The organism is Bacillus sp. Leaf49 (assembly GCF_001426125.1).
Taxonomy (GTDB): Bacteria; Bacillota; Bacilli; order Bacillales; family Bacillaceae; genus Bacillus; species Bacillus altitudinis.
This window is the reverse complement of record NZ_LMRK01000020.1, coordinates 1-57,671: the sequence shown is the minus strand read 5'-3', so window position 1 is coordinate 57,671 and position 57,671 is coordinate 1. Positions and strand designations below refer to the sequence as shown.

Here is a 57,671-nt window from a genome sequence, read left to right as displayed (position 1 = left end):
GCTTGCAGTATATTACAGCCATTGGGTTAATCTATGGTGAGCTGACCGCTGATCATTATGAAGAAGAGACGGCGCAGAATCCGCTCATTGACCGTTTGCGTGATCAAATGATCGTGAAAGAAGATAAACGGTATACAGAAGACTATTTAGATCCGAAAAAGAGATCAATTGCAAACTGTGTTCAAATCTTCTTTAAAGACGGAACGATGACAGATCGAATCGAAATTGAATATCCGCTTGGTCATCGTAGAAGAAGGCAGGAAGGGATCCCGCTGCTTGAAAAGAAATGGGTGTATCATTTGAAAACGAGATTTCCACAAAAACAAGTCGATCAAATTGTTTCACTTTGTCAAAATCCCAATCAATTAAAAACAACGACAGTACCAGCATTTATGGACTTATTTGTCATATAAGGGGGAGCTAGTGTGTGGATCGTGAATGATGAAGTAAATCAAGCTGACTTAGCCGCAGCTTTTAAAGAGCAAATGCACAAATCCGCTTTATTTCAAATTCCAGGCGTTCACGATGGAATGTCTGCGCTCTATGCGAGGAAAATGGAATTTCAAGGGCTTTATTTATCGGGTGCCGCTTTTTGTGCAAGCAAAGGGCTTCCTGACCTTGGTATGATTCATTCCACTGAAATGGCGGAAAAGGCAAAGGAAATCATTCGAGCTTCTCAGCTGCCTCTTTTGGTTGATATGGATACTGGCTATGGCGGGGTATTAAATGCAGCCAGGGCAGCAAAAGAAATGGTGGAGAGCAAGGTAGCGGCTGTTCAAATTGAAGATCAGCAAATGCCGAAGAAATGCGGACATTTAAACGGAAAATCACTCGTTTCTGTAGAAGACATGATGGCGAAAATCAAAGCGATCAAACAAGCGGCTCCTACACTTCTTGTCATCGCAAGAACGGATGCGAAGTCAGTAAACGGGATGGAGGATGTCATTCACCGGGCGAATCTCTATCTAGAAGCAGGAGCAGATGCCATTTTTCCTGAGGCGCTGATTACAGCAGAAGATTTCACGTATGCTTCAAACAATATAAAAGGGCCGCTTCTTGCAAACATGACGGAGTTTGGAAAAACACCTTATTATCATACAGACGAATTTTCTATGTTTGGCTTTCAAATGGTGATTTATCCTGTGTCATCCCTGAGAGTTGCTGCAAAAGCGTATGAGCGTTTATTTACAGAGATTAAGGAAAAGGGGACGCAACAGGGGATGCTGGAAGACATGCAAACGAGAAAAGAGCTATATGAAACGATTCATTATGATGAATATGAAGAAATGGACCAGCGTTTAGCCAAAACGATCCTGCCGGAAATCGGGAAAGAGTATTCATAAAATGAAAAGCACTTCCGTTTAGGAAGTGCTTTTTTTTACGATGATGGTGTGGATGATGAAGCCAATTTCATCTTTTCTTCAACTGTTTTCGTTTTTTCTTTTACTTTTTCAGCATAAGTGAAATCACCGTAGCAATACGGATAGCGGAAGTTATCTTTGTCGCCCCCGCATGTATAGACTTCAGGGTTTCGCTTCACTTGCTTTTTGGAGTATTGCTTTGCCAATTTTTCGGAATGTTTTCCCCCGTTTTTTGCAACAAAATCAATATAGCCGATTCCCATGTTATAGCTTTGAATAATGGTTTCCAAATCAACGCCTTTTTTCTTCCCATGCTTGTACATGGTCGAAAAATGATGGACTCCTTGTTTAATGCTTTTCTGAGGGTCATTGATTTCATTTCGTTTCAAACCAAGAGATTCAGAGGACTGCATTGGATCTCCGCCTCTGCCTTTTGATTCTTGATACATCATACCGAGAATTAACGCGGTATATTGATCTAAATCTTGATCTCTTAACTCTGTTTCTACAAGCGGTTTGTAATCATCCAATCTCGACAAAACAATTGATTCCGTATCAATCGGCAGCTTTTTTAACTCCTTTTGATTAAAGGAAATGACAATGGCCGCTAATACGCAAACAAACAGAAAAATCGTGAAACAGCCTGAAATGGCAAAACATCCTGTTTTTTTCTTTTTCAAGGTCAGTTCACCCCTGTTTTGCCCCGCTTTTAAAAGGGAAGTACAGCCTTTATATTATGCCATATCCTGCACAGGATACCAAGTGAAAACCTTATATTCAATCATAGCCAAACGTAAATTCTGTTCTTGTTTTCAGTCTATAGCAGAAATAAACAAAACCGATCATGAGCCACACCATGCCAATGATTAATGCATTTGTACTGATGCTTGTTAAGAGCCAAATACAAAAAGCCGTTCCGCAAAGAGGGATGATGGCATACCTCAGTGTGTTTAATACACCTCTTTGTTTTTGTTTGATGAAATAGTAAGCGAAAACAGACAAGTTAACAAACGTAAATCCAATTAATGCCCCGAAGCTGATAAACGAGTAAATGACCTCAAGCTCACCAACAACTGCGGTTAACGAAAAAACACCAATTAATAAAATATTAAATACAGGCGTTTTCAATGTTGGGTGAATATAACCGAAGAAACGCTTTGGTAATGATTGATCTCTTCCCATCGCATACAAGAGTCTTGCGGCACTCGCATGTGATGATAGGGAGGAAGAGATGACAGCGACCATGGTGCCGGCTAAAAAGAATGAGTGGAGAAACGCTCCGCCCACAAATTCCGCAATTTCAAGTGATGCCGCATCTGGATGCTTGAACTGTTGAAAATTTGGAAACACCTGCTGTAAAAAGTAAGAGGTAAGGGTAAACAGCACACCTCCAATAGCGACCGTTAAAAATATGGCGAGAGGAATCGTTCTTTTTGGCTTAATTGTTTCCTCAGACATGGTCGAAATCGCATCAAATCCTAGAAAAGAAAAACATAAAATCGTTGCGCCGGAAAAAATAAGGGCGGGATCTAAGCTCGCTGAATAAAACGGACGGGTTGACAGTAACTCTCCCGTGCCTGCATGCTGCGTGAGCCCATAAATAATAAACCCAACAAATGTAACAGCGACAATCACCTGAAAGGTCACAAATAGCGCTGTAATGTTGGCTGTAAGACGTATACCGATTACATTGACAGTCGTTATGGCGATAGCAAGTATGATGATCCAAATGTAATGAGGTACATCAGGAAAGGCTGCGGTTAAATATGCACTTCCGATTGCAAAATTCACCATAGGCAAAAATAAATAGTCTAGCAATAGTGTCCAGCCTACAAGAAAGCCAACGTGAGGATGAATACTTTTTTGCGCGTATGTATATGCAGATCCTGCTTTTGGAAAAGCCTTCACCATATTCCCATAGCTAAGCGCTGTCAATAGTAATGCCAGTAAAGTAAAGATATAAGCTGCAGCAACGTGTCCTTTCGTCAGCTGAGCAACAATGCCGTATGAATCAAATACGACAAGTGGGTCCATATAAGCAAGCCCGATCACAACAAGCGGAAAAACAGTCAGGCTGCGTTTTAGTCTTGGCTCTTCAGTCAATTTGCCTATCAGCTCCTCTAAAAAAATGAATAAATAATGCTCATTTTAAAAAGAATGCTACCACGTGTCAATGCTATTTGAATAAATCTTTTTTCAAAAGGTGTGGAAGCTTTGCATGCTACACGTTTTGGTATATGATGATACATAGAATAAGTCGTGAGTTGACTGACAAGAAAGGTGAAGCGGAATGAAGGAAGAACTGAATACAAATCAAGAACAGGAACGGATGGAGCTGGACGAAGAAAGTCTATTTCTTGTCTCCCAAACATTTAAAGCCTTATCTGATCCGACGCGTATTCGTATTCTGCATTTGCTGTCTCAAGGTGAACATTCAGTAAATGATATAGCAGAAACACTAAACCTTATGCAATCAACCGTATCTCATCAGCTGCGCTTTTTAAAAAATCTTCGTCTCGTGAAATCTAGACGAGCAGGGACCTCGATTTTTTACAGTCCTGAAGATCAGCATGTGATGGAAGTGCTTGAACAAATGATACACCATGCACAGCATGATTGAGAAAAAACCTTCCTACTTTTATATAGGAAGGTTTTTTATGCATGATGTACTTGGGTTGATCGTTTATTTGCTTTCATCATTTGATAAGAAAACACAATATAGTAAGCCGCTAGAAGGAAAAAGCTGAGTATTGTCAGCGCATCATCGCTGACAATATGCTGATACAATTCAACGATATCCATTTTGGTGATCGCATGTGTTGTCAGATTGACCGATTTAAATGCAAGCCTAGATAAAAACAAACATAAAATAAAGCTTTCAATCCATTTACTTGTTTTCATATACAGCCGGCCATTTTCTAATTTCATCTGAATCGTCTGATAGGCGTGGATGGCGAGACTGCTCCCGAAGATCATGCCAATGACGGCATAGATAAAAATACTGTGATTTTGCCATCCTTCTGATAAGAGAATAAGGGCAGTCAGACTAAATACATACATTCTCATGAAAAGATTTACCGGGCGCACAAGCTGATAGCGTCTCATTCGATTCATTCGAATGATGATCCAGACGAGCATGACGATCCCGATCATGAACAACTGCCATACGTGATATGTCATGATGCAACCTCCTCCTGCACAGGCAGGGATGTAAACGAATGCTGGCTGTTACTTATCATTACCATTCTTTCTTTTTTTATCAAATCAAAACCTATATTTATGAAAAAGAGGAAAAGTCATGAAAATCGATCGCATTTTGTCCATTGTGATGATACTGATTAGCAAACGGCAAGTACAGGCGAAAGACCTCGCTGAACTACATGAAGTGAGCGTAAGAACCATATACCGTGACATTGATACGATTAATCAAGCGGGGATTCCAGTTGTCACAAAACAAGGCGCAGGGGGTGGAATTTCACTCGTTGACGACTATCGTCTAGAGAAAAAATTATTCACCGATGATGATATTGAACTGATTTTAACAGCTCTTGAAAGCATTACGAGTGCATACACCTTTAAAGAAAGTGAACATGTACTAAAGAAAATGAAATCCCTGATCCCGCCTCAAAATGAGAAACAGCAACATGTCTTTATTGATTTAAGCTCTTGGGGGAAAGACAGCTACTTAGAAAAGAAGCTCCAGCTCATTCATACCGCTGCCTCAGCGCATCAATATATCCAGTTCACCTATCGCAATGCAAAAGGCGAAACACTTCCTAGAAAAGTAGAGCCTTATACACTTGTCTTAAAAGGAAGACACTGGTATTTGTATGCGTATTGCTGCGTGAAAAAAGCGTTTCGTCTGTTTAAACTCAAAAGAATGTCAGACCTTATCACGCATTCAGTATCTTTTCTTCCTAAACGAATAAAAAATGAAGACAAGCCTTGGAATGATTCTTGGCATGAAGAACCTTCCGTCAGTACACTAACGCTCAGGTTGACTCAAGATTTTGTTGGTAAAGTGAAGGAATGGATAGATGAAAATGAATTCACCGTATGTGCAGATGGTACGTATCTTGCCACAATCACTTTGCCTCAGGATGATTGGTTATATAGCTTTCTTTTTTATTTAGGGCCAGATGTCGAGATTGTCTCTCCGCTATCCGTTCGGGAAGCATTTGATCTAAAGTTGAAACAATTTCAAAAACCAAAAGGAACTTGACACAATGTTGTCAGGTTTCTTTTTATATGATGGAAAAAAGGAGATGAGAATGTATGTACGATATCGTGATTTTACAGAAACAATGGATCAAGGGATTATCTGTTCGAACAACAAATGAAATGGAGCAAACAAACGAGCGGAAGATTGCACCGCTTTGGCAGCAATTTTTCACGCAGCAGCTCGACGGAGGCCATGCGCCAGTCATAGGGCTGTATTCAGATTATGAAAAGGATGAAAATGGCGCTTATTTGTTCACAGCGGGGCAATTGGTTGACCAGCAGCTAGCACAAGATGCAAAAGAGATTCCAGGCTCCACCTACGCAAGATTTCAAACGAGAAAGGGCCCGATTGAAGAGGTTGTGTTTGAAACATGGCAGCAGATTTGGAGTTGGGATCAGCGTTATTTGCGAACATATACTGGCGATTTTGAATGGTACGACGAACGATCAATTGATCCAAAAGAAGCGCAAGTTGATATTTATATTGCAGTCGATGAAAAAATAGTTGCTAAAACTAATACTATTAGTTAATATAAAACTAACGACATTAGTTTTAGGGGGAAACAAGATGAGATTGACAACATTTGACCGTTTGCACCAGCTTACACTCATGCCACGTATTTTTCCGGTAAATTGTTATGTATTTGAGGAAGAGAATGAACTCATCTTAATTGATGCAGCTTTGAAAATGGCAGCAAGCTCGATAATTGAATTTGCACATCAATTAAACAAACCCATTAACAAAATTATTCTGACTCATAGTCATATGGATCATATTGGCGCACTAGATGAAGTGAAAAAGGCTTTTCCAGAGGCAGTTGTTTATTTATCGAAACGAGATGCTCGCCTGTTTGCTGGCGATTTCTCTTTACTTCCTGGTGAACCGAAGAAAAAAGTCAAAGGCAGTTTTTCAAAAGACATTCTCACAAAACCAGACGTGCTTGTTGAAGAAGGGGACGAGATTGGGTCACTTAAAGTCATTGCCACACCAGGACATACACCAGGAAGCATCTCTTTATACGATGAAAAGTCAGGGGTTGTCATTGCGGGTGATGCAGTTGTGACAAAAGGCGGTTTATTTGTAACGGGTGAGTTTCGCTTCACCTTCCCATTCCCGGCTTTTGCCACTTGGGATGCAGAAACAGCACTAAAAAGCGCTGAAAAATTACTGGCACTTCGCTTGTCTTGTCTCGCAGCAGGACATGGTGATCTCATCATAGAGCCTGAGGCAAAGCTCAGAGCTGCTATCGAAAAAAGGAAGCATCAGCTACAAAAGGGAGGACAGTAAGCCATGTCTCCAAGAATGGGTATCACACAAGAAAAAATTGTTGAATCTGCCATCGAATTTGTCGATGAGGAGGGCTTTTCCGCTTTGACCATTGCTACATTGTCCAAACGGCTTAACATCAGACCACCATCTCTTTACAACCATATATCCGGTCTTCATGAAATACAGGCAGCTCTTGCTGTTAAGGGGCTGACAATGCTTTGTGAGGCCGGCAAACAAGTTACAGCGGGGCTGGAAAAAGAAGACGCTGTTTTAGCATTTGCAAGACAATATGTTCAATTTGTTCGTCAGCATCCCGGCCTTTATGAGGCTGCTTTTTCACATATGAATGAAAAAGAAGTCAGTGTGGCTGCAGAGAATCTTGCTGATTTTGTCCAATCCATCATGTCTCGTTTTGGTGTAAAAGAAGAGGACATGACGCATGTCGTCAGAGGGCTTAGAAGCTTACTGCACGGCTTTGGAGATATTTCAAACAAAAAAGGATTTCAACGGAAAGAACAGCTTGAAGATAGTGTGAGCTATGCGGTCCGTCTTTATATTGCAGGCATCAAAGAGCAAGAAGATCTGTCTCATTGACAGGTCTTTTTTATGTATCGAACTGATATGATGAAGGAGATGTAAACGAATCAAAACATTTTTTGGGCAAAAAACCAATAAAGATTTGACAGTTTTGTGAAACATGGTATGCTTATTATGTGAAATAATTCACATAGAGGAGTAGAGGCAGATGAAAAGAAAGCCTGTTTATGTGGAAACAACCATTCAAGCACCTATTGAAAAAGTATGGGAGTATACGCAAAATCCAAAGCTTCATGAACAATGGGATTTGCGATTTTCGACAATTTCATTAAATGGACCTAGTCATGAACAGCCCCAATCCTTTTTGTATGAGAAACACCTTGGATTCGGCATTAGTGTAACTGGGACAGGAGCGTATCGAACGAGCGTGAAGGATGAGCGTCATGAAAGAGCATCCTCACTTCAATTTAAATCATCACACCCTTTGTCTTTCATCAAAGAAGGCGGAGGGTATTGGAAATACATGAAAACGAATGATCACATTGTGTTTCAAACGCAATTTGATTATGAAACAAAGGAAGGAAAAGGGTGGAAATGGGCAGACCGGTTCTTTTTTCGGCCAATGATGGGGTTTATGACTGCCTTTAGCTTTGGCGCATTAAAGACGTGGCTTGAAAAGGGAACGCATCCCCGTTTGCTGCTAGAGAGAACACTTGCCCATTATGGCATTTGTTTGTTGTTTGCCATCGTCTGGTTATGTCAAGCGATCATTCCTTTTTCACCTTCTGCTTTTGATCATAGCACCGGATTTCGATTGTTTTATGCGCTATTAGGTGTATCATGGCTCATGCCTAAACTGCCAAAAAAATATATATTTATCCTTCAAAGCATTTTTCTGCTACTGGTGCTTGGTATAGGGATTTTATCGCCAGAAACGACTCTGCACGAGCCGCTGGTGCTGAGTGCATTTTTCATTTTATCCGTTGCAGGAATGATTAATTTAAAAGATTGTGTAGATGTGTTTTCGATCAAACGAAAAAGGGGAGGTAGACATGGTCGTTCATCATCATCAAGTAAAGGACTACGATAAGCTGCATCCAGCATTAAAAGAACGTTATAACCGCGCGTTTACGGCCGAAGGCATCATGGAGGAAATAGGAGGCGGGACAAAGCTCATCCGATTGTTATTCAAAGTCGGTCCATTGTTTCGCTGTTTTTTTCCTGAAAGAGGGCGAAATATTCCCTTCCAAATTGTGAACAAGCCTTTTACGACAAGTAAGGGAGAAGAAGGGATGCACTGGTTTCGAACGTTCTATTTTCCTGACAAGGAAAGACATTTTGATGCAGATATGATCATTGATCAGAAGAGCCATCAAGTACTAGACTACTTTGGAAAACCTAGGCTTCTTGTGTCAGAGCTTCATTTTACAGTCACGGAAAAAGGATTCTTGCACATTCAATCAGGTAAGCAAAAGTTTTTGCTGTTTGGGCGGGAGTGGCCGCTCCCTTCTTGGCTTTATGGTGAATCTGATGTAACAGAAGGGTACGATGAGCGTGCAGGTGAGTATACGATTGATGTTCAAGTGAAAAATCGCCTTTTTGGCACTCTTTTTACGTATAAGGGCCGGTTTACGGAAAGGGTGTCATCTCATGAATAAATGGCATTTGATGTGTAGCATCGTGTTGATGGCTTGCTTTCTCCTTACACGTTTGACGACAGCTCCCATACCAGAATTTTTTGTTTTGATTGCGATTTTATTTTTTCTTCCCGCTTTCTTACACTTTTTTTATCAGGAAGAGAAGAAACGGCAGCAGAAGGGGCTGATCGGCTTCATAATGAAAGCCTTTCCAGTAGCAGCTCTATGTGCAACAGGCGCATTCATTTATCATTCTCTTTGGCTTGCATTGGGATGGCTTTTCTTTACAATGATTCTGGCTTTATTTGGTTTCACCCGTTTGCTGAAAAGAGGAGCCCATCCGCTTCATGAGCTGATGATCGATGGCGCATGTATGTATATCGCTCTAGGTGGGCTTTGGTTCTGGCTGTACATAGCAGATATACAAGTGATGACATTTTCACCGATGATTGTTCTTTTGACCGCTATTCATTTTCATTATTCGGCTTTTTTTATCCCAATCTTTTATGGCTTATTAGGAAGGCAGCGGAAAAAAGAGACGACGCTATACAAAGTGGGTGGCTGGGTTATTTTATTGTCGCCAGTGATGATTGCTGTGGGAATCAGCTATTCTCGCCTGTTTGATACGTTCAGCGTCGTTCTTTATGTGATCGCACTTTATTTGTATGGAATTTTATGTATGACAACTTCTTTTCGTTCAACTGTCGCAAAAGGGTTCGTTGTGTTTTCTAGCATCATGTTAATGGGAACCATCGTCCTATCATTCCTTTATTCTACCGGAATGCTTTTACATGTTACCTACATCAGCATGGATCAAATGATTTGGTTTCATGGCAGTATCAATGCAAGTTTGGTTATTTTACCAGGTCTCATTGGGTGGTTGATTGAAAGACCAGCTGATCGATTGAAACAGAAGGATTTTCCGGTATCGAGAGTTCACGGTCGTTTTCAGGTCATGTCTTTTCAACATGACCACATGCAGCATGATGAGAAGATTGGTTTAGTCGATTCTCTTGACCAATTAAATGGAAAGGCATTTTCAGCAGAGAGTGTGTCACCTGTTATTCGCAGATTTTATGAGGACCCGATGTCCTTTACGTTAAAAGCAGCCGTCTGTTTTCATTGGTGGGTAAGGCCGTTTGTCTTTTTGCTTCAACCTGTTTTTAGACAAATAGGACAGCTCTATTTAGGGTCATCACGAATGCCATATGAAATGCCGGGGAGTCTTTCAAGATTTCAACATCCTCTTGAAGAAAGGAAGAATGTACGTGTGTGGATCAGGCGCAATGAGAAAGGCGAGCAAGTCTTTTATGCGCTCTATGCCCAGCACCATGATGAAGAGACAGTCTATATGAATATTGCTTTGCCGCTTCCTTTTTCACAGCTTACGGCTATTTTAAAACCTTTGAATGAAAAGGAAGATTTTCTATTAAAAAGTAAAAGTCCAAATGGCAGTACGGGTGATGAAGGATTGTATTTGCATACGTCTTTCATCACCATGAAACTGCCAATGGAAGAAAGCTTTCATATGAAACCGGAGACGGAAAAAAGTCTCACAGCAATTCATCAAATGAAGCTATTCGGTATTCCTTTTTTAACGATTCAGTATCAAATCGACAGTGAAAGCCACTCATCTTAATCAATGATGTCGCATGGTTCACCGTGACGAATGATGTTCACAATCGCTTGCCCATCACTCGGATGATGATCTGCATACTGTACTGGCAGTAAAGCAAAAAATACATAGTAGACTGAGAAGTAAGCAAATTGATAGAAAAATTGATGTTCTGGCAGGAAATCGTTGGCGATCATTGTGTTCAATATAAGAACACTGAGCAGGTTGCATAATGATCCGCCTAAGTAGACAAGAATGTGTGAGAAACGGTTATTTCTCCTCATTTCTTCATAGTGGCAAAATGCATCAAGAAAATAGATTCTTCTAATTTCAACGACGCCTATTTTCAATACTTTTTTGCCTCGGCCAAGCGCAAACGAAACCTTTGCTCCAAACAGCCAGGCGACTACAATATGGCCCAGCTGATGCAAGATGGCAACGATAGGAAGAATGACGAAAAACGACCAGCAAAACGTCCACATATCTGATAATGTAAACAAGTGTTAACCCTCCCTGAAATATTCGAGAGGAAGCAGTAGGATTATTTGCCATTTTACCGAATTCATTTTCATGATGCAAACATTTAATAGACTACTATAAAATGATTATGTAAACTAAAAAGGATTTTCAATCAATAGGCTTTTTAACCCTTTCTTTTAGAAGAGTAGGGTGTGCTACAATTAAGAAATTAGTGGAAAACAAGTGGTCATCTAGCAGAAGAAAAATGTGACCTTTTTTATGAAAGATTGAAAGGGAGAGAGATTCTAATGGCAGATATTGAACAGTTTTTAGCGTTAGACATTCGTGTTGGGACGATAGTAGAAGCAGAGTTCTTTGCAGAAGCGAGAGTGCCTGCTTTCAAGCTGAAGATTGACTTTGGGGATGAGATTGGCATAAAACAATCTAGTGCACAGCTGACAAAACGATATCAGGCTGAGAATCTCACTGGGAAACAAATTATTGCAGTGGTCAATTTCCCGCCAAGAAGAATTGCCGGGTTTAAATCAGAGGTGCTTGTCTTAGGAGGCATGCCGTCAAAAGAAGACGTTGTCCTGCTTGCCACCGATGAGCCGGTTGAAAATGGCACCAAAATAGGGTAAGAAAAAAGACATCTTCATCAGAAGATGTCTTTTGCGTATTGAGGCGGAATAACCACACGCCACATTCGTGTGTGTCTCAAAGAGACGTGTTACCCGACTTACACAATTCAGCTCATCGCTTGATTAATATAGCATGGGATTGGTATGAATGCAACCATTATTTGAGTTCTCTTTGTTTTTGGAAGATAAAAAGAAGGTTCATCTCCTCATATCATAGAAAAAATGACAAGAAATCAATTATTTGGATTATTTTTTCAAAAAATATTGAAAAGTCAGATCATATTTTATAAAATGAATTCATCTTAGTTTGTTTAATCGATAAACTAAGATGGCGATCATCTATTGTTTAAAGCACATGATTTGCTGCTATGTGGGCTAAGCTGAAAGAAAGAGCTGTTCAGCTTCATTTTTACAACGAATTGAAAGCGCTTTATTTTCGACCTATTGATTGCTGCTGCCCTGCACCATCTGTCCGTTAGAAGAGGCTAAGTGAAGAAGGGAGAAAACTCATGGTGAGTGAGAATTTAAAGAAGATTCGTATGTCTGAAAAAGTGGGGTATGCTTCAGGAGATTTCGCATGTAATTTAATTTATGCAACTGTCTCTACGTATCTATTATTTTTTTATACGGATGTGTATGGATTATCAGCAGCAGCAGCAGGGACGATGTTTTTGGTGGTTCGGGCCATCGATGCGCTTGCAGATCCGTTTATTGGGGCGATGGTTGACCGAACGAACAGCCGTTTTGGCCGGTTTAGACCTTATTTGTTATTTGGTGCGTTACCTTTTGCCGTTCTTGCCATTCTTTGTTTTACGACACCGGATTTTTCCGAAATGGGAAAACTCATTTATGCGTACATCACGTATGTTGGTTTATCGCTTACATACACGTTCATCAATGTTCCTTATGGTGCTTTAACTTCCGCAATGACAAGAAATAACCAAGAGGTCGTCAGTATTACGTCTGTTCGTATGCTTTTTGCAAATCTCGGTGGTTTAGTTGTTGCTTTTTTTGTTCCGTTTCTAGCGACGTTTTTGAGTGATACAACAGGAAATACAGCACTTGGCTGGCAGATCACGATGGCATTTCTCGGCGTACTTGGGGGCGGATTACTGATTTTCTGTTTTAAAAGTACGAATGAGCGCGTCACGCTTCAAAAGCCAGAGGAAAAGATCAAGTTCAGTGATCTCTTTGTCCAGTTACGAGTGAATCGTCCGCTTGTTGTGTTAAGCATTTTCTTTATCATTATCTTTGGTGTGAACTCGATCAGCAACTCAGTCGGGATCTATTATGTGACGTATAACCTCGGCAGAGAGGATTTAGTGAAGTGGTACGGCCTGATTGGCAGTCTGCCAGCTTTAATGGTGTTGCCGTTTATCCCTAAGCTACACAAGTTGTTAGGAAAGAAAAAGCTGCTGAATTATTCATTATTGCTGAATATTGTAGGCCTTCTTGCCTTACTTGTGATCCCGCCGAGTCAAATCACTTTAATACTTATTTTCAGGCTCGTTGCGGCTGCAGGGAGTATTACAGCAGGTGCTTACATGTGGGCACTCATTCCTGAAACCGTTGAATATGGCGAATATAAAACAGGGAAAAGAATGGGTGGACTGATCTACGCAGTGATTGGCTTCTTCTTTAAATTTGGGATGGCCTTAGGCGGCATCGTTCCAGGGCTTGTCCTTGACCGATTTGGTTATATTGCAAATCAAGTGCAAACACCAGAAGCTTTACTGGGCATTTTAATCACGACAACGGTGATTCCTGTATGCTTACTCATTTTAGCGATGGTTGATATTAATTTTTATAACCTAGATGAAGAAAAACATAAAAAAGTCATACGAGAGCTTGAGAATAGAGACAAGGTGTATATCGATCATATGGACGACTTTAAAATGTAGCTCTCTGAAAGAGGAGGAAATTCAATGAACATTACCAATCCAGTGCTCAAAGGGTTTAACCCTGACCCAAGTATTTGCCGTGCGGGAGAGGACTATTACATGGCGGTTTCTACATTTGAATGGTTCCCGGGGGTGCAAATTTATCACTCGAAGGATCTCGTCCACTGGCGGCTCGCCGCGCGTCCCTTGCAAAAAACTTCTCAACTCGATATGAAAGGAAATCCTGATTCCGGCGGGGTTTGGGCACCGTGTTTAAGTTATGCGGATGGTCAGTTTTGGCTCATCTATTCTGATATTAAAGTAGTAGATGGTCCGTTTAAGGATGGTCATAATTATTTGGTCACAGCTGATGCAGTAGATGGCGAGTGGAGCGATCCGGTTCGACTCAATAGTTCTGGGTTTGATCCTTCCTTGTTCCATGATCCAAGCGGAAAGAAATACGTGTTGAATATGCTGTGGGACCATCGAGAAAAACATCACTCCTTTGCAGGTATAGCCTTGCAGGAATATAGTGTATCTGAAAAAAAACTAGTTGGTGAGCGGAAGGTCATTTTTAAAGGCACGCCAATCAAACTGACAGAAGCCCCGCATCTTTATTACATCAATGATGTCTATTATTTATTAACAGCTGAAGGGGGCACGCGTTACGAACATGCAGCCACAATCGCCCGTTCCTCGCGTATTGATGGGCCGTACGAGGTTCATCCTGACAACCCAATTTTAACGGCTTTTCATGCGCCTAGCCATCCACTACAAAAATGCGGGCATGCTTCCATTGTACAAACGCATACAAATGAATGGTATATGGCTCATCTGACTGGCCGCCCAATTCATTCAAGTAAGGAATCCATTTTTCAGCAAAGAGGCTGGTGCCCTTTAGGAAGAGAGACAGCCGTACAAAAGCTTGAATGGAAAGATGGCTGGCCGTATGTGGTAGGCGGAAAAGAGGGGCTCCTAGAGGTTGAAGCGCCTGCGATGAGCGTAAAAGAGTTCTCTCCAACCTATCACATAGTCGATGAATTTAAAGATTCATCGTTAAATAGACATTTTCAAACATTAAGAATCCCATTTACGGATCAGATTGGTTCAGTGACGGAAAATCCTCATCATTTAAGGCTGTATGGGCAGGAATCTTTAACGTCTAAATTTACCCAAGCATTTGTTGCGAGGCGCTGGCAAAGCTTTTATTTTGAAGCAGAGACAGCGGTTTCCTTCTTTCCGAAAAACTTTCAGCAAGCGGCAGGTCTTGTGAATTATTATAATACGGAAAATTGGACTGCACTTCAGGTGACTTATGACGAGGCGCTTGGCCGTATCCTTGAATTATCTGTGTGTGAAAATCTGGCCTTTTCTCAGCCGCTAATTAAAAAAATCATCATCCCAGACGAGATTCCGTATGTGTATTTAAAAGTGACCGTTCAGAGAGAGACGTACACGTATTCTTATTCTTTTGATCAACAAGAGTGGGAAAAAATAGATGTACCGCTTGAATCGACCCATTTATCAGATGATTTTATTCGAGGAGGGGGGTTCTTTACAGGGGCTTTTGTTGGAATGCAGTGCCAAGACACAAGCGGTGAACGTCTGCCTGCCGATTTTAAGTATTTTCGATACGAAGAAACAACTGAATAAAAAAAGACAACACTCTAAAGGCTGTCTCTCTTTAACATGTATTCCATTATGGTGAAGGCGTGACATCACGCAAAAAAGCTTCAGTGACAAGAGATGTCATCCCTAAGGCTGGTGCGTTTTGTCCTAATGATGAAGGAAGCAGCTCCACCCGTGAGCTGAATTGTGCATCCATTCTAGAGGATACTTCATCTTGAATGACACTTAGAACGGTCTGCTCAGATTCAATGACCTTGTTTCGTAAAATAACGGCTTGTGGGTTGAAGGTATGCAGAACGTTTGTGAGACCTATCCCAATGTAAAAGCCAAAGTTACGCAAGGCATTGAGTGTCTTCATATCATTTAACTTCGCCAGCCGCTCAATATCTTGATAGGTGAATGGCTGACCATCTGTTTGGAGCGATTGGAACAGTGCCTTCTCAGATGCATACAGTTCCCAGCAACCACGATTTCCGCAACTACATGTCGGTCCATTAAAGTCGATCGTCATATGTCCCATTTCACCAGAAAAACCGTTTGTGCCTCTATATAAATGATGATTGATAATGATGCCTATTCCAATACCAGTGCCGATACTTGCATAGATCAGATGGTCATAATGTTTAGCAGCACCGAAGATTTTTTCACCGTACGCACCGGCATTTGCTTCATTCTCGATAAAAACCGGTACTTGGAATGTGTCTTGGAGACTTGTTTTTAGATCGACATTTTTCCATTTTGAATGAGGCGTAAACACAATTTGTTCATCTGCATCGACCAGACCTGGTATACAAATCCCAATACCAATCAGCCCGTATGGAGAAGAAGGAATGTGCGAACGTAACTGCTGAATCAATTCAATTAATATACGGACGGTCACATCAGGTGTGCTGGATGGGAGCTTGAGCTGCTCATCATGAATCATCGACCCTTCAAGGTCTGTTAAAATGCCGTTGACATAATCAACACCGACATCAATGCCGATAGAGTAACCTGCACGTTTATTAAACATGAGGAGCACGGGTCTTCTTCCGCCGCTAGATTCGCCTTGACCGATTTCATAAACAAGATGTTCTTTCATTAATGTACTCACTTGAGAAGAAACGGTCGATTTATTTAACCCAGTGCGTTCAGATAATTTTGCTCTGGAAATTGGTGCATGGTGAAGAATTTCGTTTAGCAATAGCTTTTGATTTATTTTTTTCACAAAGTTCTGATCCGCAATATCCATTGTATCCACTCCATTTGTTTCGTCTTTAGATTAAGTGAAGAAAAGCCGCTTTTTGTCGAGTTCATTCTCTATAAAACATGCTTTTCACTTTATTATAACGAAAATATTTCTAAAAAACTAAAAAATATGGAAAATTCAAAGAGATTAGTTGGTCAACTCGTTCGTTTATTTGTTGAATCAACTTACTAAGTGAATATATAGGGGGAATCACTTATGGTCAAATCAAATATGACTTCGTTAAGTCGTTTACAGGGGATTGGCAACATTCAATATGAAGGAAAACAGTCAAAGAACCCATTCGCATTTAAATATTATGATCCGGGCGAAATGATTGGCGGAAAGTCAATGAAAGATCACCTGCGATTCTCCGTCGCTTATTGGCATACACTGACTGCTGATGGAACAGACATGTTTGGAACTGGCACGATGAAAAGGGCCTGGGATTCTTATAGTGGAATGGATTTGGCGAAGGCTAGATTGGAAGTGGCTTTTCAGCTCTTTGATCTATTGGATGTTCCGTATTTTTCATTCCATGACCGTGATATTGCACCAGAGGGCGACACGCTTCAAGAGACCAATCAGCAGCTAGACATCATCGTAGAAAGAATGAAAGATTACATGCAGCAAAGCGGGGTTCGGCTTCTATGGAACACGGCTAATATGTTTAAACATCCAAGATTTGTTCACGGTGCAGCTACATCCTGTCATGCAGATGTATTTGCCTATGCAGCTGCACAAGTGAAAAAGGGCATCGAAACAGCAAAGGAACTCGGCGCAGAAAATTATGTTTTCTGGGGAGGACGAGAAGGTTACGACACACTGCTGAATACAGATATGAAAAGAGAGCTTGACCATTTGGCGACCTTTTTGCATATGGCGGTCGATTATGCAAAAGAAATTGGATTTACAGGTCAATTTTTAATTGAGCCAAAGCCGAAGGAACCGACAACTCATCAATATGATACGGATGCAGCGACATCAATCGCCTTTTTAAAACAATATGGATTGGATACACACTTTAAATTAAATATCGAGGCCAATCATGCGACATTAGCGGGTCATACGTTTGAGCATGAGCTGCGTGTAGCAAGAATTCATGGACTGCTCGGTTCCGTTGATGCCAACCAAGGAAACTCCCTTCTAGGCTGGGACACTGATGAATTCCCAACGGATTTATATGCCACAACACTCGCCATGTATGAAATTTTGCAAAATGGCGGACTTGGAACAGGCGGTCTCAATTTTGATGCAAAAGTCAGAAGAGCCTCCTTTGAACTGGAAGATCTTCTGTATGCCCATATTGCGGGGATGGATGCATTCGCAAAAGGGCTGCGGGTGGCTCATAGACTCATAGAAGACCGTGTGTTTGAAGATGTGATCAAGCACCGGTACCGTAGTTTTTCTGAAGGAATTGGACGGGAGATTTCAGAAGGAAAGGCAAACTTTCATACATTAGAAGAATATGCACTGAAACATCCGCTCATCAGAAACGAATCTGGCAGAGAGGAACAGCTGAAAGCCAGATTGAATCAATATTTGTTAGAAGATTAATGGGGCGGGCTGCTGTTTTGAAGGAGTGAACATATGAAGTATGTGATGGGAATTGATCTTGGAACGAGCGGAGTCAAAGCGATATTAGTAGATGAGAGCGGGAAGGTATGCTGCGAGACGACTAAATCTTACCGCCTCATTCAAAGCAAACCAGGTTATTGTGAGCAAAATCCTGAAGACTGGGTAGAGCAGACGATGGCCGCGATGACAGAACTTATGGAGAGAAAGCCTGTTCAGTCAAGGCAAGTAGAAGGCATCAGTTTTTCTGGACAAATGCACGGCCTTGTTTTATTGGATGAATCCCTTCAAGTGCTCAGGCCTGCCATCTTGTGGAATGACACAAGAACAACACCGCAATGCGTGCGCATGACAGAAAAGCTAGGAGGCAGGCTGCAAGCGATCACAAAAAATCAGGCGTTAGAAGGGTTTACACTGCCAAAGTTGTTATGGGTAAAGGAACATGAACCAGAAATTGATCAACGAATCCATTTGTTTTTACTTCCAAAAGATTATGTCCGATATCGATTAACCGACGTTATTCATATGGACTATTCTGATGCGGCTGGTACGTTACTGTTGGATATGGGAGAACAAACATGGAGTGAGGAGATTTGTCAAACCTTTGATATTCCGATTCGTATTTGCCCGCCACTCGTTTCATCGGAGGCGGAGGTTGGAACACTCTTGCCGCAGATCGCAAAGGAAACCGGGATGACAGAAGAGGTGAAGGTTTTTGCGGGTGGAGCAGATAATGCTTGCGGTGCCATTGGTGCCGGCATTTTATCATCAGGTCACACATTATGCAGCATTGGCACATCAGGTGTCATTCTTTCCTATGAAGAAAATCATAACAGAGAGCTGAATGGAAACTTGCATTTGTTCCATCATGCAAAAAAAGACGCTTTTTATACAATGGGAGTCACTTTATCAGCAGGTTATAGCCTCGATTGGATTAAATCTTTACTTGCTCCGAATGAGTCGTTTAAAGCCCTTTTAGCCGGAGCAAAGGATATAGCGCCTGGCGCAAATGGATTGCTATTTACGCCATATTTAGTTGGGGAAAGAACGCCTCATGCAGATTCAGTCATTCGTGGAAGCTTCATTGGATTAGACAGCCGGCATGAAAAAGCGCATATGGTTAGAGCTGTGCTTGAAGGAATCACTTTTTCATTAAATGAATCGATCGCTTTATTCAGGCAGGCCGGAAAAAGAATAGATGCTATTGTGTCCATTGGTGGAGGTGCGAGAAGTCATACATGGCTTCAAATGCAGGCAGACATTTTTCAAGCTGAGGTGATTCAGCTTGAAAATGAGCAAGGGCCCGCGTTAGGTGCAGCGATGCTTGCAGCAGTTGGATGCGGCTGGTACGAGTCACTTGAGGCGTGCGCGGATCAGTTTATCCATCAAGCGGTCGTATTTACACCAAATCAACAGCATGTCGATGTATATGATCATCTCTTTCGTTTGTATCAAAGCATTTATACAAACACAAGAGACATTCATGCGGGTCTAGCAAAGTATCGATAATCTAGCAGTGAGTGGGGGCATGAAAGGAGGTGATGAATTCGTTTCATCTTAGAGATGACAGAATCAAAAGGATGAAAAAGGAGAGGAATGGACAATGAATTTGAAAAAATTAAGACTGTTGTTTGTGATGTGTATTGGACTGACGCTTATGCTGACGGCTGTACCAGCCCATGCGAGAACCATTACGAATAATGAAATGGGTAACCATAGCGGGTACGATTATGAATTATGGAAGGATTATGGAAACACCTCGATGACACTCAATAACGGCGGGGCATTTAGTGCAGGCTGGAACAATATCGGAAATGCTTTATTTCGAAAAGGGAAAAAGTTTGATTCTACTAGAACTCACCATCAGCTTGGCAACATCTCCATCAATTACAACGCAAGTTTTAACCCAGGCGGGAATTCCTATCTATGTGTCTATGGCTGGACACAATCTCCATTAGCAGAATACTACATTGTTGATTCATGGGGCACGTATCGTCCAACAGGAGCGTATAAAGGATCATTTTATGCTGATGGAGGCACATATGACATTTATGAAACAACCCGTGTCAATCAGCCTTCCATTATCGGGATCGCAACCTTCAAGCAATATTGGAGTGTACGTCAAACGAAACGTACAAGCGGAACGGTCTCCGTCAGTGCGCATTTTAGAAAATGGGAAAGCTTAGGGATGCCAATGGGGAAAATGTATGAAACGGCATTTACTGTAGAAGGCTACCAAAGTAGCGGAAGTGCAAATGTGATGACCAATCAGCTGTTTATTGGCAACTAAAAAAGTCAAAGAAAAGAGCCGGGAGCAAAACTCCTGGCTTTTTCTATCATAATTTTTCAACTTCGACTCTGCCGGAAAAGAACGTCGCACCACCGCCCATATCTGCCAAACGATCAGGCGTGAGGCCATTCACCAAATGTTTTTTGCCTTTTTGGTCTGCCCATAATCCCTGGCTGACAACAACACCAGATAACACATTTTGTCCGACTGACACGATCAGCTCGCATTCTCCTCGATCATTCAGCACACGAACCATGTCCCCATCTTCAATCTGTCTTTCTTTTGCATCTTGTTCATTCATATGAAGCTTCGGAAATTTCTCTAGCTTTTGATGCTTCTCATGAAGAGAGAAGGTGGAATTAAGAAAATTATGGTTTGGTCCCGGTATAAACGTTAGTGGATAATCACTTTCCTTGAATAAAGGTACATAGGTTGGGAGGGCTGGATATCCATCTTTTTTCATTTGTTCAGAGTAAAGCTCAATTTTCCCGCTTGGGGTAGGGAGCTTTAAATCTTCGAAAGGCCCTCGTTTTGCTTTGATCCACTTTTTCTCTTTTAACGCTTGATATGAAATGTTTTCATAGTGCGGATTTTCAGGATGATGAAGAGCTTGTTCCATTAGTTCCGCATCTGTGTCTTTAAAGGCTTCATCTTCAAAGCCCATCGCATGAGCCAAAAGACGAAACACTTCTGTGTTTGATTTGCTTTCTCCATAACGTTCTATAACAGGTTCTTGAATTTGAATGTAATGATGCCAGTAAGAAGTATAAAAATCCTCATTTTCAAAGGCAGAGGTCGCTGGCAGAACAATATCCGCATAAGTGGCTGTCTCTGTCATGAACAAGTCATGGACAACCGTAAATAAGTCTTCCCGCATCAAACCGTCTCTTACTTTATTTGCTTCAGGTGTCACAACAGCCGGGTTGCAAGAGTAGACAAAAAGAGAATCAATAGAAGGTTCTGCGTTCGTTAGCACGCTGCCCAGCTGATTCATATTAAATGTTCTAGGTTCGCGTTCCTTTAATAATTCCGGCCGCTGAAGAGCGATTTCATTATAACTAAGAAAAGAAGAGTTCGATTTCATCGCACCGCCGCCTTTGTGCAGCCATTGACCGGTGAGGGCAGGGAGGCAGGAGATGGTTCGAATACTCATACCGCCATTATCGTGATGCTGTAGCCCATTGCCAATACGAATGAGAGACGGCGATGTCTCTGCGTACATTCTCGCAAGTGTGATGATGTCTTCTTTCGGAACACCCGTGATTTGTTCAACCGTTTCTGGATCGTACTGCTTCACATGCTCGCGAAGTTCATTGTGACCGACCGTGTAAGTCTCTAAAAATGACGTATCTGTGAGGTCTTCTTTAAAAAGGACATGCATGATCCCGAGAGCTAGCGCACTGTCAGTGCCAGGGCGAAGCGGAATGAACCAATCTGCCATCCGGCCCGTTTGGTTTTTGTGCACATCAATGACGACAATTTTAGCCCCTTGCTTTCGAGCTTTTTGTGCCAACGTGATTTGATGCATATTGGTTGAAACCGCATTGATGCCCCAAAAGATAAATAATTTCGTATGAATGGTCTCTTCTGGGTCTGTCCCGATGCTTGCGCCCATTGTATATTTATAGCCAGTTGTTCCGGCTGACTGACAAATGGTTCGGTCTAGCTGACTTGAGCCAAGTCGATAGAAAAAGCGGCGGTCCATTCCTTCTGCATTGAGATTTCCCATATTCCCATAGAAGCTGTAAGGCAAAATGCTTTCTGGTCCTTTTTCTTCGATCAGCTTTGTCCATTTTTGACGAATGGTTTCAATCGCTTCTTCCCACGTAATTGGAGCAAACTGCCGGTCACCTTTTTGACCTACACGTTTTAATGGTGTTGTCAGACGTTTTTCATCATATAAACGAGCTGTGACATTCCGCACTTTATTGCAAATGTTTCCTTGAGTGACTGGATGATCTGGATCTCCTTGAACTTTAACGATCTTTCCGTTCTCTTTATGGATTAAAAGACCGCACTGATCAGGGCAATCTAACGAACAAACTGATTTGAATATTCCGTCTTTCATTGCTGTGTAATCGGTCATACGTTTAGCTTCCTTTCCGAATTCCGTGATCACTGTACATATGGATTTTATTTTAGCATGTTAAGACCAGGAAGGTAAGGATAAGCATATGAAAAAAAGCCCCTAATGAAAGGGACTTTTAAAAACGGGTGACCTGCACAGGAAATTCTTTGACCCCAAACACAAACGTGCTTTGAATCGGTTTCAGCTGATCTGCCGCACAGGTGATTTCCCGAAACGTACGGAGTAAAATCTCAAGTGCTAGATGAGCCTCAAGCCGGGCGAGAGGGGCACCAAGACAAAAATGGATGCCGAAGCCAAAGCTCAAATGTGGATTTGATTTTCTGTCAAGACGAAACGTATCTGGATCGTCAAACTTCCGTTCATCACGATTTGCAGATGCCACCCAGCTGATAAGATAGTCTCCTTTTTCAATGTGAGAACCGGCAATCTGAACATCCTCTGCTGCAACTCGCCCAATCGCTTGAACAGGCGGATAATAGCGTAGCGTTTCTTCTGTCAATTGAGGAATGAGAGACAGGTCTTGCCGCACTGATTCGGCGATATGCGGCTGCTCTGTTAAAAGTCGTACGGCATTTGTGATTAAATTCGTTGTTGTTTCATTACCAGCAACGAGTAAGAGTATACAAAAGCCAAGCAGTTCATTTTCTGATAAACGCTCACCGTCAATTTCCGCTTGGATGAGAAGAGAGATTAAATCATCGGCTGGCATTTCTTTTCGTTTTTGGATCAAATGAGCAAAGTACTCTGACAGCTCTTTTTCTGCTTGTTTTTGCATGTCGACAACGGCTTGAACAGCTTCTTTTGAATCATCTTTGGCTCCTGCAACTAGAGCATCTGAATGTTTTTTGATCAGCTTTCTGTCTTTCACTTCTGCACCGAGAAGCTCGGCGATGATCATGACAGGTAGGGGAGCGGCCAGATCTTGCACAATATCGAAGGTCCGTTGATCCTTTACTTGATGTAATAGATCATGGGTCAAGTCTTTGATCTTTTCTTCTATTTGTTTGATCGCTTTTGGCGTGAAGGCTTTATTGACGAGTGCTCTCATTTTGGTATGTTTTGGAGGGTCCATTGTTAAAATACTCGTTTTAGATGTGCTTCTTCCTCGCTGTGATGAAAACACTTTTGGCTGCTTCAGAACAGACTGAATATCAGCATATCGAAAGAGATCCCAGCACTTTCTCGTTTCATCGTATCGAATATCACCCTGCGATCGTAATTCATTGTAGATAGGGAATGGGAAAAGAAGGTCATCAGTAGATCGGATTTCTTTCATTGGGATGACATTGACGTAATTTTCTTTTACTTTCATTATGAACGCTCCTTTTTCACTTGATTTCCCTTTCACGGTATCACCACGAAAAACGCATTTCAACGGACATGTTTTCTAAAATATGTCAATAGTCTAATCGAAAGATTCAAACACATTCATCCTATAGGAAAATAGAAAGTCATCAAAAATGATAGCGCTTACTAAAAACTAGAATTGAAGTCACCGAAACCAAAAATAAAATGGTGAATTCAGTCGAACGAAAGGGTACTATGATTCAAATCTGTATAGTTCTTTTGATCTAAATTGATGATTTGAAAAAACACGGCTAACATACATACCGCAAGCTGTTCAGCTGGTATTCGGGACTTTTGAAAAGCGCTGGCTCTTTCTTGACACGATTTCTCATCATGTTACGATAACTAACGTGCGAAAAACACGAACAAAAAGCGAACAAGGGAGAGGATCAATATCATTGATCAAAAGAAAGTTGCTTTCATTGGAGCAGGTTCTATGGCGGAAGGAATGATTGCAGGTATTGTGCGATCAGGTCAGATGCCGCTCAGCCAAATTTACGCAACAAACAAGCAAAATAAGCAGCGATTAAACGAACTAACGAAACGCTACGGAATCCAAACAGCCACAATGGATTCATTTCCTTTTGAAGAGATGGATATGTTGATCCTGGCAATGAAGCCAAAGGATGCTGAAACAGCACTTGAATCATTAAAACCTCATATTCAGAAAGATCAGCTCATCCTGTCTGTGCTTGCAGGTGTGAAATCATCGTATATTGAAGACATGCTGCATGAAGGGCAGCCTGTTATGCGAGTAATGCCAAATACGTCAAGTACGATTGGGGCGTCGGCGACCGCATTATCTGCTGGACGTGATGTGAAAAATGAACATGTAAGCATGAGTCGAGCTCTTTTATCTGAAATGGGAGAAGTATATACCATTCAGGAAGAGCAAATGGATATTTTCACAGGAATTGCCGGAAGCGGTCCAGCTTATTTTTATTTCTTAATGGAAAGAATCGAAGAAGCTGGAGAAGAAGCTGGCTTATCAAAAGAAATGTCCCGTCAAATCGGTACACAGACACTTCTCGGTGCAGCGAAGATGCTGCAAGAAACAGCTGAAAATCCTTCTGTCCTCAGAGAAAAAATTACGTCACCTAATGGAACAACTGCTGCAGGACTAGATGCATTAGATGATTTTGGCGGAGGAGAAGCCATCAAACAGGCTGTCAAACATGCTGCCAATCGATCAAAAGAAATAAGTGAACAGCAAAAACAAAAAGTAACGATATAAATAGAGCCTCAATACAGGAGTGATAAGGTGTACGCAGATAAAGAGAGAAAACGAATTGTTGTGAAAATCGGAAGCAGCTCTCTTACTAGCTTTCAAGGTGAGATTAGTTTGAAAAAACTAGAAAACCTCGTCAATCAAATTGTAAAACTCAAAGATGAAGGACACGAAGTCATTTTGGTCTCATCTGGTGCGGTTGCAGCTGGTTACCGAAAATTAGGGTTTATTGATAGACCGAAAACACTGCCAGAAAAACAGGCGTCTGCCTCAATAGGGCAAGGGCTTTTAATGGAGTCATATTCTACTTTATTTTTATCGCACGGTTATATTGCTTCACAGCTATTAATTACAAGAAGCGATTTTTCAGATGAAACGCGCTATCAAAATGTGCGAAATACAATGAATGTGTTATTAGATCGAGGGATCATCCCGATTATTAATGAAAATGATACAGTGACGATCAATCGGTTGAAGTTTGGAGATAATGATACATTGTCTGCAAAAGTAGCTGGACTGATTGATGCGGATTTCCTCGCTATTTTATCTGATATTGACGGCTTGTATGAAGATAACCCTCATACAAATCCGAATGCGAAGAGAATTCTAGAAGTCACAGAAATCACAGAAGACATCGAAGCAGCCGCTGGAGATGCGGGAAGCAGCGTTGGCACAGGCGGAATGAAATCAAAACTCGACGCCTTTAAAATTTCAATGGCCTCAGGCATCAATGGCTTTTTGGGAAAAGCCGATACGCCTCACATTTTAGACAAAGCCATTAATGGGACAGAGGACGGCACTTATTTTACAGCTGACGAAAATTTAGCGCCGCTGAATTATAAAAAACAGTGGATTGCTTTTCATTCTGGCCCAAAAGGCGAAATCGTTGTTCAAGAGAAAACACAGGAGCTTCTCATGCATCGTGAGAAAAGTCTGGATTCTGACGGCATAGTCAATGTAAAGGGTTCGTTTAAAAAAGGCGATGTTGTCCGTATTTTAGATCAAGATGAAAGAGAAATAGGGCTTGGCATTGTCAATTATGCGTCCGACGAACTCGCACTGAACGGTGACTTGCTACAGGATGAAGTGGTGCATGTCGTAGATCTTGAAGCATTTGTTTGTCATTTAGATTTATCAATACCAGTTTGCTAATCATAAGGGAGGAATTTCATGACACTGACAGCTGAAGTTGTCACATCGGTCAAAGAAAAAGCGAAAAAAGCAAAGCACGTATCAAAAAAACTAGGCTTACTTCAAACAGAGGAAAAAAATGAGGCGCTGCTGAAAATAGCAGAAACGCTCGAACAGCAAAGTGATTTTATTTTACAGGAAAATCAAAAGGATTTAGAGGCAGGAAAAGAAAAGGGCTTCTCTGAAGCATTAATGGATCGATTAATGTTAAATGAAGAGAGAATTCATGAGTTTGCAGAAAGTTTGCGGCTTGTGACGAGATTAACAGATCCTGTTGGAGAAATATTGGATGAATGGACTCTTGAAAACGGCTTACATGTGAAAAGCCGAAGAGTACCGCTCGGCGTGATCGGGATGATCTATGAAGCGAGACCGAATGTCACTGTCGATGCAGCAGGGCTTGCCCTCAAGGCAGGCAACTCAGTGATTTTAAAAGGCGGTTCCTCCGCTATTTCTTCCAACAAAGCCATCGTCCGCGTTATTCATGAGGCATTGGATCAAACAAAGATTCCTCGTGATGCGGTACAGTTTATTGAACAAACAGACCGTTCATCGGTTCAAGCGATGTTTCATCTAAAAGAATGGATAGATGTTTTAATTCCGAGAGGCGGGGCTTCTTTAATCAAAACAGTTGTAGAAGAATCGACCATTCCAGTTCTTGAAACAGGGACAGGGAACTGCCATGTTTTTGTTGATCAAACAGCGAATGTGGAAAAAGCCATTCAGATTGTCATCAATGCGAAAACAAATCGCCCGGCCGTTTGTAATGCGCTTGAGACTCTGATCGTTCATCGCGATTGGCTGAAAGAAAATGGTGCAGCATTGAATGAAGCACTGCTTCAGCACCAAGTCACTGTGCATGGAGATCAAGACGCTCAATCCTTCTTTTCCGAAGCGGTTCCTGCGGAGGAAGTAGATTGGACAGATGAGTATTTAAGTCTGGATCTTGCGGTGAAAGTGGTTGACTCAATTGAGGACGCCATTCACCACATTGATCAGTACGGGACCAAACATTCAGAAGCCATCGTAACAGAGGATGAAAAAAACGCACAAATCTTTCTAAACGAAGTCGATGCGGCCGCTGTTTACCATAACGCATCTACACGTTTTACAGATGGCGGTGCACTAGGATATGGCGCTGAAATTGGCATTTCTACTCAAAAACTGCACGCAAGAGGGCCAATGGGACTTCCTGCACTGACAACAACAAAGCTGCTTCTATCTGGTGATGGTCAGATTAGAAGCTAGAATGAATCTAACGAACACTACCTTTCTTCTTGGGGTAGTGTTCTTTAGTGTATGATAAAAAAAGAGAGAAAAAAGGGAACGACATGGAAACGATGCTGAAGCACTGACAACTCTTGAAAAAGAAGACAAAGGGCTAAAATAAAGTCCATTTTAGCCCTTTGTCAACAATCTAGTTTTTTTATGAACTTGAACAATCTTTTTTCATGACTTTCTCAAATTTGAAAAATTCAAATGTCTCAGGCGCTAAAGGGTCATTTTCTTGATTCTTCTCATGAGGGAAGCTCGGATCTGGATGGTGCAAGTGATAAAACTCAACAATCTGAAACCCGCATTTGTTCACATAAAAATGAATGTTGCGCTTTTCAAAATAAGGAGTGACAACTTCCCACACCTTCGTTTCTGGATATTGCGCCTCAATGGCTTTCCATGCTGCCTGACCAATGCCGCGGCTGTGAGATGATGAAGAAATGTATAATAGGTCCACCGAATTGCGGTGTGTGAGAGGGTTGATTTTTAAAACAACGCCTCCTGCCTTTTGACCGTTTAGTAAAATATGATAGACAAGGTTCTCAGTCGAATAAAAAGATTCATCAATCGACTCATCAGGAGGAATTGGTCCACCTTCTGCATCGCCAAATGCATCAATGATGCCAGCTGTGAAAGCATCTTGCAGTTCTTTTTTCATCAAAGGGAAGTCTTCTTGATTTGCAAGTGATAATGTGACTTGATCTTGTGCGATTTTGTTCATGTGTAAATCCTTTCTCCACATATGTGGTGTTTCTGCATGTTATCATAAAGGATGGAGTAACTCCATAGTCAAGAAAGGAGCCCTAAAAATGATGAACGATGTTCAAAAAACATTTTTAACTGGAGAATTTGCGGCATTATTTGAAGTGAAAAAAGATACACTGCTTTATTATGATAAGATCGATTTGTTTAAGCCGGCAGGTGTTCAGGAAAATGGGTACCGTTATTATACATTTGAACAGTTTGATCATTTCATGGCCATTCAATCCCTTCGTGCTGTTCAATTTCCGATCAAACAATTAAAACAATACTTTACTGAGCCTTCTCAGGAGAAATTGCAAAGCCTTGCGGTTGAGCAAGCAGAAAAGGTCGGGGAGGAGATCCAAAAACTACAGGATATTCAATCTTTTCTTTTTCGTGTGATCGAGACAACGAATGAATTATCATCAGTGAAAACAGGGGAGGTCTTGTTTCAAGAACTGCCAGAAGAACCGATCGTCCTCAGTACATCAAACCCAATTGATTCAAACACACCTATAGAAGAAATTTCTCGAATTGTAGGAGAATTTCTGAAAGGGATTGGTATTAAAGGTGCGGCGGCAAATGGTTCTATTTTAAACAAGGAGCAGTTTTTGCAGCGTCATTATCATCAATCTGATCGGCTGTTCTGCCGAATGGAAGGACCGGATGCAGTCAAAAAGCCAGCGGGTCTATATGCAGTCATGTATCAACAAGGAACATATGAAGAAATGGAGACTGCCTATTCACGTTTATTAGATCACATCGAAGCAGAGGATATGATACTGGATGGGGATGTCTTTGAGGAGTATTTACTTCATTCTCTGATGTCTAAAAATGAAGCGGATTACATGACGAAACTTAGTGTGAAAGTCAGAAAACGGGAAGCTTAAGGCATCACAAAAAGGATAGACAGGCATTTTTACATGCTGTCTATCCTTTTTGGTGCTGTTTAACCGACTTGGTTTTCGGCAAATTGACTCATATAGAGGTCTGCATAAAAGCCTTTTTCTTTCAAAAGCTCACGATGAGTTCCTTTTTCAATGATCGTGCCATCTTTCATGACTAAAATGAGATCGGCATCTTTAATCGTTGAAAGTCGATGTGCAATAACGAAGCTTGTTCTGCCGTTCATTAATTCATTCATTGCTTTTTGAATATGCATCTCTGTCCGTGTATCGACACTGCTTGTTGCTTCATCTAAGATTAATATCTTCGGATCAGATAAGATGGCACGGGCGATGGTTAACAGCTGACGTTGACCTTGTGAGAGGTTGCCGGCATCTTCTGTTAAGAGTGTGTCATATCCATCTGGAAGGGTGCGGATGAAATCGTCTGCATAGGCATGTTTAGCGGCCTTCAACACATCCTCTTTTGAAACATGCGGTCTACCATATGCGATGTTGTCATAAATTGTGCCTTCAAAGAGCCATGTATCCTGAAGAACCATCGCAAATAAGTCACGTACTTGCTCTCGGCTGAGGTCGGTTGTTTTTACGCCGCCAATGCGAATGGAGCCTTGATCTAGCTCGTAAAAGCGCATTAACAGATTAATAATCGTTGTTTTTCCAGCGCCTGTTGGCCCAACAATGGCCACCGTTTGTCCTTCTCGGACTTGTAAATTCAAATCTTTAATAATGGGTTGATCTTTCTCATAACCGAAGTGAACGTGCTCAAAGGCCACATCTCCGGAAAGGGATTTAAGATCAATCGCTGCATCTTCTTCCGCATGTTCTTCTTCCTCATCCAGAATTTCAAACACCCGTTCAGCTGAAGCGATAGCAGATTGAACTAAGTTTGCAACACTGGATGCTTGCACAAGCGGCTGCGACATTTGCTGTGTGTATTGGATAAATGCTTGCACATCCCCAACACGAATATTCCCGTTAATGACAAGAATTCCGCCAGCAACACTTACCGCCACATAGCCAAGATTCCCAATAAAGGTCATCATTGGCATCATTAAGCCGGAGATAAATTGTGCTTTTCTTGAAGATTCATATAGTTGTTCGTTTAATTGATCAAATGTATCAATGGCTTTCTTCTCATAGCCATACGCACGAACCGTCTGATGTCCTGTGAACATTTCATTAATATGTCCATTGATCATCCCTAGTTCTTTTTGCTGTGCTTTAAAATGCTTTTGCGAAAATGATGTAATGCCTCGAATCGCAAACAAACTAAGAGGTAGCGTCAAACAAACAAGCAGTGTCAGCAGCGGACTGATGAAAAGCATCATGACGACAATACCAATGACTGTAATAACAGATGTGATCACTTGTGTGAGTGCCTGCTGTAAAGAAGTATTAATATTATCAATGTCGTTCATCACCCGGCTCAGCGTGTCTCCATGTGTTGTTTTATCAAAATAACGAAGAGGGAGACGTGTGAGTTTGTCACTCGCTTCTTGTCTTAGTTCAGCAATGGTCTGCTGCGAGACACCCGCCATTACATATTGCTGAACGAATGAGAAGAGAGATGCCACGACATATAATAGAACAAGCAACAATAAAATGCGTGAAATGACATCGAATTGAACGCCAGTTCCTTGTGTAAAACTTTCAAATAGGGAAGAGGTGGCATCCCCAAGTAATTTTGGACTGACAACATTAAAAACGGTTGAACCGATCGCTGCAATCAGGACAATGATCAGCTGAAATTTTCTCGGTTTTAAATAGCCCGTTAAACGAAGAAGTGTTTTTTTAAATTCCTTCGGTTTTTGTACTGGACCCCTTGGGTGACCGCCTTTATGTCCCATTCCAGAAGACATTTTTTTACTCATCCTTGCTCCACCTCCTGACCTTCCTGTGATGCGACTATTTCTTGATAGACAAGGTTATCTTTCAGTAACTGTTCATGTGTACCGATACCTGCTATTTTTCCATCATCTAACACAATGATTTTATCGCTATGCTTCACTGTGCTGATTCTTTGGGCCACAATAATCAAAGCAGCATGCTCTTTTTCAGCTTCTAGCGCTGACCGAAGTTTTGCATCCGTTTTGTAATCAAGGGCAGAGAAGCTATCGTCAAACAGGTAGAATGAAGGTTTTCTTACGAGTGCTCTTGCGATCGAAAGACGTTGTTTTTGACCGCCAGAGAGATTCGAACCCCCTTGGTCTATCTCTGCGTGAATTCCGCCATCTTTTTGCAAAACAAATTCTTCGGCCTGTGCTGTCCGCAGTGCCTGCCAAATCTCGTCATCTGTAGCATCTCGTTTGCCAAAGCGCACATTATCAGCAATGGTTCCGCTAAATAAAATGGCTTTTTGAGAAACATAACCCATCTGACTTCTCAGTTTCTCTTGAGGCAATTCTCTAATATCGACACCATCTAATGTAATTTTTCCTTCTGTTGCTTCATAAAAACGTGTCATCAGCTGAAGAAGTGTCGTTTTCCCGGAACCTGTACTGCCGATGATCGCCGTCGTTTCACCCTTTTTGGCTTCAAACGTCATGTCTTGAACGGCTGGTTTTTCAGCATTTGAATAATAAAATGACACATCCTCAAAGCGAATGGACTGGGCTGGCTGATCAAGTTTAGTGACAGCTTCTTTTTTGTCTTTAATTTTTGGTTCTAGATTTAACACTTCATTCATCCGTTTAGCTGATGCCTGAGCTCTAGGCACCATAATAAAACTCATAGACAGCATAATGAGTGCCATTAAAATCATCATCGCATATTGAATGAAGGCGATTAGATTCCCGACTTCCATCTGTCCGGCATCAATCCGATTAGCGCCAATCCAGACAATGCCGATATTCGTGAAGTTCATGATAATGAGCATAAAAGGGAACAAGTACGCCATTAATCGATTGACTTTAAGGCCAGTATCCTTATACGATGTATTGGCTTCTTGAAAACGTTCTTTTTCGTCATCTACTCGGTTAAACGCTCGAATGACCCGAATGCCTGAAAGCGACTCTCTCATAATCAAGTTCAGCCGGTCCGTTTTTTTCTGAAGCTGGCCAAAGAGGGGGATCGCTTTTCTCGACACTAAATAAATGAACCCGCCAAGAAGGGGAAGAGCTGCTAAAAAGATGAGAGATAACACAGCATCTCTAGATACAGCCAAAATAATTCCACCAACGAGCATAAGAGGCGCCCGTGTCATCATTTGTAAGATCATGATCGTGACATCTTGAACTTGTTTCACATCATTTGTGGATCTTGTAATAAAGGAAGATGTCCCGATTTTTTGAAATTCTTCTAATGAGAATTGTTCGACATGCACAAACAGCTGTCTTCTCATATCACGCCCGAAGCCTAGAGCTGTCTTAGATGACAAGTAGGACTTCCAAATCGTGAGCAAGATGGCAAGTAAAGAACAACCCACCATCCAGCCCCCAACTTTCCATATATAAGCGACATCTCCTTGGACGATCCCGACATCAACGATATCTGCCGTAAGCGTCGGTAAATACAGCTGGAGCATACTGCTTAAAAAGGTGAGAATCACAATGGACACAACGGATAGCCGATAGGGCTTTAAAAACGATAAAATTGATTTCATACGATTACCTTTCTTCCATATAGTCTGTTGTTCTGTAACTCATCATATACAAAGAGGGATTATTTCTACAAATGAAATGTCTTGTTTTAATGAATTATTTATATTGTTCAATTTTTGAAAAGAAGTCCTTTACAAACATATAAAAATCATGGGCAGAAGGAGACATCTCTCTCGATTTAGACGCAATAATTCCGACCGTTCTTCTCACTTGAGGGAAATCAATGGGAATTTTCACTGTAAATCGCGGTGTTGTTTCATAAAAAGCACTTTCGGGTAATAAAGTAACGCCCATACCCGCTGACACAAGACCTTTAATGGCATCCAAATCTTCTCCTTCAGATGAGATAGTTGGCTCATAGCCAGCCTGCTTACAGGCATCAACCGCAATTTGTCTCAGCACATATCCTTCAGGAAATAAAACGAAATGGTCTTTTCTCAAATCACTTAAATGAATACTTCTTTGCCCGCTAAAGGGGTGACTAATAGGCAAAAGGGCATAAATGCTTTCGGAAAACAAGATATTTCCTTCTATTTGAGGATCGTTTGTCGGGACGGGTCCTAAAAAGGCAAGATCAATGTCTCGATTTTTGACAGCTTCAATCAGAAACTTATAGGAACCTTGACGAAGTAAAAAATCGACCTCTGGATATTCCATCTTAAATGCGGAAATGACAGAAGGGAGCACTTGGCTTGCTAGACTTGTAGGAAATCCAATGTTCACTGTCCCTTTGTGGGGGTCTAAGTATTCATCAATTTGTTCTTTGGCGTAATCTATCGCTTTTAGGGCAGTTCTGACATGGTCCAAAAATTGTCTGCCGATTTTCGTTAATTTGATATTTCGTCCTTCTCGTTCGAATAAAGCCACTCCAAGTTCTTCTTCTAAATTGGCAATCTGCCGGCTGATGGCAGATTGGGCAACGTGTAAGTTTTCAGCCGCTTCTGACACGTGTTCACGGTCAGCAACTTCTACAAAATAACGTAATTGACGAAGCTCCATTTTTGCACTTCACACCCATCTATCTCAAAAAGAGATTGTTTTGATCTAAATTATATATTGTTTATATTAATTTGAAAACTTAAAATAAGTTACAGAGTTTGTGAGATTTTATTACTGTGAAAAAACGGATCTTTTAAACGGGGGAGAGAAACGATGACTTATAATCAACTACCACAACCACAAGGTCTCTACCGTCCTGAATTTGAACATGATGCATGTGGAATCGGACTGTACGCCCATTTAAAAGGGGAGGCGACACATAGCATCGTCAAAAAGGGATTGCAAATGCTGTGCCAGCTTGATCACCGCGGCGGGCAAGGCAGTGATCCGTATACAGGTGATGGTGCCGGATTAATGGTACAACTGCCAGACGCTTTTTTTAGAAAGAACTGCCAAGACTTTGCACTTCCTGAAAAGGGCCGTTACGGGGTAGGAATGGTGTTCTTTTCAAAAGATGATGATGCCAAAACGCGTCAAGCGATCGAACAAAAGATCAACGGCTTCATTAAACAAGAAGGGCAAACATTAATTGGCTGGAGAACGGTCCCTGTTGATGCTGGGAAAATTGGAACGGTTGCAGCGAAGAGCTGTCCGGTTGTCCGGCAAGTGTTCATCGGAGCAAACGACAACGTAACAGACCGTTTGTCATTTGAACGAAAATTATACGTCATCCGTAAGCAGGCTGAAAACTGGGGAACAGCAGAAGAAAAACAATTTTACTTTGTCAGTCTGTCTAGTCAAACCATTGTATATAAGGGACTTTTAACATCAGATCAAGTTGATGCTTTTTATCTTGATCTACAGGATGAAACATTTGTTTCTGCATTTTCACTCGTTCATTCAAGATTTAGTACAAATACATTCCCGACATGGGAACGAGCGCATCCAAACCGTTACTTAATTCATAACGGAGAAATCAACACATTAAGAGGAAACATCAATTGGATGAGAGCAAGAGAACAACAATTCGTGTCTGAAGCCTTCGGAGAAGATCTAGACAAGATTTTGCCAGTGCTGAATGCAGACGGAAGTGATTCATCCATTTTAGACAATGCCTTTGAATTTTTCGTGCTTGCAGGGCGTACTCCTGCTCATACAGCGATGATGCTGATTCCTGAGCCGTGGACGGAGAATACGCACATGTCTAAAGAGAAACGGGCATTTTATGAATATCATAGTTCGTTAATGGAGCCGTGGGATGGTCCGACAGCGATTTCGTTTACGGATGGTAAACAAATCGGCGCCATCTTAGACCGGAACGGATTAAGACCCGCGAGATACTACGTGACAAATGACGATCATATCATTTTCTCATCTGAGGTCGGCGTCATCGACACAAATGAAGAAGATGTGAAGTATAAAGACCGTCTTGAACCAGGTAAAATGCTGTTAATCGATTTAGAAGAAGGACGCATTATTTCTGATGAAGAAGTGAAATCTTCGATTGCGAATGAACTTCCTTATCAAAAATGGCTCGATGAAGAAATGGTTCACGTCAATCGCTCTGAAGAAAATTCAGAAAATTCTAGTATCATGAGTGACTTGTTAACACGTCAGCGTGCTTTCCATTATACGTACGAAGACATTCAAAAGTATTTAATTCCTTTACTAGAAGAAGGAAAGGACCCAATCGGCTCGATGGGAAGTGATACACCGCTTGCTGTGTTATCAGATCGTGCGCAGTCGCTGTTTTCTTATTTCAAACAGCTGTTTGCTCAAGTCACGAACCCGCCAATTGATGCCATTCGTGAGCAGCTCGTTACATCGACCATGACTTGGTTAGGTGCTGAGGGAGATATTTTACATCCAAATGAATATTCATGCCGAAGAATTAAACTTTATACACCTGTTTTAACAAGCGGGCAGTTCAACGGCTTGAAAACGATTGTTCATAACGCCTTTAAAAGCAAAACGATTCATACACTTTTCACTGATGACCTAAAACGTGGTCTTGATGCGATGTTTGAAGAGGCAGAAAAAGCGATTCGTGAAGGGGTATCTTTACTAATTCTTTCCGATCGTGACATGACGGAAGAAAAAGTGCCGATTCCACCACTTCTTGCATTGAGTGCACTTCATCAGCATCTTGTGCGTCAAGGCTTACGAACAAAGGTGAGCTTAATCGTCGAATCTGGAGAAGTAAGAGAGGTTCATCATTTTGCCGCACTGATTGGCTACGGTGCAGATGCGATCCATCCGTACCTCGTTTACGAAACATACAAACAGCTTATTGCTGAAGAAGCGATTGCGATTAGCTTTGATGAAGCTGTCACAAAGTTTGGGAAAAGTGTGACTGAGGGCGTAGTTAAAGTAATGTCTAAAGTGGGAATTTCCACTGTCCAAAGCTATCGAGGCGCACAAATTTTTGAAGCAGTCGGCATTAGTGAAGATGTCATCCAGGCGTATTTCACAGGAACAGCTTCTCAGCTAGGCGGTATTGATCTTGACACCATTGCAAGTGAAGCAAAGCTTCGTCATGAGGCTGGGTATCAGGCATCAACTGATCAAACGCTAGAATCAGGCAGTGAGTTCCAGTGGAGAAAAAATGGAGAGCATCATGCCTTTAACCCAAAAACCATTCATACCCTTCAGTGGGCATGCCGCAACGAAGATTATGATCTATTTAAGCAATATACGAAGGCGGCGGATGAAGAACGAATTGGTTTCCTTAGAAATCTATTTGCTTTTCATTCAAAACAAAAGCCAGTTCGTCTAGAAGAAGTTGAATCTGCTGAATCCATTGTACGCCGCTTTAAGACAGGTGCGATGTCATTTGGTTCATTAAGTAAAGAAGCGCATGAAGCACTAGCGATTGCGATGAACCGAATTGGCGGCAAAAGCAACAGCGGAGAAGGCGGGGAAGACCCTGCACGCTTCACAGTAGATGAGCACGGGGATGATCGCAGAAGTGCGATTAAACAGATTGCTTCTGGCCGCTTTGGCGTGAAAAGTCATTATTTAGTCAATGCAGATGAACTGCAAATTAAAATGGCGCAAGGGGCAAAGCCTGGAGAAGGTGGACAACTGCCAGGGAATAAAGTATATCCTTGGGTCGCAGACGTACGTGGTTCTACGCCAGGTGTTGGCCTAATCTCACCACCGCCTCACCATGATATTTATTCAATCGAGGATTTGGCTCAATTGATCCATGATTTGAAAAATGCAAACCGTGATGCACGCATCAGTGTCAAGCTAGTTTCTAAAGCTGGCGTTGGTACGATTGCAGCAGGTGTCGCAAAAGGGACAGCGGATGTCATCGTGATTAGTGGATATGATGGCGGTACTGGGGCTTCTCCGAAAACAAGTATTAAACATACAGGACTTCCTTGGGAGCTTGGATTGGCAGAAGCGCATCAAACCCTTGTCTTAAACGGCCTTCGAGAGCGAGTCGTTCTTGAAACGGATGGCAAATTAATGACAGGACGCGACGTTGTCATGGCTGCGATTTTAGGAGCAGAAGAATACGGCTTTGCGACAGCTCCACTTGTCGTATTAGGATGCGTCATGATGAGAGCATGTCATTTAGATACTTGCCCAGTCGGTGTCGCTACTCAAAACCCGGAACTTCGCAAAAAATTCATGGGTGACCCTGATCACATTGTCAACTTCATGATGTTTATTGCAGAGGAAGTAAGAGAAATCTTAGCTGAACTTGGATTTACATCAATGGATGAATTGATTGGACGTACGGATGTCTTATCAGTAAGTGAAAGAGCAAAATCACACTGGAAAGCAGGACAGCTGAACCTTGAAACCCTGCTTTATCAGCCAGAGGGAGCACGCACATTCAGAACGCCGCAAAATCATAAAATTGATGAATCACTGGATATGAATGAGATTCTCCCTTATGTACAGGAAGCGCTCGATCATCAAACACCAGTTGATCTGTCACTAAACATTCGCAACATTCACCGTGTAGCTGGAACGATTACGGGAAGTGAAGTGTCTAAGCGCTACGGAGAAGAAGGCCTGCCAGAGGATACGATCACACTTCGGTTCACTGGTTCAGCTGGACAAAGCTTCGGCGCATTTGTTCCAAAGGGGATGTCTTTATATTTAACAGGTGACTCAAATGACTATATCGGCAAAGGACTCTCTGGAGGCAAAATTGCTGTCAAAACATCTGATCACTTTGTACAAAATGGACATGAGAACGTGATTGTCGGTAACGTTGCATTTTACGGCGCGACAAGCGGAAAAGCGTATATTAACGGTCGTGCAGGTGAACGATTTGCCGTTCGTAATTCAGGTGTCAATGTGGTCGTTGAAGGAATCGGTGATCACGGCTGTGAATACATGACTGGCGGACGTGTTGTCATTTTAGGTGACGTCGGGAAAAACTTTGGCGCAGGGATGTCTGGCGGTATCGCTTATGTGCATACATCCGATGCAAAACAGTTCAAAAGAATGTGCAACATGGAAATGATCATGTTTGAAAAACTCACAGATCACGAAGAAGAACAAGAAGTGAAGCAAATGATTCAGGAACACCTTGATTATACAAACAGCTCAAAAGCAGCAGCGCTTCTAGAGAACTGGGCACAAGAAAAGAATCACTTCATTAAGATCATTCCGAGAAATTACAAAATGATGCTTCAAAGCATTGAGGAACAAAAACAAGCAGGCCTCAGCCACGAGGAAGCCGTTATGTTCGCATTTGAAGCAAACACAAAACCGAAAAATAAAGAAACGGCAAACGGGCAAAAAGCAGCCGTCGCTCATTAAGAAAGGGGAGAGGACAATGGGCAAAGCAACAGGTTTTATGGATTATAAAAGAGAAAAGCCAAATGAACGTGACCCTCTCACTCGTCAAAATGACTGGAAAGAATATTCAGCTCCTTATACAGATGAGGTATTGAAACAGCAGGGTGCTAGATGTATGGATTGCGGAACACCGTTTTGTCAAATTGGGATGGAGATCAGGGGCGGCGTTTCTGGCTGCCCGATCTACAATTTAATTCCAGAATGGAACGACCTTGTCTACCGGGGCAGATGGAAAGAAGCGCTTGAAAGACTACAAAAAACGAACAATTTCCCTGAATTTACTGGAAGAGTATGTCCAGCACCTTGTGAAGGCTCATGTACCGTCGCCATCAATGATCCAGCAGTATCGATTAAAAATATCGAACGGACGATCATTGATAAAGGTTTTGAAAATGGCTGGATTACACCAAGAATTCCTTCAAGCCGTACAGGGAAAAAGGTTGCTATTGTCGGATCAGGACCAGCAGGACTGGCAAGTGCAGACCAACTAAACCAAGCAGGACACGCTGTAACCGTGTTTGAACGATCTGATCGTCTAGGCGGACTGCTCACTTATGGTATTCCTAATATGAAGCTCGACAAAGAAGTCGTTGAGCGCAGAGTTAAACTGCTAAGACAAGAAGGCATTGACTTTGTGACCAATACAGAAATTGGTGTGGATATCACGGCTGATGAACTGAAAGAGCAATTTGATGCGGTCATCCTTTGTACAGGTGCACAAAAGCAGCGTGACCTGTTAATTGAAGGCAGGGAAGCAAAAGGGATTCACCTGGCAATGGATTATTTAACACTCGCAACAAAAAGCATGCTTGATTCAGGATTCAAAGATAAAAACTTTATTGACGCAAAAGGGAAAGACGTCATTGTGATTGGCGGAGGAGATACAGGCGCTGACTGCGTCGCAACTGCACTTCGCCAAAAAGCAAAAAGTGTTGTTCAATTCGGAAAGCATCCAAAGCTTCCAGATACACGTGTAGGGGATAACATGTGGCCAGAACAACCTTATGTCTTCTCTCTAGATTATGCTTACGAAGAAGCACAAGCAAAATTTGGAGAAGATCCGCGCCAATATTCGATTCAAACCACAAAGATTGTGGCTGATAAAAATGGGAAGTTAAAAGAGCTTCATACCATTCAAATGGAAAAGGTGAAAAACGAGCAAGGGAAGTTTGAATTTCATGAGATTCCAGGAACAGAGAAGGTATGGCCAGCTCAGCTAGTCTTTATTGCGATTGGTTTTGAGGGAACTGAACAGCCACTAGTGAAACACTTTGGCGTGGACAGCAAAAACAATCGGATTGACGCAAAATATGGGGAATATACAACGAATGTAGAAGGCGTATTTGCAGCGGGAGATGCAAGACGCGGTCAAAGCTTGATTGTCTGGGCAATTAACGAAGGCAGACAAGTGGCGCATGAGGTAGACCGTTATTTAATGGGGAGTTCGGTTCTGCCAAAATAGGTCAAACAAAGGGTGTTTACCATATATAGAGAAAAGCCATGACCAAAGAGTGGTCATGGCTTTTTATGATTCAGACATGGTTGGCTGGATAATGACTTTTTTACGTTTGAACTGGGATACAACCAAACAGAGGAAGACAGCAAGAACAAAAAGAGAAATGGTCAAAAAACCAAACGTATAGGAGCCCGTCATTTCTTTTAAACTGCCAAGAACGTTTGGTAAAAAGAATCCCCCAATGCCTCCTGCAGCCCCTACAATTCCAGTCACAATCCCAATTTCCTTATGAAACACTTGCGGCACAAGCTGGAACACCGCCCCATTCCCCATACCAAGACACATCATTCCGACAAATAAAAGCGCAATGACCACTGGTAAAGCAGGTAGACTACTCACTGCCCCTAAACAGATACCAATCAAAGCAAATAAACCGAGCAGTACTTTCATCCCGCCAATTTTATCGGCAATCAAACCGCCAACTGGCCGAAAGAAGCTGCCTGCCGCCACGCAAAGCGTCACAAAATCACCAGCATGAATTTTTGAAATCGCATATTGGTCCACAAAGAAAATACTCAAGAAACTTGAAAGGCCGACAAAACCACCGAATGTAATCGCATAAAGCAGGCAGAAAAACCACGTTGTTTTCACTTGAAAGACTGAAAAATAGGACCGAAGCGGCTGAGGGGCGGGCTGGTTTGGTGCATCTTTTGCTGTGAAAATAAAAAACAAAAAGACGAAACTTAAAGGAATAAGAGCGAGCCCCATCACTGTATGCCAGCCATACATCTCCGCAAGCCTTGGTCCAAAGAGTGTCGAGATCAGTGTTCCGCTGTTTCCGGCGCCGGCAATTCCCATCGCTACCCCTTGTAAATGAGGAGGGTACCAGCGGCTTGCCATCGGTAAAGCGACCGCAAAACTCGCACCTGCAACCCCTAATAAAATCCCGATCAGTACTAGCTCTGAAAGGGTTGTACCACCGAAAAACCCCCATATGAGCGGAATGGTGGTCAAAATCATGCCCATCATCGCTGTTTTTTTAGGTCCCATTCGGTCTGTTAATAGGCCTAGCACAATTCGAAAAAAAGATCCGGATAAAATCGGAATGGCTACAATCATGCCTTTTTCTATTGTCGATAAGGCAAAATCTTGTGCAATAAAAGCACCGAGTGCCCCCAGCAAAACCCAAATCATGAAACTCACGTCAAAATATAAAAATGAACCAAACAATGTCTTAGGATGACCACTAGAAGTCAATTCTGAGAGTTTCACAAAACCCCTCCTTTATTTTGAATTTTCTGACTTAAAGATAGCGAGTTGATAGAAGGAATGGAAGTGTTGTGTTAGAAAAAATGACATGGATAAACACTTTTTTACAAATGTGTGCCATAATCTAGGCAAACATTGCTTTGGCGCAAAAAGCTAGAAAGGTTGATCTCACATGGCAAAACGTAAACTCGTGTTTATCGGAAACGGCATGGCGAGTATGAAATGTATCGAACATATCGTAAAGAAACAGCCAGAACGCTATTCCATCACGATCATTGGAAAAGAGAAGCACCCGGCCTACAACCGAATAAAACTTTCGTCAGTTTTACAAAAAAGTGAATCGTTGTCTCAAATTGAACTAAAGCCAAAAGAATGGTACACCAAACATGACATCACCATCCAAACAGGCGAAACGGTTGTGCACATCGATACAAGCCGGCAATTGCTCATGACAGAAGCACGCCGGAATATCCCGTATGACAAACTGGTTATCGCCACAGGCTCATCGCCTCATTTTCTGCCTATACAAGGCGTATCCAAAAAAGGGGTCTATGCTTTTCGTACGATTGACGATTATGAGGCCATTTACGCTGATTCTTTACGCTATGAGCGTGCAGCAGTCATTGGAGGTGGTGTACTTGGTGTGGAAGTGGCCGCTGGTTTACAGATCGCTGGACTGAAGACAACCTTGATTCATCACACGGATTGGCTTATGCAACGCCAATTAGATGAAACAGCTGCAGGACTTTTGTCTCAACAATTAAGTCGCAAGGGGATTCAGGTAAAAACAAATGCTCATACGATTGCATGTGTAGGAAACGAGAGAGTAGAAGGCGTTCTGTTAAAAAGTGGAGGCATCGTGGATGCTGATCTCGTGGTTTTCACAACGGGGGTCCGTCCGAATATAGAGCTTGCAAAACAGCACGGCATTCATACAAGAAAAGCCATTGTTGTAAATGATGTCATGCAGACAAACGTTGAGAATATTTATGCTATTGGAGAATGTGCAGAGCATAAGGGGATGGTGCACGGTCTTGTGCAGCCTATTTATGAACAAGCAAACGTGCTTGCGAATCATTTATTAGATGAACTGGTCACGAATTTACCTCCTGCCATTTATTCAACAAAATTGAAAGCAAATGACATATCTATTTATTCTGCTGGCAGTATTGTAAACCGATCCCCCTCCGCTTCAGTGGTGACTTACTTAGATGAAGAACAAGAAGTATATAAAAAACTAGTGTTTGAACATGATGTGCTCACAGGCGTTGTATTAGTTGGTCAACTTGAGAGAGCTGAGCAGCTTTTGCAGGATGTAAAAGTGGGGCGTGATAAAAGCGTAGTCATGAAATCACTGAATGAAGAGCAGATATCCCCTTTAGATTCATTAAAAGCAGAGGATCTCATCTGCCAATGCCATACGGTGACGAAGGGAGCAATATTCAAAAGCATATCGGTCCATCAGCTGAAAGACTTAGAAGAAGTCAAAAAGCAGACAGGTGCCGCAACGGGCTGCGGAGGCTGTCAAGAGCTTGTTCGTGCCTGCTACCATGTCTCATCAAATCAGCTAACGGAAGCCCTGGACACGTTTTGCTCGTGCACAAATGTAGAGGAAGAGACCATTTTTTCGTATATAAAAAATCAGCATCCGCTAAATGAAGAGCAAGTAAGAAGACAATTTGATTGGATGACAGATAACGGCTGTGACAAGTGCCGAGCAGCCATTCCATACTATCTTGAGCAGTTTCAAGATCTTTTCGTAAAAGACAGCCCATCAGATCATGAGCACATACTAATGCCTCAGTTATATGGTGGCCGTCTTGATCTGACATTTTTACAGATGATAACCGGATTATTAGAGCAAAAGCAAATTCAGCACGTAGAACTAACGGAGAATAAACGAATTCGGCTGATCGGTATTTCACAAGAGGCCGCCCATATTGTAAAAGAACATGGACACATCATGCCACAAGAAAGCAAGAGACTTTCTCATGTTCTTTCATGTGATTGTCATCACGATTCATCTGTCACAACACTTGTCATAGAGATCGAAAGACAACTAGAAAACACGCTTTTACCTGCAGTCACATCGATTCATATCGCTGGTCCTTCCTGCGTATGTCATTTCAGCCCCATCTATGACATCTGCATCAAGAAGCAGCTGGATGAATGGGACATTTATATAGGAGGCAGCATACGTCAACCTAAGGCAGGTCAACTTTTTTATTCTGTGAGCCGAACGGATGAGCTGATTCCTTTTTTAAAAGCACTGCTTGAAGACTATAGAAAACGTGCATATTTTCAAGAATCTATTGGAGACTGGATCCAAAAAAACGGCATCATTTCCATCCGAGAAAAATTGCTCGATGAGGAAATGAGAGAAGAGCTCTGCGAACAATTTGAGCAAAGTAGACAAAAGGGTGTGAATGTATGAATCAATCTTTTTTACAATATGTGCAGCAAACATCAGAGCAGCAAGAGCGAAAAAGGGTGTTCCCATCTCAATGTCCGTTTTGCAGTATGCAGTGCAAAATGCAATTAGTCGAGCAGCACGCAGAAGGGCGAACACGCTACCAGACGATAGGTATTCATAATCCAACCACGTTCGGCAGGATCTGTATGAAAGGGCAGCATGCCCACCAGCACGCACTGCACAAGGAACGATTGAATCACCCCCTCATCAAAAGAAACGGTCAATTTGTCAAAGTGACTTGGCAAGAGGCACTTGACGAAATCAAAGCACGCACTCAAACCCTTCAGACGGAACATGGGAACGATGCTATCAGTGTGTATGGTAGTGCATCGATTACAAATGAAGAAGCTTATTTACTCGGAAAATTTGCAAGGGTCGCCCTTAAAACGAAATACATTGATTACAATGGAAGACTGTGTATGTCTTCAGCAGCAACAGCAGCTAACCAAACATTTGGACTTGATCGGGGTCTAACCTTTCCGCTTCGTGACATCAAGCATGCCCGGGTTTTACTATTGGTTGGAACCAATATAGCGGAATGTCAGCCGACCCTCATACCGTACTTGGAAGAAGCTAAAAAGAACGGGGCATTTCTCATCGTGATCGATCCGCGAAAAACAGCAACAGCCAAACTAGCTGACTTACATGTCAGCTTAAGGCCTGGGTCAGATGCTGCACTCGCAAATGGAATCTTACACGTCATGCTTCATGAACAGTTACTAGACGAAGAATTTATTAAAAAACGAACATCAGGTTTTCAAGAAATGAAACAGCATATTTCACACATGTCCCTGCAAGACATTACGCAGCAAACCGGTGTATCGATGAAAGTCATTCAAAAAATAGCGAGAAAATTCGCACGCGAAAAAACAGGCATGATTCTGACTGCAAGAGGCATTGAGCAGCAAATAGACGGGACAGCATCCGTTCGTAATTTCCTGAATATTCTGCTTGTTACTGGGAAAATTGGCCGGATTGGGTGTGGCTATGGTGCGATTACTGGGCAAGGAAATGGACAGGGTGCAAGAGAGCATGGACAAAAAGCAGATCAGCTTCCTGGTTACCGTGATATCACAAACCCAGTACATAGAAAAGAAATGGCCGAAATATGGAAGATCGATGAAAAAGAACTGCCTGGAAAAGGTGTATCTGCTTTTGAAATGTTTGAAAAAATGCAGAAAGGAGAGATAAAAGCGCTCTTTTTAATGTGTTCTAATCCCGTTCAATCAGGTCCGCATGCAAGCTTTATCAAAAAAGCCATCGAGCAGCTGTCCTTTTTTGTCGCAATTGATTTATTTATCTCTGAGACGGCTGCACTCGCAGATGTTATTTTACCAGCTTCGTCATATTTAGAGGACGAAGGGACCATGACGAACATAGAAGGACGCGTTACGCTGAGAGAAGCAACCTATCCACTCAAACACCAAAGAAAGCACGATTGGCAAATCATTTGTGATTTAGCAGCAGTATTAGGCAAAGGCGGCTCTTTTTCTTTTTCATCTGCAGAAGACATCTTTGAGGAATTGAGAACAGCAACGAAAGGAGCCAAAGCCGATTATTCCGGTATGACCTATGACAGGTTAAGGAAGACGCAAGGCATATTATGGCCCTGCTCTCATTTGGAAGACCGAGGAACAGAAAGACTATTTGAGCATCAATTCTCACATCCTGATAAATTAGCAAAATTTGCAGTCGTTGCACATGGACAACAGGGTGCAAAAGAACCAGTCAGTCCAGAATATCCACTCTATTTAACGACCGGCAGGGTGATGGCTCATTACCAAACGGGCGTTCAAACAAGAAAAAGCACCTCTCTTGTTGCCCGGCAGTTTGAAGCTTATGTAGAGCTTCATCCTGATACAGCCGAAGCTTACGGGATTCAGCACGGGGAACTCGTCACCATCCAGTCAAAACGAGGTAGTGTCATCATGAGGTGCCACATAACAGATACCACCCGAAAAGATACTGTGTTTGTTCCATTTCACTGGAATAAACATCAATCAATTAACCTATTAATTGGTAAACAGTTAGATCCACACAGTAAAATGCCAGGTTTTAAATATTGTCCTGTACAGCTGTCAGCCTACAAGAATTGAAAACTATGTGAGAAATTTTAACATGTATTTTCCATCTTTATTTAGATTATGGTACTTTCTAAAAAACGATCACATGAGGGGTGTTTTTCATGAAAGAAAAACTCGTATTAGTAGGGAATGGTATGGCTGGTATCCGAACGCTCGAAAACATTTTAAAAACAGACAATGAACGATTCGACATGACTGTATTTGGAACTGAGCCGTATCCTAACTATAATCGGATTCTTTTATCGAAAGTTCTCCAAGGGGATACAAAGACAGAGGATATTACGTTAAACGATTGGAATTGGTACAAGGAACATCATATTCAGCTGTTTACAAATGAGACCATTGTGAAGATCGATCCAGACAATCAAACCGTTATGAGTGATCAAGGACGGACCGTGCATTATGACCGTTTAATTTTAGCGACAGGGTCACTCCCGTTCATCCCGCCCATTCCAGGGAGCGATAAAAAAGGGGTAACAGCTTTTCGTACATTACAAGACACAGAGGAAATGGTCAAAGCATCTACGATGTACAAAAAAGCAGCCGTTATTGGAGGCGGGCTCCTTGGACTTGAAGCAGCACGTGGTCTATTAAACTTAGGTATGGAAGTGACCGTCATTCACCTTGGCTCTCATTTAATGGACCGTCAGCTCGATCCGGTGGCAGGTCAGCTTCTGCAAGCAGCTTTAGAAAAACAAGGCATGAGCTTTCTATTAGGAAAACAGACAAATGAGATTTTAGGAGATACAAGGGTAGAAGGGCTAACATTTTCAGATGGTTCTACATTAGAGACAGATATGGTGGTCATGGCGGCAGGAATTAAACCGAATCACAAGCTTGCCGAAACGAGCGGCATTGAAGTGAACCGGGGGATTATCGTCAATGATTTCATGGAAACAAGTGTCCCGCGGATTTACGCAGTCGGAGAATGTGTTGAACATAGAGGACAAACGTACGGTCTTGTTGCGCCATTATACGATCAAGCAAACGTGCTTGCGAAGCATGTATGTGATATGGCCCCGACGCCTTATGAAGGATCTGTACTATCGACACAGCTAAAAGTATCAGGGGTTGATGTATTTTCAGCTGGAGATTTTATCGAAAACGATGAGAAAAAAGCGATTAAAATTTTTGATGAACAGCAAGGTATTTATCAAAAACTAGTCTTCCAGCAAAACCGATTAGTCGGCGCCGTCATGTTTGGAGAAACAAGCGATGGACCACGTTTATTCTCGTACATTAGAGAAGGTGTTGATATGTCAGATATGGAAAAAGTATCTGTCTTAACATCAAATGAGCTGGCGCAAGAAAACACGATTGAACAAATGGCAAACGACCATATCGTTTGTGGCTGTAATGGTGTCTCAAAAGGTCAAATAGTGGCAGCTATTCAAAAAGAAGGCCTAACGACTATACAAGAGGTCAAGCAATGTACAAGTGCTTCTCGGTCATGCGGAGGCTGTCAATCTGTTGTGGAAGAGATTTTATGGCACACTTTAGGCGATGATGCAAACCGCACTGCGCAAAAAGAAACCATCTGCGCCTGCACCACCTTATCAAGAGATGAAGTGATTCATGAAATAAAAGAGAAAGGTTTGCGGCATGTCAAAGAAGTGATGAATGTACTTGACTGGGAAACAGAAGAAGGCTGTTCAAAGTGCCGGCCTGCACTGAATTACTATTTAGGGATGATGTATCCTCTTGACTACAAAGATGAAAAAAGCTCGCGATTTGTGAATGAACGAATGCATGCCAACATCCAAAACGATGGTACCTATTCGGTCGTTCCACGTATGTACGGGGGCGTGACTAATGCTAATGACCTGAGAAAAATAGCGGATGTCGTTGACAAATATGAGATACCGCTTGTGAAAATGACTGGAGGGCAGCGAATCGACCTTTTAGGTGTCAAAAAAGAAGATTTACCAAAAGTATGGGCTGATTTAGATATGCCGTCTGGTTATGCTTACGGAAAATCATTAAGAACCGTCAAAACTTGTGTTGGAGAACAATTTTGCAGATTCGGAACGCAAGATTCCATTTCTCTTGGGATCGCACTTGAAAAGAAATTTGAAGGACTTGCCACACCGCACAAAGTCAAAATGGCCGTATCAGCCTGTCCAAGAAACTGTGCTGAATCTGGGATTAAAGATCTTGGCATCGTAGGTATCGATGGGGGATTTGAATTGTATGCTGGCGGGAATGGAGGGACACATTTACGAGCTGGAGACTTATTAATGAAAGTAAGTACAGCAGAAGAAGTAGAACAAATGGCCGCAGCCTACCTTCAATATTACAGAGAAACCGCAAATTATTTAGAGAGAACATCCGCTTGGGTTGAACGGCTTGGATTGAATCATATCCAAACGGTCCTGCTAGACGACAAGAAACGTGCAGCACTCATCGAAAGAATGGACATCGCACTTTCAACTTATGAAGAACCGTGGCAAGAGATTCGAGAGAACGAAACAGAAACAAGACAATTATTTCAAAAGGCAACTGCTTCCGTCTAAATCAATTGAAGGGATGAGATCAGATGACAGTTTCAATTGTAAAAGTTCATATTGGTACAATATCAGATTTCCCGTTGCAGCTAGGGAAAACAGTCGCAGCCGGTCCACTTGAATTAGCTGTTTTTCAAACCTCTAACAAGCAGTTCAAAGCCATTGAAAATCGCTGTCCTCATAAAGGCGGTGTACTAGCTGAAGGAATGGTGAGCGGAGATCATGTCTTCTGTCCAATGCATGATTGGAAAATCAACCTTTCATCAGGAAATGTTCAAGAACCAGATCATGGATGCGTGAAAACATATGAAGCATTGGTTGAGGGAGACGACGTCTTTATTTTACTGCCTTCATAAATGGTTTAGAACCTTCCTTTCCTGTACATGCTGTAAGTACATGCAGTGAGAAAGGAAGGTATATGTGTGCCATTTTTTAATATTTTGATTGAACTCTTTATCGGATTTTTCGCTTTATTTTCCATTACAAAGCTATTAGGGAAAACACAATTTGCACAAATCACGCCGTTTGATTTTATTTCTGCACTGATTTTAGGGGAGATGGTCGGTAACGCCATTTTTGATCCAGAAGTCAGCGTGCTACATATCCTTTTTGCAGTTGCAGTCTGGGGCGTTTTAATCTACACAGTTGAATGGCTTTCACAAAAATTCAAATCCATTCGCGCTTTTTTAGAGGGAAGACCCACTCTTGTGATTGATAAAGGAAAGATTCACTACAATCGATTAAAGAAAAATATGCTCGATTTAAATCAGCTGCAGACGCTGATTCGAGCGAAAGGGCATTTTGCTCTTAATGAAATTGAATTTGCCATTTTGGAAACGGATGGGTCTGTGAGTGTGCTTCCGAAAATGAAATATGCACCAGCTACAGCCGAAGATGTGAACGTGAAAGGAAAAGAAGTCACATTGCCTAGAACGTTTATTATCGACGGAGAGATTTTAAAAAAAGATTTAAAGGAAGCTGGATTTGATGAAGCGTGGCTGAGAGAGCAATTGAAAAAGCAGCACATATCCTCCTATAAAGACGTCCTATTTTGTGAATGGATTGAAAATGAAGGAATTTATGCGATGAAATATGAAAAAACATCCACAACCTAACACAGTGGATGTTTTTTTGTGTTTTTTTGTTTTATAACTGAATAGGATCAAAAAGAATACGTCAATGAAAACGTTCACAATATAAGGGGGAGATGTGTGATGAAGTATGGAAAACGACTGCTGATGATGGTATTGGCCTTACTGCTTTTTGACTCAGCTTATGCGCAAGCAGCTGGACACAACCATCAAACAAACCGCGTGCTTATTGTCGATCAAAAAGGAAATGGGACATTTCGAACGGTTCAATCTGCCATTGATGCGATACCAGTGAACAATCAACAGCAAACGACGATATATATTAAAAATGGTGTGTATAAAGAAAAGATTCTCCTTCCGCAAAATAAGCCGTATGTGTCCTTTATTGGAGAAAATCAGTATCAGACGATTCTGACGTATGATGATACAAATGCAAGCAGCGGGAGCACAACCAATAGCTCTAGTACAATGATTCGGGCAAATCATTTTTATGCAGAAAATATCACGTTTCAAAATACAGCTGGCCGAAACGCAGGGCAGGCGGTTGCCCTTTATGTATCCGGGGACCGGGCTGTGTTTAAACACGTACGTGTTCTCGGGTATCAAGATACACTTTATGCCACTGGCACAGGGAGACAATATTATGAAGATTGTTATATCGAGGGCACGGTTGACTTCATCTTTGGTTCAGCAACGGCTGTATTTAAAAGAGCTGAAATAAAAAGTCTTGGAAATGGGTATATTACAGCGGCATCCACAACAGAAGCGCAAAAGTATGGCTACGTTTTTATTGATTCCACATTAAATAAAGGAACGGCTTCGTCTCAATCTGTGTACTTAGGCCGTCCATGGAGACCACATTCGGCTGTCACGTTCCTCCAAACAAAAATGGATGAACATATTAAAGCTGAGGGATGGCATAACTGGGATAACAAAGACAACGAAAGAACGGCTAGATATCAAGAATATGGATCAACGGGCGCAGGGAGTCATGTGGCAAACCGGGTGAAATGGTCAACGATATTAACAAAAAACGAAGCAAGTCAAATCACCGTTCAATCCGTGCTTAGCGGAAGCGATGGCTGGAATCCTGAAAAAAGGTAAAAGAGGCTTGTCAGTTTTCGTCAAAGAAAGCTGACTTTTCTGTTTAAAAAACCTTTGAGAACAAACGTTCTTTTGTGTATAATGAACATAATCTGCTAAATTTGGCTGCTTTTCTAAAAAGGAGGGATTGCGTGAAACGTTTCTCACAGGTCATGTTTTTACAACTATGTATTTTGTCGATGTTATTTCTCCCTTTTTCAGTGAAAGATGAACAACTAACAGCTCATGATGATCAATCAAAATGGATCACTTCTTTAGACGAATTCATTCGAACAGCACCTGATTTAGAGGGCGCAATTGCTGGCATCAGCGTACGCGATACTTCTGACACTTCTCTTCTTTATGAACATCAAGCGGACATCCGTCTGACTCCTGCTTCTAATATGAAATTACTCACATCTGCTATCGCACTCGATCTATTGGGTGAAACACACACTTTTCCAACAGACGTTTGGATAGATGGTTCAATTCACAAAAAAACATTGCACGGCAATCTTTATCTCCGAGGCTCTGGAGACCCGACATTGTTAGAAAGCGATTTTGCCGCATTAGCCAAACAAGTCAAAAAGGCCGGAATACATACGATTCGTGGACAGCTTGCAGCTGATGATACTTGGTTTGATGACACAAGGTATTCCATCGATCTGCCGTGGAGTGATGAAGATCAATATTACGGCGCTCAAATATCTGCTCTTACTGCTTCACCGAATGAGGATTATGATGCAGGAACGATCATTCTCGAAGTCAAGCCGGGAAAGAAAGCAGGGCAGAAGGCCAGCTATGAGATGATCCCGAAGACTGACGTCGCTCAAGTTGTCAATCAAGTGAAAACTGTGCCAGAAGGTGGAAAGAAGAAAATATCTTTTAAACGCTCTCACGGCACAAACAAAATTACACTGACTGGGACGATTCCGCTAAAAGCATCCTCGTCTAAACAATGGGTCGCATTATGGGAACCGACAACGTATGCTTTAGACTTAATGAAACGAGCATTAAAGGCTGAGGGGATTCAGCTGAAAGGACCACTCCAAACAAAACAAGTTCCTAAAAAAGCGAAAAAAATCGCTTCCCATACATCAATGCCTTTATCCGATCTTCTTGTTCCGATGATGAAATTAAGCAACAATACACATGCAGAAATTCTGTTAAAAGAACTTGGGAAGCGGGTAAAGAACAAAGGGAGTTTTGACAAAGGGCTTGACGTGCTGAATGAACGTCTTCCTGCCTATGGCATAGATGCATCTATGACTGTGTTGAGAGACGGATCAGGCATATCACCCATTAACCTTGTTTCTGCAAATCAATTCACGTTATTTTTGACAAACATTCAAAAGGAAAAATGGTTTAACACCTATGTCCATGCACTTCCGTTAGCTGGGGCAAGTGAGCGTATGGTGGGAGGTACATTAAGAAATAGATTGAAAGAACCAGCTACACTAGAAAAAGTGCGTGCAAAAACAGGTACACTATCAACGGTCAGCACACTATCTGGATATATTGAAACGCAGAGTGGAAAAACGCTTGCTTTTTCCATCTTATTGAATCATCTCGTTGATGACGAAAAAGGAAAAGAGATAGAAGACCGCATTGTCAGCATGTTAGCTGAGGATCTTTAGACAGAGAAGGAGAACCATCATGACGTTAGATAATAATCAATCTTTAGTAAAAACCATGTCGATCTTTCTAATTCCACTTTTATTAAGCAATATTTTGCAATCAATTGGACAGCTTGTTTCCATTGTGCTTGTCGGTAGATGGATTGGAGAGGATGCAGTAGCTGCGATATCTGCATTCTTTCCACTTTTCTTTTTACTTGTTTCTTTTTCCATTGGGATTGGATCAGGGAGCTCGATCCTGATTGGACAAGCATACGGAGCAAAAAATGAGCAGAGATTAAAGGAAATTATCGGTACAACGCTTTCGTTCACCTTTTTAATCGGACTTTCTTTAGCTGTCATTGGAGGTTTTTTTGCCACAGATATTTTACATCTGATGGGGACACCTGCAAATATTGTGGAGGAAAGTGCGGCATATGCCAGAATCCTATTCATCTCCATGCCCATCTTATTTCTTTATTTTGTCTATACAACTTTTTTACGAGGAACAGGAGATTCAAAAACACCATTTTATTTCTTAATGATTAGTACAGGAACCAATATTTTATTGCTGCCAATTTTATTATTCGGCTGGCTTGGTTTACCGGCATTTGGTTTATATGGTGCTGCGTATTCTTCTGTGATTTCTACAATCGTTACGTTTATCATTCTTCATATCTATCTTTATAAAACAAAGCACCCGCTGCGCATTGATGCGTCGGTTAGAAAGCATTTATTGATGAAAGGGGATTTATTAAAAACGCTATTAAAGTTAAGTATCCCTTCTAGTATTAATATGATTCTGATTTCTTTATCAGAAATTGCTGTCATTTCTTTTGTCAACGATTATGGATCACAGGCGACCGCAGCTTATGGCGTTGTCAACCAAGTTGTAAGTTATGTACAGATGCCCGCAGTGAGCCTTGGTATTGCGGTTTCTATCTTCGCCGCACAGTTCATTGGCGCAGGAAACATGAATCGTTTGAAGGATGTCATTAAAATTGGGCTGGGGCTAAACTTTGCAATAGGCGGATTGATTATTATTTTCGTCTATATTTTCGCACCGCAAATTTTATCTATCTTTTTAACAGATCCTGCAACGATCGACATTGCATATAGTTTGGTCGTGATTACCCTATGGAGCTATCTCATTTTCGGAACAGCACAAATCGTTGCAGCCACAATGAGAGCAAGCGGCACAGTTCTATGGCCGACCATCTTTAGTATTTGTTCCATTTGGCTTGTTGAAGTACCAGTGGCTTATGTGCTATCACATCATACATCGCTTGGGATCAAAGGAATCTGGATAGGATATCCTGCAGCCTTTTTTGTAAACTTATTGCTCCAATACGGCTATTATCGACTGGTATGGAAGAAAAAGCAGATCGTTGCACTTGTCCAATCATAATGTGAGCCTATCATCTGGCATATATATACGAAGATCGATTACTTTGTAGGGGGTCTGATCTTCTATGTTTTTAAACCAAAGAAGTGAGCTCAGTTCATATGATATCGGTGACTTCACTTATGCTGGACCAGATTTTCAAGTCTTGACGTGGGGAGAAGGAACAACGCTGAATCTAGGAAAGTTTTGTTCCATCGCAAACGAAGTAAAAGTTTTTCTTGGTGGTGAACACCGAACAGATTGGGTCACCACATATCCCTTTAATCAAATTTTCACAGATGCTGCCCACATTGAAGGACATCCACGATCAAAAGGGGATGTGTGTATAGGGCACGATGTTTGGATTGGATATGGAGCAACAATCATGTCAGGGGTACAGATAGGAAACGGGGCAGTCATTGGAGCAAATAGTCTGATTACAAAAGATGTGCCTCCATATGCGATTGTCGCAGGGAACCCGCAGCGTCTCATGAAATATCGGTTTTCTTCTGATATCATTGAAAAACTTCAGTTGTTAGAATGGTGGAATTTAGAGTTTACCGTCATCCAATCTATTTTTCACCTCTTACAATCTAATGATATCGAACATTGTATAAAAGTTATAGAAGACATAAAAAAGAAAGGCTGAAAAGCCTTTCTTTTTTCTTTTTTTGCTTAACTGAGCCGTATGATGGTCAAGGTTGCTCCGGCCGCACCACCACCGCCAACTAATATAGCTGTGACAACCACTCCAAAAAACTGCAGTGAAATAGTATTACCAGCTGTTAAATTAACAATGACAGTATTGTTAATAAATGAAGTAGAGATAGTAGGTGATTGAACAGAACCAGAAATAGTATTTGTTCCATTTAACAGTAAACGCGTATTAATCAAAAGTGCTGTAGTGGTGTTGACTTGATACGTAATATAATATTTACCTGTTTGCAGAACGGTAAAAACCGTACTTGTGCCGTTTGCTGTAAAACCGGTAATGTTTTGAAAGTTCGGCAATGGAATATTCGTTCCCGAGGCTACAGTAACAATGGTAGGACCAGAACTATTAGCAGCATATAGTGCTGTATCCGTAAAACCACCTGTTCCAGTAGGTCCGGTAGCACCCGTGATACCTGTAGCGCCAGTCGGACCAGTTGGTCCAGTGCTGCCCGTCACACCAGTGGCCCCAGTAGGTCCGGTTGAACCTGTGATACCCGTGGCCCCAGTAGCTCCAGTTGCACCCGTGCTGCCAGTGGTCCCAGTAGGTCCGGTTGAACCTGTAATTCCTGTAGCACCAGTAGCTCCAGTTGAACCTGTGATACCCGTGGCACCAGTTTCTCCAGTTGAACCTGTGATTCCCGTAGCGCCAGTCGGACCAGTTGGTCCAGTGCTGCCCGTTGCCCCAGTAGGTCCGGTTGAACCWGTAGCACCAGTTTCTCCAGTTGAACCTGTGATTCCCGTAGCGCCAGTCGGACCAGTTGGTCCAGTGCTGCCCGTTGCCCCAGTAGGTCCGGTTGAACCTGTGATTCCCGTGGCACCAGTAGATCCAGTAGCACCCGTGATACCCGTTGCCCCAGTAGGTCCGGTTGAACCTGTGATACCAGTAGCACCAGTCGGACCGGTTGCACCTGTGATACCCGTGGCACCAGTCGGACCGGTAGCACCCGTGATACCTGTGGCCCCAGTAGCTCCAGTTGAACCTGTRATWCCTGTAGCACCAGTAGMTCCGGTTGAACCTGTGATACCCGTGGCCCCAGTAGCTCCAGTTGCACCCGTGATTCCAGTGGCACCAGTAGCTCCAGTTGCACCCGTGATTCCAGTGGCACCAGTAGCTCCGGTTGAACCTGTGATACCCGTGGCCCCAGTAGGTCCGGTTGCACCTGTGATACCAGTAGCACCAGTAGGTCCGGTTGAACCTGTGATACCCGTGGCCCCAGTAGCTCCAGTTGAACCTGTGCTACCAGTGACCCCAGTCGGACCGGTAGCACCTGTGATACCTGTAGCACCAGTAGCACCCGTGATACCTGTGGCCCCAGTAGCTCCAGTTGAACCTGTAATTCCTGTAGCACCAGTCGGACCGGTTGAACCTGTGATACCCGTGGCMCCAGTAGCTCCGGTTGAACCTGTGATACCAGTAGCACCAGTAGCTCCGGTTGAACCTGTAATTCCTGTAGCTCCAGTCGGACCAGTTGGTCCAGTGCTGCCCGTGGCCCCAGTAGGTCCGGTTGAACCTGTGATACCCGTGGCACCAGTAGCTCCAGTTGCACCCGTGATTCCAGTGGCACCAGTAGCTCCGGTTGAACCTGTGATACCAGTAGCTCCAGTTGCACCCGTGATTCCAGTGGCACCAGTAGCTCCGGTTGAACCTGTGATACCCGTGGCCCCAGTAGGTCCGGTTGAACCTGTGATACCTGTAGCACCAGTAGGTCCGGTTGAACCTGTGATACCCGTGGCCCCAGTAGCTCCAGTTGAACCTGTGCTACCAGTGACCCCAGTCGGACCGGTAGCACCCGTGATACCTGTGGCCCCAGTAGCTCCAGTTGAACCTGTAATTCCTGTAGCACCAGTAGCTCCAGTTGCACCCGTGATACCAGTAGCACCAGTCGGACCGGTTGCACCTGTGATTCCCGTAGCTCCAGTCGGACCAGTTGGTCCAGTGCTGCCCGTCACACCAGTGGCCCCAGTAGTAGCACCAGTCGGACCGGTTGCACCTGTGATTCCCGTAGCTCCAGTCGGACCAGTTGGTCCAGTGCTGCCCGTCACACCAGTGGCCCCAGTAGGTCCGGTTGCACCTGTGATACCAGTAGCACCAGTCGGACCGGTTGAACCTGTGATACCCGTGGCACCAGTAGATCCGGTTGAACCTGTGATACCAGTAGCACCAGTCGGACCGGTTGAACCTGTGATACCCGTGGCCCCAGTAGCTCCAGTTGAACCTGTGCTACCAGTGACCCCAGTCGGACCGGTTGMACCTGTGACCCCAGTCGGACCGGTTGAACCTGTGATACCCGTGGCCCCAGTAGCTCCAGTTGAACCTGTGCTACCAGTGACCCCAGTCGGACCGGTTGAACCTGTGATACCTGTAGCACCAGTAGCTCCGGTTGAACCTGTGATACCTGTAGCACCAGTAGGTCCGGTTGAACCTGTGATACCWGTAGCACCAGTCGGACCGGTTGMACCTGTGATACCCGTGGCMCCAGTCGGACCGGTAGCACCYGTGATACCTGTAGCACCAGTAGCTCCGGTAGCACCTGTGATACCTGTAGCACCAGTAGGTCCGGTTGAACCTGTGATACCMGTRGCACCAGTCGGACCACCGGTAGCACCCGTGATACCTGTGGCCCCAGTAGCTCCAGTTGAACCTGTAATTCCTGTAGCACCAGTCGGACCGGTTGAACCTGTGATACCCGTGGCGCCAGTAGGTCCGGTTGAACCTGTGCTACCAGTGACCCCAGTCGGACCGGTTGAACCTGTGATACCCGTGGCCCCAGTAGCTCCAGTTGAACCTGTGCTACCAGTGACCCCAGTCGGACCGGTTGAACCTGTGATAGTAGCACCCGTGATACCTGTGGCCCCAGTAGCTCCAGTTGAACCTGTAATTCCTGTAGCACCAGTCGGACCGGTTGAACCTGTGATACCCGTGGCACCAGTCGGACCGGTTGCACCCGTGATACCCGTGGCCCCAGTAGCTCCGGTTGAACCTGTGATACCAGTAGCACCAGTCGGACCAGTTGGTCCAGTGCTGCCCGTTGCCCCAGTAGGTCCGGTTGAACCTGTGATTCCCGTGGCACCAGTAGCTCCGGTAGCACCCGTGATTCCAGTGGCCCCAGTAGCTCCGGTTGAACCTGTGATACCCGTGGCCCCAGTAGGTCCAGTTGGTCCAGTGCTGCCCGTTGCCCCAGTAGGTCCGGTTGAACCTGTGATACCCGTGGCACCAGTAGCTCCAGTTGCACCCGTGATTCCAGTGGCACCAGTAGSTCCGGTTGAACCTGTGATNCCAGTAGGTCCGGTTGAACCTGTGATACCCGTGGCACCAGTAGCTCCAGTTGCACCCGTGATTCCAGTGGCACCAGTAGSTCCGGTTGAACCTGTGATACCCGTTGCCCCAGTAGGTCCGGTTGAACCTGTGATACCAGTAGCACCAGTTTCTCCAGTTGAACCTGTGATTCCCGTAGCGCCAGTCGGACCAGTTGGTCCAGTGCTGCCCGTTGCCCCAGTAGGTCCGGTTGAACCTGT

Annotated in this window: 43 protein-coding genes and 1 pseudogene (1 of these 44 running past the window's edge); 31 read left to right on the top strand and 13 right to left on the bottom strand. The window is 42.7% G+C overall.

All coding sequences use genetic code 11. The features are described 5' to 3' along the window. Both ASG46_RS09860 and prpB read left to right on the top strand, forming a co-directional pair. On the top strand, positions 1–413 hold the 3' portion of the coding sequence (locus tag ASG46_RS09860) for a bifunctional 2-methylcitrate dehydratase/aconitate hydratase (protein ID WP_017359486.1). 1,024 nt of this gene lie to the left of the window's left edge; only the last 413 of its 1,437 coding nucleotides appear in the window; its start codon lies beyond the left edge, outside the window; it ends in the stop codon at positions 411–413. 12 nt (positions 414–425) lie between these two features. Next, on the top strand, positions 426–1,343 hold the full coding sequence (gene prpB / locus ASG46_RS09855; protein WP_056704340.1) for a methylisocitrate lyase: 918 nt from the start codon (positions 426–428) through the stop codon (positions 1,341–1,343). Positions 1,344–1,378: 35 nt separating this feature from the next. Here the strand turns inward: prpB and ASG46_RS09850 are convergent, their stop codons facing one another. After that, positions 1,379–2,041 carry a lysozyme family protein gene (locus ASG46_RS09850; protein WP_017359484.1) on the bottom strand — a complete coding sequence of 221 codons (663 nt, stop codon included), beginning with the start codon at positions 2,039–2,041 and terminating at the stop codon, positions 1,379–1,381. Positions 2,042–2,138: 97 nt separating this feature from the next. Beyond that, positions 2,139–3,464: an APC family permease gene (locus tag ASG46_RS09845; protein ID WP_017367435.1), complete on the bottom strand. Its 1,326-nt coding sequence runs from the start codon at positions 3,462–3,464 to the stop codon at positions 2,139–2,141. A gap of 187 nt (positions 3,465–3,651) precedes the next feature. Here ASG46_RS09845 and czrA point away from each other — a divergent pair, with 187 nt between their 5' ends. Then, positions 3,652–3,981 (top strand): Zn(II)-responsive metalloregulatory transcriptional repressor CzrA, encoded by a 330-nt coding sequence (gene czrA, locus ASG46_RS09840; RefSeq protein ID WP_007500691.1) that lies wholly within the window; start codon positions 3,652–3,654, stop codon positions 3,979–3,981. A gap of 35 nt (positions 3,982–4,016) precedes the next feature. On the opposite strand, the gene ASG46_RS09835 is transcribed toward czrA, so the two are convergent. After that, complete coding sequence (locus ASG46_RS09835) at positions 4,017–4,541, bottom strand: hypothetical protein (protein ID WP_056704338.1); 525 nt, start codon at positions 4,539–4,541, stop codon at positions 4,017–4,019. Positions 4,542–4,659: 118 nt separating this feature from the next. On the opposite strand from ASG46_RS09835, the gene ASG46_RS09830 reads away from it, so the two are divergent. The 7 genes from ASG46_RS09830 to ASG46_RS09800 all read left to right on the top strand — a co-directional run bounded on the left by ASG46_RS09830 (position 4,660) and on the right by ASG46_RS09800 (position 10,665). After that, entirely contained in the window at positions 4,660–5,583 is a 924-nt protein-coding gene (locus tag ASG46_RS09830; RefSeq protein WP_046526861.1) for a helix-turn-helix transcriptional regulator, read from the top strand. 53 nt (positions 5,584–5,636) lie between these two features. Next, positions 5,637–6,113, top strand: coding sequence for a GyrI-like domain-containing protein (locus ASG46_RS09825; protein WP_056704336.1), 477 nt, complete (start codon positions 5,637–5,639; stop codon positions 6,111–6,113). A 37-nt stretch (positions 6,114–6,150) separates the two neighbouring features. Further along, a complete protein-coding gene (locus tag ASG46_RS09820) occupies positions 6,151–6,870 on the top strand; it encodes an MBL fold metallo-hydrolase (protein WP_025207489.1) in 720 nt (239 codons plus the stop codon). 3 nt (positions 6,871–6,873) lie between these two features. Beyond that, positions 6,874–7,446: a TetR/AcrR family transcriptional regulator gene (locus ASG46_RS09815; protein ID WP_008346533.1), complete on the top strand. Its 573-nt coding sequence runs from the start codon at positions 6,874–6,876 to the stop codon at positions 7,444–7,446. 151 nt (positions 7,447–7,597) lie between these two features. Further along, positions 7,598–8,479: a hypothetical protein gene (locus ASG46_RS09810; protein WP_056704335.1), complete on the top strand. Its 882-nt coding sequence runs from the start codon at positions 7,598–7,600 to the stop codon at positions 8,477–8,479. After that, the gene (locus ASG46_RS09805) at positions 8,442–9,047 is read left to right on the top strand and encodes a DUF4166 domain-containing protein (protein WP_017359476.1); all 606 of its coding nucleotides are present in this window, start codon (positions 8,442–8,444) and stop codon (positions 9,045–9,047) included. Before ASG46_RS09810 ends, ASG46_RS09805 begins: the two co-directional genes overlap by 38 nt. Further along, entirely contained in the window at positions 9,040–10,665 is a 1,626-nt protein-coding gene (locus ASG46_RS09800; protein ID WP_056704334.1) for a YndJ family protein, read from the top strand. Before ASG46_RS09805 ends, ASG46_RS09800 begins: the two co-directional genes overlap by 8 nt. Here the strand turns inward: ASG46_RS09800 and ASG46_RS09795 are convergent. Then, a complete protein-coding gene (locus ASG46_RS09795; protein WP_007500681.1) occupies positions 10,662–11,141 on the bottom strand; it encodes a hypothetical protein in 480 nt (159 codons plus the stop codon). The genes ASG46_RS09800 and ASG46_RS09795 overlap by 4 nt on opposite strands. 267 nt (positions 11,142–11,408) lie before the next feature. Here ASG46_RS09795 and csaA point away from each other — a divergent pair, with 267 nt between their 5' ends. The 3 genes from csaA to ASG46_RS09780 all read left to right on the top strand — a co-directional run bounded on the left by csaA (position 11,409) and on the right by ASG46_RS09780 (position 15,274). Continuing rightward, positions 11,409–11,741: a chaperone CsaA gene (csaA, locus tag ASG46_RS09790; protein ID WP_017367427.1), complete on the top strand. Its 333-nt coding sequence runs from the start codon at positions 11,409–11,411 to the stop codon at positions 11,739–11,741. A gap of 509 nt (positions 11,742–12,250) precedes the next feature. Next, positions 12,251–13,642: an MFS transporter gene (locus tag ASG46_RS09785; RefSeq protein ID WP_007500679.1), complete on the top strand. Its 1,392-nt coding sequence runs from the start codon at positions 12,251–12,253 to the stop codon at positions 13,640–13,642. A 24-nt stretch (positions 13,643–13,666) separates the two neighbouring features. Beyond that, a complete protein-coding gene (locus ASG46_RS09780) occupies positions 13,667–15,274 on the top strand; it encodes a glycoside hydrolase family 43 protein (RefSeq protein ID WP_056704332.1) in 1,608 nt (535 codons plus the stop codon). 46 nt (positions 15,275–15,320) lie between these two features. Here the strand turns inward: ASG46_RS09780 and xylR are convergent, their stop codons facing one another. Further along, complete coding sequence (gene xylR, locus ASG46_RS09775; RefSeq protein ID WP_056704330.1) at positions 15,321–16,481, bottom strand: transcriptional repressor XylR; 1,161 nt, start codon at positions 16,479–16,481, stop codon at positions 15,321–15,323. Positions 16,482–16,694: 213 nt separating this feature from the next. Between xylR and xylA the strand changes: the two genes are divergently transcribed. From xylA to ASG46_RS09760, 3 genes are all read left to right on the top strand, one after another. Next, entirely contained in the window at positions 16,695–18,032 is a 1,338-nt protein-coding gene (xylA, locus tag ASG46_RS09770; RefSeq protein WP_056704327.1) for a xylose isomerase, read from the top strand. Positions 18,033–18,065: 33 nt separating this feature from the next. Continuing rightward, positions 18,066–19,559, top strand: coding sequence for a xylulokinase (gene xylB / locus ASG46_RS09765; protein WP_056704326.1), 1,494 nt, complete (start codon positions 18,066–18,068; stop codon positions 19,557–19,559). Between the two features lie 94 nt (positions 19,560–19,653). Further along, positions 19,654–20,340, top strand: coding sequence for a glycoside hydrolase family 11 protein (locus ASG46_RS09760; protein WP_056704324.1), 687 nt, complete (start codon positions 19,654–19,656; stop codon positions 20,338–20,340). A gap of 46 nt (positions 20,341–20,386) precedes the next feature. Here ASG46_RS09760 and ASG46_RS09755 read toward each other — a convergent pair whose 3' ends face one another. Together ASG46_RS09755 and ASG46_RS09750 are read right to left on the bottom strand one after the other, a co-directional pair. Next, positions 20,387–22,426: a molybdopterin oxidoreductase family protein gene (locus ASG46_RS09755; protein WP_056704322.1), complete on the bottom strand. Its 2,040-nt coding sequence runs from the start codon at positions 22,424–22,426 to the stop codon at positions 20,387–20,389. A 118-nt stretch (positions 22,427–22,544) separates the two neighbouring features. Beyond that, positions 22,545–23,741, bottom strand: a complete 1,197-nt coding sequence (locus tag ASG46_RS09750; RefSeq protein WP_056704320.1) for a cytochrome P450 — start codon at positions 23,739–23,741, stop codon at positions 22,545–22,547. Between the two features lie 471 nt (positions 23,742–24,212). On the opposite strand from ASG46_RS09750, the gene proC reads away from it, so the two are divergent. Genes proC through ASG46_RS09735 form a run of 3 tightly spaced genes read left to right on the top strand, consistent with a single transcriptional unit; the run spans position 24,213 to position 27,443 of the window. After that, on the top strand, positions 24,213–25,010 hold the full coding sequence (gene proC / locus ASG46_RS09745; protein WP_019743319.1) for a pyrroline-5-carboxylate reductase: 798 nt from the start codon (positions 24,213–24,215) through the stop codon (positions 25,008–25,010). Positions 25,011–25,037: 27 nt separating this feature from the next. Next, positions 25,038–26,156, top strand: a complete 1,119-nt coding sequence (gene proB, locus ASG46_RS09740) for a glutamate 5-kinase (RefSeq protein WP_025207481.1) — start codon at positions 25,038–25,040, stop codon at positions 26,154–26,156. A gap of 18 nt (positions 26,157–26,174) precedes the next feature. Beyond that, the gene (locus ASG46_RS09735) at positions 26,175–27,443 is read left to right on the top strand and encodes a glutamate-5-semialdehyde dehydrogenase (RefSeq protein WP_056704318.1); all 1,269 of its coding nucleotides are present in this window, start codon (positions 26,175–26,177) and stop codon (positions 27,441–27,443) included. Between the two features lie 178 nt (positions 27,444–27,621). Here ASG46_RS09735 and ASG46_RS09730 read toward each other — a convergent pair whose 3' ends face one another. Further along, positions 27,622–28,191 carry a GNAT family N-acetyltransferase gene (locus tag ASG46_RS09730; RefSeq protein WP_056704317.1) on the bottom strand — a complete coding sequence of 190 codons (570 nt, stop codon included), beginning with the start codon at positions 28,189–28,191 and terminating at the stop codon, positions 27,622–27,624. 88 nt (positions 28,192–28,279) lie between these two features. Here ASG46_RS09730 and ASG46_RS09725 point away from each other — a divergent pair, with 88 nt between their 5' ends. Further along, positions 28,280–29,101, top strand: a complete 822-nt coding sequence (locus ASG46_RS09725) for a MerR family transcriptional regulator (RefSeq protein WP_056704314.1) — start codon at positions 28,280–28,282, stop codon at positions 29,099–29,101. Positions 29,102–29,160: 59 nt separating this feature from the next. Here ASG46_RS09725 and ASG46_RS09720 read toward each other — a convergent pair whose 3' ends face one another. The 3 genes from ASG46_RS09720 to ASG46_RS09710 form a co-directional block, all read right to left on the bottom strand. Then, entirely contained in the window at positions 29,161–30,990 is a 1,830-nt protein-coding gene (locus tag ASG46_RS09720; protein WP_017359463.1) for an ABC transporter ATP-binding protein, read from the bottom strand. Continuing rightward, complete coding sequence (locus ASG46_RS09715) at positions 30,987–32,720, bottom strand: ABC transporter ATP-binding protein (RefSeq protein WP_056704312.1); 1,734 nt, start codon at positions 32,718–32,720, stop codon at positions 30,987–30,989. The genes ASG46_RS09720 and ASG46_RS09715 overlap by 4 nt, the downstream gene beginning before the upstream one ends. A 94-nt stretch (positions 32,721–32,814) precedes the next feature. Further along, entirely contained in the window at positions 32,815–33,717 is a 903-nt protein-coding gene (locus ASG46_RS09710) for a LysR family transcriptional regulator (RefSeq protein ID WP_056704310.1), read from the bottom strand. 153 nt (positions 33,718–33,870) lie between these two features. On the opposite strand from ASG46_RS09710, the gene gltB reads away from it, so the two are divergent. After that, positions 33,871–38,442, top strand: coding sequence for a glutamate synthase large subunit (gene gltB, locus ASG46_RS09705; RefSeq protein WP_056704309.1), 4,572 nt, complete (start codon positions 33,871–33,873; stop codon positions 38,440–38,442). A 16-nt stretch (positions 38,443–38,458) separates the two neighbouring features. Then, positions 38,459–39,943: a glutamate synthase small subunit gene (gene gltD, locus ASG46_RS09700; protein ID WP_008346585.1), complete on the top strand. Its 1,485-nt coding sequence runs from the start codon at positions 38,459–38,461 to the stop codon at positions 39,941–39,943. A 63-nt stretch (positions 39,944–40,006) separates the two neighbouring features. Here gltD and ASG46_RS09695 read toward each other — a convergent pair whose 3' ends face one another. Continuing rightward, positions 40,007–41,209, bottom strand: a complete 1,203-nt coding sequence (locus ASG46_RS09695) for a nitrate/nitrite transporter (RefSeq protein WP_008346586.1) — start codon at positions 41,207–41,209, stop codon at positions 40,007–40,009. A 169-nt stretch (positions 41,210–41,378) separates the two neighbouring features. On the opposite strand from ASG46_RS09695, the gene nirB (ASG46_RS09690) reads away from it, so the two are divergent. From nirB (ASG46_RS09690) to ASG46_RS09650, 9 genes are all read left to right on the top strand, one after another. Then, positions 41,379–43,640, top strand: coding sequence for a nitrite reductase large subunit NirB (gene nirB / locus ASG46_RS09690; protein ID WP_056704307.1), 2,262 nt, complete (start codon positions 41,379–41,381; stop codon positions 43,638–43,640). After that, positions 43,637–45,775 carry an assimilatory nitrate reductase catalytic subunit NasC gene (gene nasC, locus ASG46_RS09685; protein ID WP_041507108.1) on the top strand — a complete coding sequence of 713 codons (2,139 nt, stop codon included), beginning with the start codon at positions 43,637–43,639 and terminating at the stop codon, positions 45,773–45,775. Before nirB (ASG46_RS09690) ends, nasC begins: the two co-directional genes overlap by 4 nt. Before the next feature lie 89 nt (positions 45,776–45,864). Beyond that, positions 45,865–48,276: a nitrite reductase large subunit NirB gene (nirB, locus tag ASG46_RS09680; RefSeq protein WP_056704306.1), complete on the top strand. Its 2,412-nt coding sequence runs from the start codon at positions 45,865–45,867 to the stop codon at positions 48,274–48,276. A 23-nt stretch (positions 48,277–48,299) separates the two neighbouring features. Continuing rightward, entirely contained in the window at positions 48,300–48,623 is a 324-nt protein-coding gene (gene nirD / locus ASG46_RS09675; RefSeq protein ID WP_008346593.1) for a nitrite reductase small subunit NirD, read from the top strand. Between the two features lie 66 nt (positions 48,624–48,689). Next, positions 48,690–49,382 carry a DUF421 domain-containing protein gene (locus ASG46_RS09670; protein WP_008346595.1) on the top strand — a complete coding sequence of 231 codons (693 nt, stop codon included), beginning with the start codon at positions 48,690–48,692 and terminating at the stop codon, positions 49,380–49,382. A 99-nt stretch (positions 49,383–49,481) separates the two neighbouring features. Continuing rightward, positions 49,482–50,462, top strand: coding sequence for a pectinesterase family protein (locus ASG46_RS09665; protein WP_056704304.1), 981 nt, complete (start codon positions 49,482–49,484; stop codon positions 50,460–50,462). A 131-nt stretch (positions 50,463–50,593) separates the two neighbouring features. Further along, the gene (dacB, locus tag ASG46_RS09660) at positions 50,594–52,078 is read left to right on the top strand and encodes a D-alanyl-D-alanine carboxypeptidase/D-alanyl-D-alanine endopeptidase (RefSeq protein ID WP_056704301.1); all 1,485 of its coding nucleotides are present in this window, start codon (positions 50,594–50,596) and stop codon (positions 52,076–52,078) included. Positions 52,079–52,097: 19 nt separating this feature from the next. Beyond that, complete coding sequence (locus ASG46_RS09655; protein WP_035703202.1) at positions 52,098–53,465, top strand: MATE family efflux transporter; 1,368 nt, start codon at positions 52,098–52,100, stop codon at positions 53,463–53,465. 64 nt (positions 53,466–53,529) lie between these two features. Then, positions 53,530–54,090 (top strand): CatB-related O-acetyltransferase, encoded by a 561-nt coding sequence (locus ASG46_RS09650; RefSeq protein WP_056704300.1) that lies wholly within the window; start codon positions 53,530–53,532, stop codon positions 54,088–54,090. A 26-nt stretch (positions 54,091–54,116) separates the two neighbouring features. Here the strand turns inward: ASG46_RS09650 and ASG46_RS21625 are convergent. Next, positions 54,117–57,431 (bottom strand): annotated as a pseudogene (locus ASG46_RS21625) (beta strand repeat-containing protein); the annotation flags it as partial. Positions 57,432–57,671: the final 240 nt, after the last annotated feature.

Excerpts from the sequence above, each read along its gene's own strand:
- ASG46_RS09665 (WP_056704304.1), top strand. The coding sequence starts at position 49,482 with ATGAAGTATGGAAAACGACTGCTGATGATGGTATTGGCCTTACTGCTT.
- nasC (WP_041507108.1), top strand. The coding sequence starts at position 43,637 with ATGAATCAATCTTTTTTACAATATGTGCAGCAAACATCAGAGCAGCAA.
- ASG46_RS09725 (WP_056704314.1), top strand. The coding sequence starts at position 28,280 with ATGATGAACGATGTTCAAAAAACATTTTTAACTGGAGAATTTGCGGCA.
- ASG46_RS09710 (WP_056704310.1), bottom strand. The coding sequence starts at position 33,717 with ATGGAGCTTCGTCAATTACGTTATTTTGTAGAAGTTGCTGACCGTGAA.
- ASG46_RS09750 (WP_056704320.1), bottom strand. The coding sequence starts at position 23,741 with ATGAAAGTAAAAGAAAATTACGTCAATGTCATCCCAATGAAAGAAATC.
- ASG46_RS09830 (WP_046526861.1), top strand. The coding sequence starts at position 4,660 with ATGAAAATCGATCGCATTTTGTCCATTGTGATGATACTGATTAGCAAA.
- nirB (WP_056704307.1), top strand. The coding sequence starts at position 41,379 with ATGGCAAAACGTAAACTCGTGTTTATCGGAAACGGCATGGCGAGTATG.
- ASG46_RS09780 (WP_056704332.1), top strand. The coding sequence starts at position 13,667 with ATGAACATTACCAATCCAGTGCTCAAAGGGTTTAACCCTGACCCAAGT.
- ASG46_RS09655 (WP_035703202.1), top strand. The coding sequence starts at position 52,098 with ATGACGTTAGATAATAATCAATCTTTAGTAAAAACCATGTCGATCTTT.
- ASG46_RS09835 (WP_056704338.1), bottom strand. The coding sequence starts at position 4,541 with ATGACATATCACGTATGGCAGTTGTTCATGATCGGGATCGTCATGCTC.
- xylB (WP_056704326.1), top strand. The coding sequence starts at position 18,066 with ATGAAGTATGTGATGGGAATTGATCTTGGAACGAGCGGAGTCAAAGCG.
- proC (WP_019743319.1), top strand. The coding sequence starts at position 24,213 with ATGGCGGAAGGAATGATTGCAGGTATTGTGCGATCAGGTCAGATGCCG.
- ASG46_RS09825 (WP_056704336.1), top strand. The coding sequence starts at position 5,637 with ATGTACGATATCGTGATTTTACAGAAACAATGGATCAAGGGATTATCT.
- gltB (WP_056704309.1), top strand. The coding sequence starts at position 33,871 with ATGACTTATAATCAACTACCACAACCACAAGGTCTCTACCGTCCTGAA.
- ASG46_RS09760 (WP_056704324.1), top strand. The coding sequence starts at position 19,654 with ATGAATTTGAAAAAATTAAGACTGTTGTTTGTGATGTGTATTGGACTG.
- ASG46_RS09715 (WP_056704312.1), bottom strand. The coding sequence starts at position 32,720 with ATGAAATCAATTTTATCGTTTTTAAAGCCCTATCGGCTATCCGTTGTG.
- xylA (WP_056704327.1), top strand. The coding sequence starts at position 16,695 with ATGGTCAAATCAAATATGACTTCGTTAAGTCGTTTACAGGGGATTGGC.
- nirD (WP_008346593.1), top strand. The coding sequence starts at position 48,300 with ATGACAGTTTCAATTGTAAAAGTTCATATTGGTACAATATCAGATTTC.
- ASG46_RS09785 (WP_007500679.1), top strand. The coding sequence starts at position 12,251 with ATGGTGAGTGAGAATTTAAAGAAGATTCGTATGTCTGAAAAAGTGGGG.
- ASG46_RS09820 (WP_025207489.1), top strand. The coding sequence starts at position 6,151 with ATGAGATTGACAACATTTGACCGTTTGCACCAGCTTACACTCATGCCA.
- ASG46_RS09730 (WP_056704317.1), bottom strand. The coding sequence starts at position 28,191 with ATGAACAAAATCGCACAAGATCAAGTCACATTATCACTTGCAAATCAA.
- gltD (WP_008346585.1), top strand. The coding sequence starts at position 38,459 with ATGGGCAAAGCAACAGGTTTTATGGATTATAAAAGAGAAAAGCCAAAT.
- ASG46_RS09735 (WP_056704318.1), top strand. The coding sequence starts at position 26,175 with ATGACACTGACAGCTGAAGTTGTCACATCGGTCAAAGAAAAAGCGAAA.
- ASG46_RS09755 (WP_056704322.1), bottom strand. The coding sequence starts at position 22,426 with ATGACCGATTACACAGCAATGAAAGACGGAATATTCAAATCAGTTTGT.
- ASG46_RS09810 (WP_056704335.1), top strand. The coding sequence starts at position 7,598 with ATGAAAAGAAAGCCTGTTTATGTGGAAACAACCATTCAAGCACCTATT.
- ASG46_RS09815 (WP_008346533.1), top strand. The coding sequence starts at position 6,874 with ATGTCTCCAAGAATGGGTATCACACAAGAAAAAATTGTTGAATCTGCC.
- xylR (WP_056704330.1), bottom strand. The coding sequence starts at position 16,481 with ATGGATATTGCGGATCAGAACTTTGTGAAAAAAATAAATCAAAAGCTA.
- nirB (WP_056704306.1), top strand. The coding sequence starts at position 45,865 with ATGAAAGAAAAACTCGTATTAGTAGGGAATGGTATGGCTGGTATCCGA.
- ASG46_RS09800 (WP_056704334.1), top strand. The coding sequence starts at position 9,040 with ATGAATAAATGGCATTTGATGTGTAGCATCGTGTTGATGGCTTGCTTT.
- ASG46_RS09720 (WP_017359463.1), bottom strand. The coding sequence starts at position 30,990 with ATGAGTAAAAAAATGTCTTCTGGAATGGGACATAAAGGCGGTCACCCA.
- ASG46_RS09805 (WP_017359476.1), top strand. The coding sequence starts at position 8,442 with ATGGTCGTTCATCATCATCAAGTAAAGGACTACGATAAGCTGCATCCA.
- czrA (WP_007500691.1), top strand. The coding sequence starts at position 3,652 with ATGAAGGAAGAACTGAATACAAATCAAGAACAGGAACGGATGGAGCTG.
- csaA (WP_017367427.1), top strand. The coding sequence starts at position 11,409 with ATGGCAGATATTGAACAGTTTTTAGCGTTAGACATTCGTGTTGGGACG.
- ASG46_RS09650 (WP_056704300.1), top strand. The coding sequence starts at position 53,530 with ATGTTTTTAAACCAAAGAAGTGAGCTCAGTTCATATGATATCGGTGAC.